Source organism: Sphingobium sp. 3R8, from assembly GCF_020166615.1.
Classification (GTDB): Bacteria; Pseudomonadota; Alphaproteobacteria; order Sphingomonadales; family Sphingomonadaceae; genus Sphingobium; species Sphingobium bisphenolicum.
On the sequence record NZ_JAIQXR010000026.1, the window covers coordinates 1 to 55984 of the forward strand.

Here is a 55984-nt window from a genome sequence, read left to right on the forward strand (position 1 = left end):
CACCGGACCAATAGCTTGCGAAGCTCCGTCCCCCAACGAAAACGGGGGACGCCTTTCGGCATCCCCCGTCCCCTCCCACTCGGGATATCCGCCGATCAGGCGGCCTTGGTGCGCCAGCCGTCGGCGTAGTTGTCGCGGGCGGCTTCCGAATAGGGGACCGAGGAGACGATCGCCTTGATTTCGGTCTGGACATGCGGTTCGACGGTCGGCTTGCGCGTGCCGCCATTGGGTTCGCCCCACAGCAGCGTCACTTCGGTGCCGGGCGCGGCGAACTCCGCGTCGACCATCGCCAGCGCCAGGAAGCGGCCGGCGTTGATGGTGTAGCCGATCCAGGTCGACAGGCCGATGGTCTTGCCGTCCTTCAGCACCGCGTCATAGGGGTGCATGCAATAGACGGCGCTGGGGAATTCGAGGAACTTCGCCTTGTCGCCGGTCTGGAGCATCGAGCTCATGACGCGGACGATATCCTCATTGTCCAGGGCCAGCGTCACCTTTTGACGGTGCGGCTGATCCTTGATCTTTTCCAGCGCTTCGCGGCCGACGAACTCATGGTCGAACTTGACCATGATGCCATAGCCCAGTTCCCACGGATTGAGGTAGTAATCCTCGATCTTGTCGGAGACGAAGCTGCCGCCGAGCGAGCATTTGCCTTCATAGCTGTTTTCGCCGATCCATTCGCGGAAGCCCTTCGAGCCTTCGCCGGTATAGGTGGCGGGCAGCGGCGAGGGGATCCAGCCGGATTCCAGCGTGTTCGACGAATAGGTACGGCCACCGCACAGGGTGAGGCCATAATCCTTGCCCGCTTCGATCAGCGCGTTGCGGACGGTGTCATAATCTTCCCACGGACCAAACAGTTCGTAGCCCGGCTGGCCGGCCATGCCGTGGCGCAGCGCGCGCACTTCGACGCCGGCGATCATGATCGGCGCCATGTGGAAGAATTTCAGGTCCGGCGGGGTCTGGCCCATCGCCTTTTCCAGCACCGGCATGGCGTTCGGCCCCTGCAACTGGAAGCGATAGTTGCGGCGATAGCCCTGCTGGTCGAGCGGGCGGGCGATGGTGCGCTCGTCGCGTTCCACCTTCACGTCCCACTTGCCGGTCGAGGCCCAATATTCGACCCATTCGATCGAGGGGGCGCGGCCGACCAGTTCGAACTTTTCTTCTTCCAGATAGAAGAGGATGACGTCGCCGATCACATAGCCTTCGGGCGTGACGGGGGCGAACTGCTTGGCGCGGTTCGGCACGAAGCCCTTGAAGCTGTTGGGGGCGAGATAGGCCAGCATGTCGAACGCGCCGGGGCCGGTGACGAGCAGGTCGACCATGTGGAAGCTCTGGTTGAACAGGACCGAGCTTTCCGCCCAGCTCCGCTGTTCGTCGCGCCAGTTGCTATATTCGCCCGGCACGCCCGGATAGGCATTGGGGCCGACCTGCTGGTTGCGCAGGAATTCGACGATGTCGCCCTTTTCATCGAGCAGCTGTTGCAGGGTCTTGTCAGTCATTCAAACCTCTCCTTCGACTTGATCTGGAAGTTCACAAATGTCTTGCACGGACGGCATTGAAAGCCATTGCCGCACGAGATGGTTGAAGGCCTGCGGCGCTTCCGCAGGCATCATATGGCCGGCGCCTTCGACGACGCGCAGTTGCGCGCCGGGAATCGCGGCGGCGATGGATATATGCTGGGCGACCGGGGACCATTGGTCCTGCCGGCCGACCATGGCGATGGTCGGGCAGTCGATCGACGGCAGCAGCGCATCGACCGAGGGACGGTGCAACAACGCCTCGATCTGCGCTTCGAACGTCGGCAGGCCGGCGGCGACCGCCATGGCGTAGAGCGCGTCCATCAGCGCTTCGTTGCGCAGGGCCGCGAATCCCATCATCGGCGGCAGCCATTGCGCCACCAGCGCGCCGATGCCCTGGGCGCGGCCGATATCGCGCAGGCGGTAGCGACCCTCGCGCTCGCCGGGCTTTACAGGGTGGACGCCGGTATCGACCAGCGCCAGCCGCTCCACGCGATCGGGCGCCTTGCGCATGACTTCAAGCGCGACCCGCGCGCCCATCGAATGGCCCAGCAGGGCGCAGCGATCGGGCATGTGGGCGATAACATGATCGGCCATCGCCTCGATTCGGTCGCAACCGGGGTAGAAACCATCGACCACAGCGCTGCCGGGGAAAGCGGCCAGCGTTTCACCGAACATGCGGGAATCGCACAGCAATCCCGGCAGGATCAGGAGGGGGGCGCTGACATCGCGATCTGATGATTTCGCATCCATGAATATTTCATCTACACGAATATTTCGGGTCGGGCCAGAGAGAAAATGCAGGCGGGCGACCCGAATGATCCGCGCTAAGGCAGGGGCCTTTCCTCATCCGCCGGGCGAAGACGCGACAGCAGCAGAACCAGCGCGGCGACCGCAGAACCCAGCGCGAGCAGCAGCGAGGTGACGCCCCTGCCCGCCCCCACCGCCAGCAATTGCCCGGCGAGGAACGGGCCGAGCGCCGCGCCCATGCGGCCGAAGCCGATCACCGTGCCGGTGCCTGTCGCGCGCAGCGTGGTGGGATAGATATTGGCGATCAGGGCATAGAGGCCGACCACCGATCCATTGGCGAGAAAGCCCAGGATGAACGCCGCCACCTGAAGCCAGACCATGGCGGCGGGGACGGCGCCGAAGGCGGCGACCGCGACCGCCGCGCCGGCCAGCCCGCCGATCACCAGCGGGCGCAGGCCGAGGCGCGGCGAGAGGAAGCCGAGCGTCAGCCCGCCGATCGCGCCGCCCATGTTCATGAACACCGACACGATCGTCGCGCGCGACGGATCGAACCCCAGCGCCACGACCAGCGAGGGCGCCCAGCCCAGCGCATAATAGAAGGTCATCATGTGCAGGCCGTACATGAGGATCAGCGCGATCGTGGTGACACGGTAGCGGTCGGCGAAGAGCTGGCCCATCGACGCCCTGGGTTCGTCCACGATCATCACCTGCCCCGCTTCCGGCTGGCCGAGCCGGCGCAATATGGCGTTGATGCGCGGCAGCGCAGCCGGGCCGTGGCGAGTGGCGAGCCAACTGACCGATTCGGGCAGCAGGAGCAGCACGAGCGGCACCATCAGCGCGGTGGCGCCGGCGCCGGCGAGGAAGATCGATTCCCAGCCATGGTTCCTGAGCAATTGCGCCGCGCCCCAGCCGCCGACGATGCCGCCGACCGGATAGCCCGCCGCCATGATGCTGACCGCCAGGTCGCGGCGGCGCCGGTTGGCGAATTCCGCCGACGCGGCGTTGACCGCCGCCAGCACCGCGCCGAGGCCAAGGCCGGTAAAGGCGCGCAGCAGGCAGAGTAGCACGACGCTGGGGGCGAAGGCGGAGGCCAACATGCCGCCCACCATGATGGCGAGGCACAGGAGGATTTGCGGCCGACGCCCGATGCGGTCGGCAAGCTGGCCCAGCGTCAGCGAGCCGACGACCATGCCCGCCAGCCCGGCCGACACGACCAGGCCGATCGCGCCGGGGCCGATGCTCCATGCGCGGGCGATGCCCGGCGCGGCGAAGGTGACGGCGAGAATGTCGAACCCGTCGAGCGCATTGAGCAGAAAGCAGATGGCGATCGCCATGACCTGCGGCAGGCGCATCGGCCGGCTGGCCAGAATGCTGCGCGGATCGTCGGCGGGCAAGGCTGCGGTCGGCATGACGGCCATGGGCGGCGTTCCTCTCATTTATCGGGGCAAGGCGCGGCGGCGAGCGCTGCGCTCCATGCGGCGCACATTGTATGTGGATGACACAATATGCAAATCGAAACATCGCCGGTCGCAAGGCCGCGCAAACGCTTGTGAAAGGCGCAAAACAAATATAACGTTCGTTACTAATTAGGGAGAGGACAGACCAGACGATGCCGCACGCCACCGACCCGGCCGGCCGGAAAGACACCGAGCCGAGCCTGCTGCTGGGCATCGCCTTCGGCTTTCTCTCCTCGCTCGGCCCCTTCGCCATCGACCTGTACCTGCCGGCCATGCCGGGCATGGCGCGAGCGATGGCGGCGGACAGCGGCGCGGTGCAGCGCACGCTGTCCGCCTTCTTCCTGGGGCTGGCGCTGGCGCAGATTCCGTTGGGGAGTTTGGGCGACCGGTTCGGGCGGCGGCGGCCGCTGATCGGCGGGCTGGCGCTGTTCACGATCGCCTCGATCGCCTGCGCGATGGCGACCAGCCTGACCATGCTGGTCGCATGCCGATTTCTACAGGGCATGGGGGCATGTGCGGGGACATCGAGCGTGCGCGCGATGATCCGCGACCGGCATAGCGGTCATCGCGCCGCGCAACTAATGGCCTTCACCTTCCTGATCATCGGCATATCGCCGGTGCTGGCGCCGCTGGCCGGAAGTTACCTGTTGCAGATCATGCCGTGGCGCGGACTGTTCCTGCTGCTGGCGGGCGGCGGCATCGTGGCGCTGGTGGCGGTCGCGCTGAGGCTGCCGGAATCGCTGCCGCCCGAAAAGCGGCTACGCCCTCAGCCGATGATGCAGGCCTATCGCGGGTTGCTGGCGACGCCCGCGTTCCTGGGCTGGACGCTGGTGGCGGGGCTGGCGACGACGGTGCCCTTCGCCTTCGTGACCGCCGCGCCGTTCGTCTATACGCAGGGGTTCGGGCTGACGCCGCATCATTACAGCCTGCTGCTGGCGCTGAATGCCGTGACGTCGATCATCGCGACCCAGTTCGCGCCGGCGCTGATGCGGCGGCTGGGCGCGCGGCCGCTGGTGACCAGGGTGGCGCTGGTCGCGATCGGCGCGACCGGGCTGATCGCTTTGGCGGGCGCGGGGGCGCCGATCGCGCTGTTCCAAGCCTATTCGATGCTGTTGTTCGCCCTGTCCGGCTTCATCCTGACGCCTGCGGCGATTTCCGCGCTGGATGCGGCGGCCGGCGGCGCGGGGGCGGCGGCGGGATTGCTCGGCACGTTGCAACTGGCGATCACGGCTGCGGCAAGCGCGGCGGTGTCGCTGCTGCCATCGGTGTCCATCCTGCCGCTGACCGGCGTGCTGGGGGTCAGTTTCCTGACGATGCTGCTGGTGATGGCGGCGCTCGGCCTGGAGCAGGCGCGCGTGCGCGCCTAGAGCATGCTGCGTTAAATCCGACGTACGTCGCGCGCTCTTAGTTTTTGTTGTCGCATCGTTGTAAGCAGAAAAGCGGTTCCCATTTTTCCGCACGATGCTCCAGCCGACCTGCGCCAGCCAGTCGGCGAGATTATAGTGGTTGCCGACCCGCGCGATCCGGCCGTCGCGGATGACGAAGAAGGCGCCCTTCCCTTCGCGCACCGCGCCCTGCTAGGGTTCGTTCACGACATCGTCGGTCAGCAAGTCGATGCTCATGCCGCGCCCTGCTGCGTCAGCCGCGCGGCGTGCCAGCGCAGATGATCGCCCATGAAGGTTGCGATGGAATAATAGCTATGGTCATAGCCGTCGCGCAGCGTCAGCGTCAGCGGGATGCCGGCCGCGTCGCAGGCGGCGCGCAGCAGGTCGGGCTTCAACTGCGGCTCCAGGAAATTGTCGGCGGCGCCCTGATCCACCAGCAATGCAGGCAAACGTGCGCCATCCTCGATCAGGGCGACGGCATCATGCTTGCGCCAGGCGGCGCGATCGTCGCCCAGATAGCCGCCCAGCGCCTTGTGCCCCCAGGGCGCTTGCGAGGGCGCGACGATCGGCGCGAAAGCGGAGACGGCCTTGTACCGGTCTGGGAAGGTCAGGCCGATGGTGAGCGCGCCATGGCCGCCCATCGAATGGCCCATGATCGACTGGCGATCCGGGTCGGCGGGGAAATGTGCGGCGACGAGCGCGGGCAGTTCCTGCGTCACATAGGACCACATGCGGTAATGATCGGCGAAGGGCGCCTGCGTCGCATCGACATAGAAGCCCGCGCCCAGCCCGAAATCATAGGCGCCGTCGGGGTCGTCGGGCACGCCCTCACCGCGGGGCGAGGTGTCGGGTGCGACGAAGATCAGCCCCAGTTCGGCGCACAGGCGGCGATATTCGCCCTTGTCCGTGACATTGGCGTGGGTGCAGGTCAGCCCCGACAGATACCAGACGACCGGCAGCGTCGCGCCCGCCTCATGCGGGGGGACATAGACCGAGAAGGTCATGTCCGTGCCGGTGACGGCAGAGGCGTGCCGGTACACGCCCTGCACGCCGCCAAAGGCGCGATTGGTGCTGACCGTTTCCATCAGTAGACGACGACCGAACGGATGCTCTTGCCCGCGTGCATCAGGTCGAAGGCGGTGTTGATCTCCTCCAGACCCATGACATGGGTGATCATCGGGTCGATCTCGATCTTGCCGGTCATGTACATGTCGACGATCTTGGGCACGTCGGTCCGGCCCTTGGCGCCGCCGAAGGCCGTGCCGCGCCAGTTGCGGCCGGTGACGAGCTGGAAGGGACGGGTCGCGATCTCCTTGCCCGCTTCGGCCACGCCGATGATGATCGACGTGCCCCAGCCGCGATGGCAGGCTTCCAGCGCGGTGCGCATCACATCGGTATTGCCGGTCGCGTCGAACGTATAATCGGCGCCGCCGTCGGTCATCTCGACGATCTTCGCCACGGTGTCCTCGCGCGACAGGCCCCTGGAGTTGAGGAAGTCGGTCATGCCGAACTTGCGGCCCCATTCCTCCCGGTCGGGGTTGATATCGACGCCGATGATCCTGTTCGCGCCGGCCAGGCGTGCGCCCTGGATCACGTTAAGGCCGATGCCGCCCAGGCCGAAGATGACGACATTGTCGCCCACCTGCACCTTGGCCGTATTGATGACCGCGCCCACGCCCGTGGTCACGCCGCAGCCGATATAGCAGCTCGACTGGAAGGGCGCGTCCTCGCGAATCTTCGCCACCGCGATTTCAGGCAGGACGGTGAAATTGGAGAAGGTCGAGCAGCCCATATAGTGGAAGACGGGCTGGCCCTTGTAGGAAAAGCGGGTCGTGCCGTCGGGCATCAGCCCCTTGCCCTGGGTCGCGCGGATCGCGGTGCAAAGGTTCGTCTTGCCCGACAGGCAGCTTTTGCACTGGCGGCATTCGGGGGTGTAGAGCGGGATGACATGGTCGCCCGGCTTGACCGAGGTGACGCCGGGGCCGACTTCGCGCACGATGCCCGCGCCCTCATGGCCCAGGACCGAGGGGAAGATGCCCTCGCTGTCCAGCCCGTCGAGCGTGTACGCGTCGGTATGGCAGATTCCCGTCGCCATGATCTCCACCAGAACCTCGCCCGCCTTGGGGCCTTCCAGGTCGAGTTCGACGATCTCCAGCGGTTTCTTGGCTTCGAAGGCGACGGCGGCGCGGGTCTTCATGGGTCTACTCCCGAATTGGTCCGATAATCGGAAAATCCTGTGCCCGATCGGCAGGGGCCCGTGCAAGCCCGCGCCGCGCGGCGGTGGTGTCGCCCGCTCTAGCAATATCCCGCCTGCGCGATAAGAAAGCATTTGCGGGATTCATTATTTCTGGAGTGGGACAATATGCACCGCTGGGAAGGCATAGACGAGTTCGTCGCGATCGCAGCCGCGGGCAGTTTCAAGGCGGGCGCCGAGGCGCTGGGCCTGTCGACCACCCATATGAGCCGCGCCATCGCCGCGCTGGAGGCGCGGGTGCAGGCGCCTTTGTTCCACCGCACAACCCGGACGGTGCGGCTGACCGATACGGGCCGCGTCTTTTTAGACCATTGCAGCCGGATCGTCGCCGAGCGAGACGAGGCGATCGCGATGATCAGCGAGGGCGGCGAGCCGCAGGGGGATATCCGCATCACCTGCTCCACCGCGATGGGCGAGCGCTTCATCGCGCCGATCGTGCGGCGCTATGCCTCCAGCCATGCCAAGCTGCGGATCAGCATCGACCTGACCAACCGGCTGGTCGACCTGGTGGGCGAGGGCTATGACCTGGCCATCCGCACCGGGCAGCTGGCGGAATCGCGGCTGATCGGCACCCGGATCGCCTCGCGGCGGCTCCATACCTGCGCCGCGCCCGCCTATCTCGACCGGCAGGGCCGGCCCGGCAAACCCGGCGACCTGTCGCGGCACGAATGCCTGGTCGGCACGTCGCCGCTGTGGCGGTTCCAGCGGGGCGGGCGGGCGGAGAGCATCCGGCCCAAGGGGCGGTGGCGCTGCAACAGCGGCGGCGCGGTGGCGGAGGCCGCGATTGCGGGCATGGGGGTATGCCAGTTACCCGAATTCTACCTGCTGCCCCACATCGCATCGGGCGCGCTGGAGGAAGTGCTGGACGATTTCCGACCCGATGACGAACCGATCTGGGCGGTCTATCCGCAGCGTCGCCATCTGCTGCCCAAGATCAGCGGGCTGCTGGACCTGTTGCGGGCCGAACTGCCCGCCGCGCTGGCGCGGCAGGCCTGAACGATCAGGCCGTCGGCTCGTCGTCGCCGTCGGGCCGGGTGAATTCGAGGAACCGGCTGTTGCCGCTGTCGTCGGTGGCTTCGAGCGTGTCGACCAGCGTGTCGAGATACTGGTTGAGCATGTCGACCTCCTGCCCTGCCAGCGCCGAGACGAGATAGGTCGCCACCTTGTCCGTCTGCGGGCGCATCAGGCCGTAGAGGCGCTGCCCCTCGTCGGTCAGGATCAGCGTCTTGCGCCGCTTGTTGCCGGGGTCGCGCTCGACCGCGATGCGGCCATGCTTTTGCAGCGCGGCGACCGCGCGGGAGACGCTCATCGGATTGACGCCGGTCATTTCGGCCAGCTCATGGCTCGCCGAATTGGGGTGGCGCCCGATCAGCATCAGCAGGCGAAATTCATTGAGGCTGATCTTGTAGCGATGTTCCAGATAGGTGGAGAAAGGCGCCATCAGCTTGTTCGCCAGCCGTAGCACGCGGTGGAGCGTGTCCGCCGGGCTGGCTTCGGCAGCGCGCGGCCGCGGCGGCTTGGAGGACGCGGACGGTTTCCGGGGCGGGCTGCTGTTCGACATGGTCTTCCGATAGGGCATCTGGCGGTGGTGAAGTCAAGCCATGCGTGGTGCGGCAGGTCACTCAGCCGACAATCGCGCAGCCGACGCTGGTGAATTTGCCGTCGGCGACATGATAATGGATATATTGGCGCATTTCCTGGACCTGGCCCTTCGCGATCGGGGCGAACTGGTCGAGCCCCTGCGCCGCCAGCGCAGCGGCGTCGAGATCCTTGACGCCTTCGACCCGGATGATCCCTTCGAGCGCGACCAGATCGGCGCTGGACGCGAAACGTTCGATCGTCAGGGTTTCGATGACATGGGCGTGGAGAAAGCCGTAGAAGCGCTTGAACGCTTGGCGGGTGCCGAGGTCCACGCCGAAGAAGCGGATGCTGGCGCCCGGCGCGTAGAAATCGAACACCGTGTCATAGTCCCGGTCGTTGAACGCCTGCGCATAGCGATCATAATCGGCGCGTTCCATCGCCCTCTCCTCTTGTCCGAAGGGGCGGGATTTTTCCCCTGCCCGCTTGCCCTTTTAATAACGATCGTTATCGTAAGGGCAAAGGGCGGATCGACGCCAGCGAAAAATGCAGGAGAGGGTGATGAGCTATAGTGCGCAGGAACAGCGCAACCTGGATCTGGTGCAGGCGATGTTCGACCATGTGCTGATCCCGATGGACGGCGACGCCGCCGACCGCTTCATCGCGGCGGACTATATCCAGCATAACCAGTGGGTCGATACCGGGCTGGAACCGCTGAAAGCCTTTCTGCGCAAGGTGCGGGCGGAGAATCCCGATGCGGTGCATGATATCAAGCGGCGCTTTGCCGATGGCGACCATGTGGTCGTCCATTATCATGTGCGGCGGTGGGCAGGCGATACCGGCTTTGCGGTGATGGACATCTTCCGCATCGAAGGCGACAGGATCGTCGAGCATTGGGACGTGGTGCAGGATGTGCCGGCCGACAGCCCCAATCCCCATTCCCCCTTTTGAACCGGGAGGCAGCGATGCGATTCAAGGACAAGATCGTGCTGGTCGTGGGCGGCAATAGCGGCATCGGCCTGGCGAGCGCGCAGGCCTTCGCGGCGGAGGGCGCGACGGTGCGGATCAGCGGGCGCGACCAGGCGACGATCGATGCGGCGGTGGCCGGGATCGCGGGCGCAAGGGGCTATCGCGCGGACATCGCCGATCTGGACGCGATGGAGGCGGTGATCGGCGACATCGCGGCGCAGGACGGGCGGATCGATACGCTGTTCGTCAATGCAGGCGTGGGTGGCTTTGCGCCTTTCCGCGACCTGACGCCCGACGACTGGGACCATGTCCATGGCGTCAACCTGCGCGGCTGCGTGTTCGCCATCCAGAAGGCGTTGCGGCTGATGGGCCGGGGCGGGTCGGTCGTAGCGACGGGATCCATCGGCGGCCATGCCTTCGTGCCGGGCAATACCGCCTATGCAGCGGCCAAGGGCGGGCTGTATGCGGCGCTCAAGGTCATTGCGGGCGAACTGGTGGGTGAAGGCATTCGCGTCAACCTGGTCAGCCCCGGTCCGATCGAAACGCCGCTGCTGCACCGCAATCCGGGCATGAGCGAGGCCGATGTGGAGGCCATGCGCGAGGCGATGATCGCGGCGGTGCCGATGCAGCGCATGGGCCGGGCGGAGGAAGTCGCGCATGCCGTTCTGTTCCTGGCTTCGGAGGAAGCCAGTTTTATCACCGCCGCCAATCTGTTCGTGGACGGCGGGACGCTGGAATTAGGGTGATTAGGGAATTAGGGTGATTGGGGAGTTGGGTTGATGGAAAATCTGTTTTCGACGCTGGACAATCCGCGTCTGGAATTCGCGATGGAGGTGCGGCTGCAATTTCCGCGGGTTCAGACCATCGTGAATACGCCGATGGGCGGCAATCGCAGCGCCGTCTATGTCGATGGCGGGACGTTCGAGGGACCGCGGATCAGGGGCAAGGCGGTGCCGGGGTCGGGCGGCGACTATGCCTATTTCCGGCCCGACGACGTCGCTGTGTTCGACGCCCGCTACATGCTGGAGGAAGAGGATGGCACGCTGATCCTGCTCAATAATCGGGGTTTCCTGTGGGGACGCAAGCCCGACACGATGGCGCGCCTGCGCGACTGGGCGTTCGGCGACGGCGAGCCGGTGGAGCAGCAGGATTATTATCTGCGCGGCAATCCCAGTTTCGAATGCCCGGTCGGCAAGCATGACTGGCTGACCAAGCATGTGTTCATTGGCGTGGGCGAGCGGCGCGCGGACGGGAATGTGCTGCGCTATTATGCGCTGACGTAAAAAACCCGTTCGCTTCGCGCGTGTCGAGAAGCGTTTCTCGACTGCGCTCGAAGCGAACGGCGATTGTTATAGGGAAATCAGCGCGTCCAGTGCGAGCGCGCCCTGCCCTTGCGGATAGACGATCACCGGGTTGATATCGACTTCGCGGATGGCGGGGGTGGCGGCGACCATCCGGCCCAGGCGCTGGACCATGTCGGCGACCGCGCCGATGTCCATCGCCGGGGCGCCGCGGAAGCCGTCGAGCAGCGGGGCCATGCGCAGCGTACGGATCTGCGCGATGATGGCGTCCCGGGTCAGGTCGGGCGGGAGCAGGCAGACATCGTGCAGCAGTTCGGCCGCGACGCCGCCGAAGCCGACGAGGATGGTCGGTCCCCAATGCGGATCGTTGCGCGCGCCCACGATTAGTTCGACGCCCTTGGCCGCCATCCCCTCCACCAGTACGCCGTCGAGTTCGAGGCCAGGGCGCGAGGCGGCGAGATTGGCCATCAGCCGGTCCCAGCCGGCCGCCACGGCTTGCGGGTCGGCCAGGTTGATGATGACGCCGCCGGCATCGCTCTTGTGCGGCAGTTCGGGGGACTGGGCCTTCAAGACCACCGGATAGCCGAGGCGATCGGCGGCGGCGACGGCTTCGGCCGCGCTCTGGGCCAATTCGAAGGCGGGGAAGGCGATGCCCTGCGCGCCCATGATCGCCTTCGACCGATGTTCGGGGATGCTGCTGCCGACCTGCGCCAGATCGGCGATCGGATCGGCGGCGAGCGGGGCCACCTGCTCGTCGCGCTGACGATGGGCGGCGATGCGGGCAAGCGCGCGCAGCGTGCGTTCGGCGGTGGGCAGATAGGTGACGCCGGCCGCCCGCAGCGCGGCGAGATCGTCGGCGAAGACGCCGCCGCCTTCATCGACGCCGCCGACGATGACCGGCTTCGTCTCGCCGATCGCCTGAAGCGCGTCGAGAACCGCCTTGAACTTGATGTGCGAGGTGCCGGTGTCGGTCTGGATCAGCGTGAGGAGGATCGTGCCGATCCGGTCGTCCTGCGCCAGCGCGGCGAGCGTGCGGCCGTAGAGGCCCGGATCGACCAGTCCCTGGGCGGTGATGTCCATCGGGTTGGTGACGGGGACGAAATCGGGCAGGGCCGCGCGCAGCGCCGGGCTGTCGGCATCGGTCAGTTTCGGCAGGTCGAGCGCGACCGCTTCGGCCAGGTCGAGCATCATCGCCTTGAACGCGCCGGATTCGGCGATGACGCCGGTCCCGCCGATCCCGGCATCGGGCGAGCGGGCGAGGATTTCGACAATGTCGCCCAGTTCCTCCAGCGAGTCCGCGAGGATGACGCCGGCACGCTGGACATGGACGGCCATGACCGCATGGTCGCCCGCCATCGCGCCGGTATGGGTGGCGGCGCTTTCCGCGCCCGCCGCGCTGCGGCCGGGGTGAAGCAGCACGACGGCCTTGCCCGCGTCGCGGGCGGCGCGGGCGGCGGCGAGGAAGCGGGCGGGATCGCGCACATGTTCAGCGATGAGGGCGATGACGGCGGTGTCGGGCTGGTCGACCAGATAGGCCAGATAATCCTCGATCCCGCTGGCCGCTTCATTGCCGGTGGAGATGTAGCAGTTCAAGGGCACGTCGCGATGGATCATGGTCGTCGCCAGCACGGCGGCCATCGCGCCCGATTGCGAGACGATGCCGACGCGGCGATCGCCCTGCGCCTTCGCCTCCGGCATTTCGATAAAGGTCAGCGAGACATTGTCGCGGAAATTGACGAGGCCGAGGCAATTCGGCCCCTCCACCACCATGCCGCTTTCGCGGGCGATGCGGGCGATGGCCTGCTGGTCGGCCAGGCCCTGCGGCCCGTCCTCGGCAAAGCCGGCGGAGAAGATGACGGCGGCGCGCACGCCGCGGCGGGCGAGGCCGCGCATCGTGTCCAGCACGCCGGCACGCGGGATGGCGAGAACAGCGACATGGACACCTTCCGGCAGGTCATCGACCGACGCGACGCAGGGCCGCCCGCCAATCTCCGTGCGCTTGGGATTGACCAGATGGATGTCTCCGTCGAAACCCTGCCGCACGAGGTTGGCCAATACCGATGCGCCCAGCGCGCCGGGCTTGTCGGACGCGCCGACGATCGCGACCGAACGGGGCCGCAGCAGGCAATCCAGCGAAGCGGAGGGCAGGCCGTGACCCAGGATTTCCGTTTCATCCATGCAAACAGCTTCGGTCACGCGTGTCCATCTCCCCGTTTCGCGCGGCGCTATCGGGTCGAATCGGCCGCCTGGTTCGCGCAGATTGTGCGCCTATGATACATTTTGCGCAAGCCCATGTTGTTCAGCCCTCGTCATCCGATAGGCCCGTCGCAGGCCCGAGCCGGGCCAGCAGGTCGTGCAGGGTCGCCAGTTCGTCGGCGCTCAGCCGCTGCGTCATGCGCGCGTCGGACCGGCGGACCGCAGCCACCATCTTTTCGAGCTGGCGCGCGCCTTCGGGCAGCAAGGCCAGGGCGTTGGTCCGCAAGTCGCGGCCAGGCCGCCGTTCCACGAAGCCCTTGTCGGCCAGGATGTTGACCAGCTTCATCGCGCTCGACCGATTGATGCTGAGCGCGCGACCCAGCGCGGTCTGGTCGCAGCCGGGATTGTCGCGGATCAGGATGAGCGCAGTCATCTTCGCCGGCGACAGGTCGAAATCCGACAGCGCGGCGCGCGCGTCGGTTTCCATCAGCAGATTGGCCCGCTGCACGCGATAGCCGACGAGCGTCTGGAGATCGGCCCCCTGTTTCATCTGTTTCGATACCCTCTTGTCAAAATTGTATCCCAGGCGCACATATACAGGATATAGCCAGCCGCTGCGGAAAGCGATAGCCAAGTGTCCGTCCGGATCGGCCTGCGATAGCCTATATAAGGAGAGCGACTCATGGATCATGAATTTCGGATGCTGATCGACGGCGAACTGACGCCGGGCGCCAGCACGTTCGACGTGGTGAACCCGGCGACGGCAGAATCGTTCGCCGCCTGTCCCAAGGCCGACGAGGCGCTGCTGGAACGCGCGATCGCGGCGGCCAAGCGCGCCCAGCCCGGCTGGGCGGCAACGCCGGTGGAGGGGCGCGCCGCGCTGGTCCTGAAACTGGCCGATGCGCTGGAGGCGCGGATCGGCGAATTCGCCAGCCTGCTGACCGCCGAACAGGGCAAGCCGCTGGACCAGGCCGGTTACGAGATCATGGGCAGCGTCTTCACCCTGCGCGCCTTCGCCGCGATGCGGGTGGAACCTAAGACATTGAAGGACGAGGGCGGCAACAAGGTGATCGAGCATCGCACGCCGCTGGGCGTGGTCGCGTCCATCACGCCGTGGAATTTTCCGCTGATCCTGCTGATGAACAAGCTGGGACCGGCATTGGTGACGGGCAATACGATGGTCGCCAAGCCCGCGCCGACGACGCCGCTGACCACCCTGTTGTTCGGCGAGCTGGCGCAGGCGATCCTGCCCGCGGGCGTGCTGAACATCGTCTGCGACCAGAATGAACTGGGGCCGCTGATGACCGGGCACAAGGATATCGCCAAGGTCGCCTTCACCGGATCGACCGCGACCGGCAAGAAGGTCATGGCCTCCTCTGCCGGAACCGTGAAGCGGGTGACGCTGGAATTGGGCGGCAATGATGCGGCGATCGTGCTGGACGATGTCGACGCGCGGCAGGTGGCCAAGAAGGTCTATCAGGGCGCGATGACCAATGCCGGGCAGATTTGCGTCGCAGTGAAGCGCGCCTATGTCCCCAGCGCGCTGTATGACGATTTCTGCGACGAGCTGGCGAAGCTGGCGAACGAGGCGATCGTCGACGATGGCGCCAAGCAGGGTACGACCATCGGCCCGGTGCAGAACAAGATGCAATATGACAAGGTCAGCGCCCTGATTGCCGACGCCAAGACGCGCGGCACGGTGCTGGCGGGCGGCGAGCCGATGGACCGGCCGGGCTATTTCATCGCGCCGACCATCGTGCGCGACCTGCCCGAAGACGCGCCGCTGGTGCAGGAGGAGCAGTTCGGTCCGGTGCTGCCGGTGCAGAAATATGACGATATCGCCGATGTCATCGCCCGCGCCAATGACAGCGACTATGGCCTGGCCGGCACGGTATGGGGCAAGGATGTCGCGCGTGCGACCGCCGTGGCCATGCAGATCGACACCGGCACGGTATGGGTCAACCAGCATCTGGCGATCGACGCCAACATCCCCTTCCGCGGCGTGAAACAATCCGGACTGGGCAGCGAACTGGGCGAGGCGGGCCTGCTGGAATATACCCAGGCGCATATCGTCAACATCGTGGAACTGGCGGACGCCTGACCGTCATCCCGTTGTAACCTGCGAGCATCCTTTTGTAACCTGATAGGGGGCCGGCGACGCATAATGCGTCTTCGGCCCTCTCTTTTTGACATTTTCCACCTAGTCATTCGACATATTCGGAACATTCCATCGTGTGGTCATCATAGCCTCGATCCCAAGGGACCACCCCCTGATCGAGGAGTTCGCACTTGGCTTTTTCTCGCCTCGCCATTGCCGCCGTCGGCACCGTCACCCTCGCCGCCATGGCCATTCCCGCCAGCGCCCATGGCATCTGGTTCGCGCAGCGCGCGCGCCAACTGGCGCTGATCTACGGCGTGGGCGCGGACGATCTGGACGCGGTCAAGCGGCTGCCGCTGGTCAAGACCGTCACCGGCTATGACAGCGACTGGGCGCCGGTCGCCACTCGCCTGCGCGAAGCCGGCGCCATCCCGGTCGTCGACAGCGACGAACCGGTCGCGGCCGTCGCCGCGGTCATGGACTATGGCTATTGGAGCAAGACGCCCGACGGCGAGTGGCACAACAAGGGCCGCGACGAAGTGCCGACGGCGACGCTAGCCGAGCATAATTTCAAATATGCCGTCCATCTGACCCAGGTGCCGACCAAGCCGGTGCCGCTGTTCGAGGGGCACATGCTCCAGATCGTTCCCGCCGACCTCGCCATCCCCCAGAAGATGGGAGAACCGATGAAGGTGCGCGTCTACTATAAGGGCAAGCCGATCGCGGGTGCGACCGTGATGCAGGATTATGTCAACGATCCCGACGAGGCCGCGCCCGCCAAGACCGGCGCGGACGGCACCGCGACGATCAGGCTGCGCAACCAGGGCATCAATGTGCTGATGGGAATCTATGTCGGCCAGACGAGCGACAAGAAGGTGGACCATGAGGAATATCGCGCCTCCCTGTCCTTCGTCCTGCCGCATCTGCCCGAATAAGCCGCATTTTTCAGGAGATTATCCATGAAGACCGATATGTTCCGCACCGGGTTCCTTGGCGTCAGTCTGGCCGCCTTCGCCCTGATCGCCGCCCCGGCGATGCTGCACGCCCATGGCAGCATGAAACCGCAGCATGGCGGCATGGTCCAGATGACCGGCGAGACGATGATCGAGCTGGTCGCCGGCCCCAAGGGCGTCGATGTCTATCTGAGCGAAGAGGATGAACCGCTGGCGGCCGCCAGCTTCACCGCCAAGCTCACCCAGACGGCCGCAGGCACCAAGACCGAGGCGGCGCTCAAGCCCGCCGGCGGCAACAAGCTGAGCGCAGGGGGCTTCAAGGCCGCCAAGGGCGCCAAGCTGGTGGTCGCGCTGGTCGACAAGAGCGGGGCCAAGAGCTTCGCCACCTTCCAGGCGAAATAAGGCCATGCATAGCGCAACCCGCCCCCCGCTTTTCTTTCCAGGCGTGCGGCGGGTTGCGCTGCTGCTCCTGGGACTGGCCCTCGCCTGCATGAGCGCATCGCTCTGGGCGCATGGCGTCAACGAGAATGACAAGGCCTTCATCGAAGGCGCGTCGGGGATCAACATCATCCCCTATATGTATCTGGGCGCCAAGCATATGGTCACCGGATACGACCATCTGCTGTTCCTGGCGGGCGTCATCTTCTTCCTCTACCGGATGAAGGATGTCGGCGCCTATGTGACGCTGTTCGCGATCGGGCATAGCACGACGCTGCTGCTGGGCGTGCTGCTCGACATCCGCGCCAACCCCTTCCTGATCGACGCGATCATCGGCCTGTCGGTGGTCTACAAGGCGATCGACAATCTGGACGGGTTCAAGACCTGGTTCGGCGTGTCGCCCAATCCCAAGGCGGCGGTGCTGATCTTCGGCTTCTTCCACGGTTTCGGCCTGGCGACCAAGTTGCAGGAGTTGACACTGGCGAACGATGGAATGATATATAATCTCATAAGCTTCAATGTCGGCGTCGAACTCGGGCAGTTCATGGCGTTGACGATCATCCTGCTGCTGATGAACCTGTGGCGCCTGTCACCCAGCTTCAACCGCAGCGCCATCCTCGCCAACGCCGCGCTGATGACCGCCGGCTTCGTCCTCATCGGCTATCAACTGGCCGGCTATTTCACCCAAGGTGCCTGACATGACCATGCAAAGCGCATCCGCCCTCCCACCCCGCATCAGCCCCTCGCCCGCCACCCTCGCCAAGGCGACCGGCGGGGCCGCGCTGGCAGCGATCGCCATCGTCACCCTGTTCGTGCTGCCCGCCGAATATGGCATCGATCCGACGGGCGTCGGCAGCGCCATCGGCCTCAATGGCATGGTGGCCGGCGAAGCGGCCGACTCCGCCCCCGTCCCGGACGCCGCCGCGCCGACCGACGTCGCGATCCCGACCAAGGCGACCATCGCCAAGCCGGCGGCCTGGCGGCAGGATGAAATGACGATCACCCTGGCGCCGCATAGCGGCCAGGAAGTGAAGGCGCATATGACCAAGGGCGACAGTTTCATCTTCACATGGGCATCGACCGGCGGCCCGGTGAAGGCGGAAATGCATGGCGAGAAGGCCGGCGCCACCGACGGGGCGTTCACCGATTACTGGAAGGAACTGGACATGACCGGCGGCCAGGGCGACTTCACCGCGCCGTTCGACGGCACCCATGGCTGGTATTTCCGCAACAAGGGCGAAACGCCCGTCACCGTGACCGTCAAGACGGTCGGTTTCTACAAGGATCTCTTCCTGCCCAAGGGCGAGTGAAGAGGCAGGGAAGGGATAGACAGATGAACAGCATTGCGGCGCAGCCGCTCCTGACAGGCCTGAGCCCCGGCGCGACGTCGCCGGTGGCCGCCGCAAAGGCGCGCACGCGCCTGATCGCCATCGACGCGCTGCGCGGGCTCGTCATGCTGTTCATGCTGGTCGACCATGTCCGCGAGACATGGTTCCTGCATTTGCAGGTCACCGATCCGGTGGACGCCAACACGACCGATCCGGGCCTGTTCTTCACCCGATTCCTGTCGACCTTCTGCGCGCCGACCTTCGTTGCGCTGACGGGCCTGTCCGCCTGGCTCTATGGCCAGTCGCACAGCAAGGCCGAAGTGTCGGCATTCCTGCTGAAGCGCGGGCTGTTCCTGATCGTGCTGGAGTTTACCGTGGTCGGCTATGCCTGGCCGACGCAGGCGCCCGCCTTTCCGCCGACGGCGATCTGGCTGCAGGTGATCTGGGCGATCGGGATCAGCATGGTCGCGTTGGCCGCGCTGCTGCACCTGCCCCGCCCGGCGCAGTTCGCGATCGGCCTGGCGATCGTGTGCCTGCACAATCTGCTCGATCCGATCCGGCTGACGGCGCAGTCGCCCTTCTTCATTCCCTGGGCCATCCTGCACCAGCGGGAAAAGTTCGAGATCGCTGGCACCGTCTTCAAGACCACCTACCCGATCCTGCCCTGGATCGGCGTGATCCTGCTGGGTTACGCCTGCGGTCCCTGGTTCGCGCGCGGCACCGACCCGCAGCCGCGCATCCGACGGCTGGCGATGCTGGGCTTTGGCCTGATCGTCGGTTTCGTCCTGATCCGCTATCTCAACATCTATGGCGACAAGCCCTGGTTCGTCGCGCAAACCCCGCTGCGCACGATGATGAGCTTCCTGGCGCTCACCAAATATCCGCCGTCGCTGCTGTTCCTCATGCCGACGATCGGCACGGGATGCCTGCTGCTCGCGCTGTTCGAACGATATGAGGGCAGTGCGCTGATGCCGAAGCTGGCCCTGCTGGGCGGCGCGCCGATGTTCTATTATGTGCTGCACCTCTATGTGCTCAAGATCATCTACAATGTGGCGCTGGTCCTTTACGGGCCGACCAAGGGCACGGTTTTCGGGGTCGACCATCTGCGCTGGGTGTGGATCTGGGTCTTCATCCTGATCCCGGTCCTCTACTTCCCCACCCGCTGGTTCGCGCAATTGAAGCAGCGCCGCAAGGACATTTGGTGGCTCAAATATCTCTGAAGGCCACAGCCTTCAGACCATATGGCCGCTTTCTCCGGGAAGCGGCCTTTTCCGGGGGTTTTTGCATGATCGAACGCAGCAATCGAACGCAGCATTTTCATGCCGTAGCGCCCCGCGATTCACAATTTTGCGCCGTCCCATGCGCCAAGTTTGACGTAATATATCCGTAACTCAACCTAGCCTTGTCCCAAGAAGAGGTGGTCGAAAACACCCCGTGGGCCGGCCCCGACGACAGGATGCAAACATCCGCGCGGGAAACAAGAAGAAGACCAGCCGGTCCCCGTTTCGCAGGACATTCGGGAACAGCGACTTCATAAGGGGATAGCATCATGCGCACATCATCGGCCCTTCGTCTGGCCTTCGTCGCCAGCACCGCCGCCATCGCACTTTCATCCGCCGCACAGGCCCAGGAACCCGCCGCCCCGGCCGCGGACGGCGAAATCGTCGTCACCGGCCTGAAACGCCAATATTTCGGCGACACGCCGGTCAAGGAAATCCCGCAGGCCGTCCAGTTCCTGGAAGGCAAGCTGCTGGACGACCTCAACATCACCCGGCTCGACACCGCGCTGGAACTGGCGAGCGGCGTGTCGAAGCAGAATAATTTCGGTGGCCTTTGGGACAGTTTCGCGATCCGCGGCTTTGCCGGCGACGAGAACTTCCCCAGCGGTTTCCTGGTCAACGGCTTCAACGGCGGCCGCGGCTATGGCGGCCCGCGCGATGCGTCGAACGTCGAGCGGATCGAGGTGCTCAAAGGACCGAATTCGGCGCTGTTCGGGCGCGGCGAGCCGGGCGGCACGATCAACATCGTGACCAAGAAGCCGACCTTCGAGGAAGGCGGCCACTTCGCCATTGCCGGCGGCAGCTTTGAAACCTACCGGGTCGAGGCCGACTATAATCTGCCGCTGAGCGACAGCGTCGCGGTGCGCATCAATGGATCGTCCGAACAGGCGGAGAGCTTCCGCGACACGGTCGAGACGCAGAAATATACGCTGACCCCGTCCTTCCTGGCGAAGCTGTCCGAGAAGGACATCTTCACCTACGAACTGGAATATGTGAACCAGGAAGTGCCGTTCGAACGCGGCGTGGTCGCGATCCCGACGATCAATGCCGACAAAACGATCAGCTACAAGCTGGGCGCGATTCCCAACAGCCGCTTCCTGGGCAACCCCAATGACGGCCCGACCAAGGTCGAGGTGCTGGGCCATCAGGCGCAATATCAGCATGATTTCAGCGACGATTGGACGCTGATGCTGGGCGCGGGTTACAAGGACACGACATTCAAGGGTTTTTCCAGCGATCCTGAACTGGTGCTGGGCCGCCAGCGGCTCGACGATGACGGCCGTACCCTGTCGCGCCAGCGTCGATACCGCGATTACAGCACCACCCATATGGTGTTCCGCGGCGAAATCAGCGGCAAGCTGGAGACCGGATCGATCGTCCACAATATCCGCATCGGCGCGGACTGGGACAAGTTCAAGATCAAGACCTTCCAGACCCGCTATCGCCCGAGCGCGGCGGACCAGTCCTATGCGATCGATATCTTCGAACCCAATTACGATATCGTGGCACCCACGCCCACGACCGTCATCCAGAACGCCACCGAGATTCAAAAGGCCTGGGGCATCTATGCCCAGGACCAGATCGAGATCACCGAGCAGTTCAAAATCCGGTTTGGCGGCCGTTATGACGATTTCAGCCAGGACATCGACCTGCGCCTGAACGGCACCAACCCGCGCGCCTCCTACACCAAGTTCAGCCCGATGGCTGGCCTGGTGTTCGAACCGACCCCGAGCGTCTCGCTCTATGCCAGCTACGGCAAGGGCTTCCGCCCCAATAGCGGCGTAGGCTTCGACGGTCAGCCGTTCGCGCCGGAAACCAGCAAATCCTATGAGATCGGCGCCAAGTTCGTGACGCCCGACGGCCGGATCACCAGCACCCTGTCGCTCTACAAGATGAAGAAGGACAATGTGCTGACCACAGACCCGGTCAATGCAGGCTTTTCCAAGCCGGTCGGCGCGGCCGAGAGCAAGGGCGTGGAGTTCGACATGAACGCCAAGCTGCCGGCCGGTTTCGAACTCTTCCTAACCTATGCCTATACCGATGCGGGCTGGGCGACCAACGCGCTCGACCCCAATTTCGCTGCGCCGATCCGCAAGGGCGACCCACTGATCAACATTCCCAAGCATCAGGGCAATGCCTTGTTGTTCAAGAATTTCTCGATCGGCGATCATGAGGCGATGCTGGGTGCGGGCGTGACCCATGTCGGCCGTCGCCTGGGCGAAACCGCGACCACATTCTTCCTGCCGAGCTATACCATCGCCAAGGTGCTGGGGTCGTTCAACATCACCGACCAGATCAAGCTATCCGCCGATGTGAACAATGTCTTCAACAAGAAATATTATGCCAGCTCCTATGCGGCCTTGTGGATACAGCCGGGCACGCCGCGTCAGTTCACGGTGCGGGCGAGCTTTGACTTCTGACTTTTGACATTCGGGACGCCGCCCTGTCCCGATCGGCCGCCGGCGTTCCTCCCTCCAAGCTCCGGGACGTCGGCGGCCTTTTCTTTTCCTGCCGCATGAGGCGCTCGCATGACCCGGCCGACATGGCTTCGCATCCATCGCATTCTGGGCCTCACCATCGCCGCATTCCTGCTGGTGCAGGCGCTGACCGGCGCGCTGCTGCTCTATCGCGGACCGGCGGCGCGGGCGATCGATCCGGCAGGCATGACCAGCCGGGCGATCGGTCCCGCCATCTCCGCCGGCGAAGCGGTGGCGCAGGCGAACCGGACCATGCCCGGCCGGCATGTCGTCCGCCTGTTCGCACCCGACAGAGACGGCGCGACCTGGTTCGCGCAACTGGCGGACGACCAGGGGCGCACCGGCTATGCCTCGATCGATCCGGCCGGTGGCGCAGTGCTGCGCGCGGGCGGTATGTCAACCTTTCCGGTCGAGGCCGCGCTGCAGATCCATTATCGGCTGATGGCGGGCAAGGCCGGCATGGCGATGATCGCGCTCAACGCGCTGGCGCTGCTGACCATGGCAGCGAGCGGCCTCGCTTTCTGGTGGCCCAAGCGCAACATCGCCAAGGCGCTGACGATCCGCTGGTCGCTGGCCCCGCGGCTGGTGCTGCGGCAGGCGCATCGCACGGTCGGCGTGGTCGCCGCCGCTTTCCTGGTCATTCTCGCCGGAACCGGCCTGCTGCTGATCCTGCCCGAACTGGCCGACGCCAGCGCGGCGCCGAGTGCGGTCGCCGTCCCCGCGGCCGCGGTCGACCGCAGCCTGTCGCTGGCGCAGAGCGCCTTTCCCGACAGCGCGCTGCGCGACCTGCGGATCGAGCGCGACCGGCTGATCGTCAATTTCCACGCGCCCGAACGCAATGCGCGCGCGGTGCATCGCGCCATCGTCACCCTGTCCCGGCCGCATATCGTCGGCGCGACGCGCGCCGAGCAAAATGGGGCGCTGTGGATGACGGTGCTGCCGATCCATAGCGGCGATGTGATCGGCCCGGCCGGTCCCGCCATCTTGCTGATTGTCGCGCTGACGCTGGCGGCGCTCGCCCTTTCCGGCCCGATCCTCTGGTGGCAGGCTGCCGCCCAGCGCCGCCGTCCCGTCCGAAAGGCCATGCCATGACCCTGCTCTACACCTCCGATCCCGCGCGCGGCCGCATCTGGCGTGCGATTTTCGCGGAGGACGCGCCGGACATCGCCTTCGTCGATCCGACCCAGCCGCATGATCCCGCCGCGATCCGCTACCTCGCAGCCTGGGCACCTTCGGCGGAGTTAATCGCCAGCCTGCCTAAACTGGACGTCCTCTTTTCGATCGGCGCCGGGATCGACCAGTTCGACATGCGCGCGCTGCCGCCTCATGTCCGCGTGGTGCGCATGATCGAGCCGGGGATCGCGGCCGGCATGGTCGAATATGCGACGATGGCGGTGCTGGCGCTGCACCGGAACCTGATCGATTATCGCGAGGCGCAGAAGGACGCGCGCTGGGCGCCGATCAAGCTGGTCCCCGCGGGCGAGCGGCGGATCGGCGTGATGGGGCTGGGCAATCTGGGCCAGGCGGTGTTGCAGGCGTTGCAGCCGTTCGGTTTTGCCCTGTCGGGATGGAGCCGGTCGGCCCATGCGATCGCGGGTGTGCGTTGCCATGCGGGCGAAGAGGCTTTGCCGCGCTTTCTGGCGGGCTGCGACATCCTCCTCTGCCTGTTGCCACTGACCGACGAGACGCGCGGCATTTTGTGCCGGGATCATCTGTCGAAACTGCCCCGCGGTGCGGCGCTCATCAATGTCGGACGCGGCGGACATCTGGTGGAGCATGATCTGCTGTCGTTGCTGGATGACGGGCATCTTTCGGGCGCGGTGTTGGATGTGACCGAGCCGGAGCCACTGCCGGCCGACCATGCTTTCTGGACGCATCCGCGCATCCTGCTGACGCCCCATGTCGCGAGCATGACCCGCCCGGATGGGGCGGCGCGCGCGCTGATCGCCAATATCCGACGCTTTGCTGCCGGCCAGCCGATGGACGGCGAAGTCACGCGCGACCGGGGCTATTGAAGGTGCGACATTCCATGCCGCGCAACTGTCTGCCGCAGGGCTTTTCAGCTATCATCCGGCCATATTCGCACGCACGAAAGCGGCACGGCTAATGATGCCGAATGCCATGCCATAAAAGGCCGGAATCTGCCCCCCGACCCGAGCCAATCGGATGCATGTTCCGGCCCTGCCATGTCGTAATGCTGTTGTCACACGGCCCCGAGGGCCAATCATAGAACCCGCAAAGGACGCTCCGCCGATGCCCAATTTCCGGCCCAAATATATCAGCTTCGACTGCTATGGCACGCTGACCCGTTTCCGCATGACCGAGATGGCGACCGCCTTCATGGCCGATCGCATCGATGCGGAAAAACTGCCCGCCTTCTGCAAGGACTGGAGCGCCTACCGCTTCGACCAGGTGATGGGCGATTGGCAACCCTATCAGGAGATCATCCGCAATTCGCTGCGCCGCACCTGCCAGAAATGGGGCGTGGCCTATAATGAGGCCGATGCCGACGCGGTCTATGCCGCCGTCCCGACCTGGGGTCCGCATGACGATGTCGCCGGCGGCCTGTCCAAGATCGGCGACAAGATTCCGCTCGTCATCCTGTCCAACGCAATGAACGAGCAGATCCATCATAATGTCGCCATGCTCGGCGCGCCTTTCCATGCGGTCTATACCGCGCAGATGGCGCAGGCGTACAAGCCGCGGATGCAGGCGTTCGAATATATGTTCGATCAGCTCGGCGCGAACCCGGAGGATATGATGCACGTCTCCTCCAGTTTCCGGTATGACCAGAACACGGCCACCGACCTGCATTTCGGATGCCGCGTGTTCGTGGGTCGCGGCCATGAGCCGTCCAACCCCTTCTATCGCGACGTCGAAATCCCCCATATCGGCTGCCTGCCCGCGGTCGTCGGCCTGTAAACCCCGGATGGGCGCCTCTCCCCTCTCCTACTGGCTCGCCAGCGCGCCGCCCTTCATGGGCGGGGCGGAGGGCGCGGCCGAAGGCACGGCGGACGTCGCCATCATCGGCGGCGGCTTTACCGGCCTGTCGGCGGCGCTGGCGCTGAGCAAGCGCGGCGCCAGCGTCGTGCTGTTGGAAAAGGGGCGCGTCGTCGGGGAGGCTTCGGGTCGCAACGGAGGCCAGTGCAATAATGGCACGGCTCACGACTATGGCGCGCTCTCCGCCCGTTTCGGCAAGGATGTCGCCAAAGCCTATTATCGCGCCCATTGCGACGCCGTCGATACGGTCGAGCGGCTGGCGCGCGAAGAGAGCATCGATTGCAGCTTCAACCGCTGCGGCCGGGTGAAGCTGGCGGCCAAGCCGGCTCATTATGACAAGCTGGTCCGTGCGCACGACCTACTGACCGCCGAAGTGGACGAGAATGTCCGGCTGGTGCCGCCTGAGCGCATACGTGACGAAGTGGGATCGGATGCTTTCCACGGCGCGCTGATCCAGACGACCAGCGCGCAGGTCCATCCCGGCCGGTTCGGGGTCGGGCTGGCCGAGGCGGCGGCGCGGGCCGGGGCGCGGATTTACGAGCAAGCCGACGTCACCGATTTTCAGCGCGTGCCGCAAGGATGGCGCGTGACGTCGTCGCGCGGGACGGTAACGGCGAAACAATTGCTGGTCGCTACCGGTGGCGCGCCGGCTGTTGGCCCCTTTGGTTTTTTCCGTCGGCGGATCGTGTCGGTGGGCAGTTTCATCATCGCGACAGAGCCGCTGGACGACGCGCTGATCGACCGGCTGCTGCCGGGACGACGCAACTATGTGACCAGCAAGAATATCGGCAATTATTTTCGGCTGGCGCCCGACAACCGCCTGATCTTCGGCGGGCGGGCGCGCTTTGCGATCAGCGACCCGCGATCGGACGCGAAGAGCGGACTGATCCTGGAGCAGGCGATGGGGGAGATGTTCCCCGCGCTCAAGGGCGTGGGCATCGACCATATATGGGGCGGAATGGTCGACCTGACCGCCGACCGCCTGCCCCGCGCGGGCGAGACGGACGGGCTTTATTATTCCATGGGCTATAGCGGCCATGGCGTGCAGATGGCGACCTATATGGGGCAGCAGATGGCGCGGGTGATGGGCGGCGAGCCGGCCGCCAATCCCTGGGCCGGCCTCGACTGGCCGAGCGTGCCCGGCCATTTCGGCAAGCCCTGGTTCCTGCCGCTGGTGGGCCTGTGGTACAAATGGCAGGATATGATCCATTGATGGACGCGATGTCGCCCTTTTCCCGGCGAGACTTGATCGGCGCGGGCCTTGGCATCGGCGCCGGGCTGCTGCTGCCCGACGGCGCGCTGGCGGCGAGCAGGCCGCGAGTGGGCGGGCGCATCCGTGTCGCCAGCCTGTCCAGCTCGACCGCCGACACGCTGGACCCGGCCAAGGGCGCGCTGTCGACCGACTATGTGCGCCATTATATGTTCTATAGCGGGCTGACCGTGCTGGACCGGCAATTGATCGCACGTCCGGCGCTGGCCGAACGGATGGAAAGCACGGATCAGACCGACTGGCATGTGCGGTTGCGCAAGGGCGTGACCTTCCATGATGGCGCGGACCTGACCGCCGCCGATGTCGTCTGGTCGCTGCTGCGGCACAAGGATGCGGCGGTGGGCTCCAAGATGGCGCAGATCGCCGAGCAATTCGCGCAGGTCAAGGCGACCGGGCGGCATGAGCTGACCATCCGGCTGACCGGGCCCAATGCGGATTTGCCGACCATATTGGCGCAGTCCCATTTCCTGATCCTGCGGGCCGGAACACGCGATTTCCGTACCGCCAACGGCACCGGACCCTATCTGTGCGCGCAGTTCCGGCCCGGCGTGCGGACGCTGGCGCGGCGCAATCCTGACTATTGGAAGCCAGGCAAACCCTATCTGGAGGAGATCGAATTGATCGGCATTCCCGACGAGGTCAGCCGGGTCAATGCGTTGCTGTCGGGTGACGTCCATCTGGTGATCGCGGTCAACCCGCGGTCGACCAAGCGGATCATGGCGTCGCGTGGCCATGCGCTGCTGGAAACGCAGTCGGGCCTCTACACCAACCTCATCATGCAGCAGCGGCAGTTGCCGACCGGCAATCCGCATTTCGTCGCGGCGATGAAATATCTGATCGACCGGCCGCTGATCAAACGGGCGCTCTATCGCGGCTATGCGACGATCGCCAACGATCAGCCGATCCCGCCCTTCCACCCCTATTATCGCGCCGACCTGCCGCAGCGGTCGCTCGACCTGGACAAGGCGAAATGGCATTTGCAGCGCGCGGGCCTGACCGGCGTGCGCCTGCCCGTCTATGCCTCGCCCGCCGCGGACGGATCGGTCGATATGGCGTCGATATTGCAGGAATATGGGTCGCGGGTGGGGTTGAAGCTGGCGGTCAACCGGGTGCCGGCGGACGGCTATTGGTCGACCCACTGGATGAAGCATCCGCTGGGGTTCGGCAACACCAACCCACGTCCGACCGCCGACCTGCTGTTCAGCCTCTTCTATAAATCCGATGCCGCCTGGAACGAGAGCGGATGGCAGAATCCGCGCTTCGACCGGCTGTTGCTGGAGGCGCGGGGCGAAGCCGACCAAGCGCGGCGCAAGCAGCTTTATGGCGAGATGCAGGGGCTGGTCCACGATCATTGCGGCGTCGGCATCCCGGTCTTCATCAGCCTGATCGATGGTTACGACCGGCGGTTGAAGGGGATGTATCCCGTCTCGCTAGGGGGCCTGATGGGCTATCAATTCGCAGAACATATATGGTGGGAAGGCTGATGGCGGGCGCATCCTCCCAGAGCGGCATGAAGGCCGCGCTGACATTGATCGCCAAGCGGTTCGCCTCTTCACTGCTGACGCTGCTTCTGGTGTCGGTGACGATCTTCGTCATCGCGCAACTGCTGCCCGGAGACGCCGCGCAGGAAGCATTGGGGCAGAGCGCCACGGCGGAGCAGGTCGCGGCGCTGCGCCATGAAATGGGTCTCGATCGCCCGGCCTATGTCCGCTACGCCGACTGGCTGGGCGGGATGGTGAGCGGCGATCCGGGCCAGTCGATGGTCGCCAACATGCCGGTGTCCGAAGTCATCAGCGACCGCCTGCCCAACAGCCTGTTGCTGGCCGCGCTGACGGCGCTGGTGGCCGTGCCGGTGGCGCTGACGATCGGCATCGGATCGGCGATGAACCAGGGGGGGAGGATCGACCGGGCGCTCAATATCGCCACCTTGTCCATGGTGGCGGTGCCGGAATTTCTGGTGGCGACGATCGCGGTGCTGATCTTCTCCGTGAAGCTGCGCTGGCTGCCCTCCATCGCGCTGGCTTCCGAAGAGATGGGATGGGGCGACTATCTGCGCGGGGTCGCCATGCCGATCCTGACATTGAGCGTCGTCGTCATCGCGCAAATGGCGCGGATGACGCGGGCGGCGGTGATCGACCAGATGGACCGACCCTATGTCGAGATGGCGGTGCTGAAGGGCGTCGCGCCGGTGCAGGTGGTGCTGAAGCATATCATGCCCAATGCGATCGCGCCGATCGTCAACGCCATGGCATTGAGCCTGTCCTACCTGCTGGGCGGGGCGGTGATCGTGGAGACGATCTTCAACTATCCCGGCCTCGCCAGCCTGATGGTCAATGCCGTCACCAGCCGCGACATGCCGCTGCTCCAGGCCTGCGCCATGATCTTTTGCGCGGCCTATCTCCTCCTGATGCTGATCGCGGACGTGACCGCGATCCTCGCCAACCCCAGGCTGCGCGCACAATGATCGCTTCCGCTTTCAAACGGGCGAAAGCCCTGCCGCTGTCGGGCAAGGTCGGCCTGACGCTGGTCCTCTTCTGGTTGGCTGTAGCGCTGTTCGGGCCGATGCTGGCGCCCTATCCGGTCGGCGCGTTCGTGGCCTATGACGTGTTCGACGGGCAATCCGCCGCGCATTGGCTGGGTAGCGACTATCTGGGCCGCGATGTGCTGAGCCGGTTGTTGTCAGGCGCACGCTATACGGTCGGTCTGGCGGCGGCGGCGGCCATGCTGGCGAGCGCGACCGGCACGGCGCTGGCGCTGACCGCGGCCGTCGGCGGCGCGAAGGTGGACGAGCCGCTGTCGCGCTTCATGGACATGTTGATCTCCATTCCGTCCAAAATCTTCTCGCTGGTGCTGGTCGCAGCCTTCGGGTCGTCGCTGCCGCTGCTGCTGCTGATCGCCGCGATCACCTATGTGCCGGGCAATTATCGCATCGCCCGCGCGCTGGCGGTCAATCTGGCGCAGATGGACTATGTGCAGGTGGCGCGGGCGCGTGGCGAGGGGCGGTTCCATATCGCCATCGCCGAAATCCTGCCCAACATGATCCATCCGCTGCTCGCCGATTTCGGACTGCGCTTCGTGTTCATCGTGCTGCTGTTGTCGGGCCTGTCCTTTCTGGGGCTGGGCGTGCAGCCGCCCGACGCGGATCTGGGCTCGCTGGTGCGCGAGAATATTTCCGGGCTGGGCGAAGGGGCGCTGGCGATTTTGGCGCCGGCGGTGGCGATCGCGACTTTGACGGTGGGGGTGAACCTGCTGATCGATGCACTGCCGGGACGGGGGAAAGGCCGATGATGGAAAAGCCCCATGTCGAGGTCAAAGGCCTGACCGTGACCGCGCGCAATGCGGCGGGCGAGAGCTTTCCGATCGTCAGCGGCATCGATTTCGCGTTGCAACGCGGCGAGGTGCTGGCGCTGATCGGCGAGAGCGGGTCGGGCAAGACGACGATCGCACTGACCCTGCTGGGCCATGCCCGGCCGGGCGCGACCATCGCGGGCGGCAGCATCCGCGTAGGTGACGCGGAGATCACGACGCTGGACCGCAGCGCGCTGGCAGAGCTGCGCGGCAATCGCATCGCCTATATCGCGCAGAGCGCCGCGTCGGCGTTCAACCCGTCGCGCACGATCATGGATCAGGTGATCGAACCGGCGATGATCCATGGACTGATGCCGCGCGCCACGGCGGAGGCGAAGGCGGTCGATCTGTTCCGCGCGCTCGCCCTGCCCTTCCCCGACACGATCGGCACGCGCTATCCGCACCAGTTGTCGGGCGGGCAGTTGCAGCGGCTGATGGCGGCGATGGCGCTGATCACCGATCCCGAACTGGTGATATTGGACGAGCCGACCACGGCGCTGGACGTGACGACGCAGATCGAAGTGCTGCGCGCGTTCAAGGCGGTGGTGCTGGAGCGCGGGGCGACCGCCATCTATGTGTCGCACGACCTGGCCGTGGTGGCGCAGATGGCCGACCAGATCGTGGTGTTGAGCCAGGGTCGCATCCGCGAGGCGGGCGCGGCGGCGCAGATCCTGCACGCGCCGGCCGACGACTACACCCGCACGCTGATGGCCGCAGCGCGCCCGGCGATCCGGCCGACGCCGGTCAAGGTCGCCCTGCCCGCCGCCGCGCCGCTGCTGGAAATCCGCAATGTGACGGCCGGCTATGGCAGGATCGGCAAGGATGGACTGCCGCGCGTGCCCGTGCTGCGCGACATCAATCTAACGATCGAGCGCGGCGGCACATTGGGCGTGATCGGCGAAAGCGGATCGGGCAAGTCGACCATAGCCCGCGTCATCGCCGGGCTGCTGCCCCCGGCGAGCGGGCAGGTGCTGCTGGATGGCGAGCCGTTGCCGCCGGGGCTGGACGGGCGCAGCCGCGAGCAGTTTCGCCGTATCCAACTGGTGTTCCAGAATGCCGACACGGCGCTCAATCCCGCGCATAGCGTGGGGCAGATATTGGCGCGGCCGCTGGCCTTCTATGCCGGGTTGAAGGGCAATGCCGCGCATCTGCGGGTGCTGGAACTGCTGGACCTCATCCGCCTGCCGGCCAGCCTGATCGACCGCAATATCGGCGGCCTGTCGGGCGGGCAGAAACAGCGCGTCAATCTGGCGCGGGCCTTGGCCGCCGACCCGCAGATCATCCTTTGCGACGAGGTGACGTCGGCGCTGGATACCGTCGTTGGCGCGGCGATCCTGGAGCTGATGGCGGAGCTGCGCCGCGAACTGGGGATCGCGACGATGTTCATCAGCCACGATATTTCGACGGTGCGGGCGATTTGCGACGACATACTGGTCCTCTATTCGGGGACGATGGTCGAGACGGGACCGCGTGCGGCCTTCGCCACCGCCCCCTTCCATCCCTATACCGACCTGCTGATCGGATCGGTGCCGGAAATGCGCGCGGGCTGGCTGGAGGAAAGCCATGCCGGGGCTGCGCCCCCGCCGATCGGCGCGGCGGGCGACCATCCCGACCTCTGCCGTTTCCTGCCGCGCTGCGCCGCGCGCGTGGACGGCCTGTGCAACATCACCCCGCCACCGCGCCATCCGCTGGACAAGGGATCGGCCGGGGTCAGCCGCATATTATGCCATCATGGAGATGAAAGCTTGATCGCGTCATGAGCCGGTTCGTTCGACTGGGTGAAACCGACCGCCCGCCCGTGACCCTGTATGTCGACGGCCGCGCCGTAGAGGCGATGGAGGGTGACACGCTGATGGTCGCGCTGCTGAGCGCCGGCGGCACGCTGCGCCAGAGCGAGTTCGGACCGGAGAAGCGGGCGGGATTCTGCCTGATGGGGGCATGCCAGGATTGTTGGGTATGGACGACAAGCGGCGATCGCCTGCGCGCCTGCTCCACCCTGGCCGCATCGGGCCAGAGCATCGTCACCAGCCAGCCGGGGGCGTCATGGCCGAACAACGCATAATCATCGTCGGCGCAGGCCCGTCTGGCACGCGCGCGGCGCAGGCCTGCGTACAGGCCGGCATCCGTCCCACCGTGATCGACGAAGGGCGGCGCGACGGCGGGCAGATCTATCGCCGCCAGCCGGACAATTTTACCCGGCCCTACGCCAAACTCTACGGCACGGAAGCCGGGCGGGCGCAGGCGTTGCATGAGACGTTCGACGGACTGAAAGCGGCGATCGACTATCGGCCCGAAACGCTGGTTTGGAATATCGCCAAGGATCATGTCTGGACGGCGAGTGCGACGGTTCAGGAGGCTATCCCGTTCGACGCGCTGCTGCTGTGCACCGGCGCGACCGATCGGCTGATGCCGGTCAAGGGCTGGCATTATGCGGGGGCCTATAGTCTCGGCGGGTCGCAGGTGGCGCTCAAGAGCCAGGCGGTGTCGATCGGGCATAAGGTCGTGTTCATGGGATCGGGGCCTTTGCTTTATCTGGTCGCGAGCCAATATGTGGAGGCCGGTGCGGATGTCGCGGCGGTGCTGGATACGTCGCCGTTCGGCGCGCGGTTGAAGGCGCTGCCGGATTTGCTGGCGATGCCCTCCGTCCTGTGGAACGGGGTGGCGCTGACGCGGACGCTGAAGCGCGCGGGCGTAATGGTGCAGCATGGCGTGACGCCGGTCGAGATCATGGGCGATGCCGAAAGCGGCGTCGGCGGTGTGCGCTTTTTTGCCGGATCAGGCCGTGAAGAAACGATCGCCTGCGATGCGGTGGCGATGGGCCATCATCTGCGGCCTGAGACGCAACTGGCCGATCTGGCGCGCTGCGCCTTCGCCTTCGACCCCGGCACGCGCCAATGGTTGCCGGAGCGCGACGGCGACGGGCGTTCGAGCGTGGCGGGCGTCTATCTGGCCGGCGACGGCGCGAAGATATTGGGCGCGCGATCGGCCGAGGCGAGCGGGCGGCTGGCGGCGCTCGCGGCGCTGGGCGATCTTGGCTTGCCGGTCGACAAGGGCGAGATGACCTCGCTGCGCAGCGAGGTTGGCCAATATGCCAGGTTCGCGCGCGGGCTGGCGAAGGCCTTTCCATGGCCCGCCCGACAGGCCCCAGCCCTGCCCGACGACGCCATATTGTGCCGCTGCGAGGGCGTGACGGCGGGCGACCTGCGGGCGGTGATGCGCGAAACTGGCGCGCAGGAAGCCAATCGCGCCAAGGCGTTCAGCCGGGTCGGCATGGGGCGGTGCCAGGGACGCTATTGCGGGCTGGCTGCCGCCGAACTGATCGCAGCCGAAGCCGGCGTGCCGGTGGAACAGGTCGGCCGCCTGCGCGGACAGGCGCCGGTCAAGCCGCTGCCTATCGCGATCGGAGACGGACAATGAGCGCCGCCAGCGACGTCATCATCGTGGGCGGCGGGTTGATGGGATCGTCCGCCGCGCTATTCCTGCGGGGGCATGGCATCTCGGTCACCTTGCTGGAAACCGACCTGATCGGGCGGCAGGCGAGCGGCACCAATTTCGGCAATGTCCGGCGGCAGGGACGCGGCATTCACCAGTTGCCGCTGGCCAATCGCGCTATCGCCATCTGGCGCCAGTCGCGCGAATTGCTGGGCGCGGACGTCGAATATCTCCAGTCCGGGCATATCCGCGTCTGCTATCGCGAACGGCCCGAACTGGTGGGGGCGATGGAGGACTATGCGGCGCAGGCGCGGCTGGAAGGGCTGGACCTGGAATTGCTGAGCGGCAACGCGCTGCGCGACAAATTTGCCTTTTTCGGGCCGGATGTTCTGGCCGGCTCCTATTCGCCCACCGACGGCCATGCCAATCCCCGGCTCGCCGCCCCGGCCTTCGCCCGCGCCGCGCGGAAACTGGGCGCGGTGATCCACGAAAACACGAAGATCGTGGATGCGCAGAAAATAGGCGAGGATTTCATCGTCACGGCTGCGGACGGACGGACATTCCGGGCGCCGATCCTGCTGGTGACGGCGGGCGCATGGGGCAATGCGCTGTCGTCTCAGTTCGGAGAGCCGGTGCCGATCGTGCCGCGCGGGCCGAATATGAGCGTGACCGAGCCTGTGCCTTATGCGATCCTGCCCGCGGTCGGGGTGATGACGCCGATCGAGGAAGAAACGGTCTATTTCCGTCAGGTCGCACGCGGCAATATCGTGCTGGGGGGCAGCACCCGCGGCCCGTCCTTCCCCGACCAGTATCGCGCCTATGTCGAACCGCAGAATACACTGAGCCAGTTGCGGCAGATCCGTCGGCTCGCGCCGTCGCTGGGCAAGCTCAACATCATCCGCGTCTGGTCCGGCATCGAGGGCTATATGCCCGACAGCCAGCCGGTGATGGGGCCGAGCGCGACGACCAGCGGCCTCTATTACGCCTTCGGCTTTTCCGGGTCGGGGTTCCAGATCGGGCCGGGCGTGGGCGAAACGATGGCGGAGATCATCGCGAAAGGCGGCACGGACATTCCGATGGAACCCTATCGGATCGGGCGGTTTGCGGCGGGCTGATTCCTCGAGTCAGCGCCGCTCTTGTGGCGGCCACAGGCGCGCGGCGTGAAGCAGGCGCAGGATGCGCACGTCCGTATCGGTCAGGTCATAGACCAGAATATAGTTGCGATGCGCGATTAGTTCGCGCGTTCCCGGCACCCGGCCAGGCCGGCCCATGGCAGGGAGCCGGGACAGGTCGGCTGCTTTTTGCGAAAAGATCGTGTCGAGCCTGATCGCCGCGCGCGGGCTGCGCGCTTCGACATAGTCGTAAATGGCGTCACGATCCCTGACGGCATCGGCCGTCCAGCGCAGCCTCATCGCTCGCCGTCTGATGTCCGCAGCGTGGCGGCACGTCGTGCGGCGAAATGCGCCTCGACTTCATCGCCGGCGATTAGGTGGCCTGCTTGCGCGGATGCGCGTCCGGCGTCGACCTGACGACGGAACCAGGCGTCATGGCTTTCGGCCTGTTCCTCGCGCAGTACGACATCGCGCATGAAATCGCGCAACAATTGCGCGCCGGTGCGATCCTGCGCCTTGGCCGCGCGGGCGAAGCGGCCCTTGAGTTCCTGATCCACGCGAAAGGTGAAGGTCGCCTCATTCATGGCGGGCCGGCTCCATGTGTTGCATATGCAGTGCATTGTAACACATGGAGCCGGCCCGCCCAATATCAGAATTCGATCAGCGCGACCTTGGTCTTGAGGTTCGCCATATAGGCTTCGCGGCCGAGATCCTTGCCGATGCCCGATTGCTTGTAGCCGCCGGTGGGCAGGATGAAGTCGTTGCTGCGACCGTAGCGGTTGACCCAGATGGTGCCTGCTTCCAGCGAACGGGTGGCGCGCAGGGCGCGGCCAATGTCGCCGGTATGGACGCCGGCGGCCAGGCCATAGTCGCTGTCGTTTGCCAGCGCATAGGCTTCCTCTTCGTCCGCGAATGTCTGGACGGTGAGGACCGGGCCGAAGATTTCGCCCTGCACGACCTCGCTCTTCTGGTCGACATTGGCGAGCAGAGTCGGCGCGAAATAGCTGCCCTCCTCCGGCGCGGCTGCACGGCCGCCGCCGGTGAGCGCTTCCGCCCCTGCCGCGACAGCGCGACCGACGATGCCGGCCATGCGGTCGAGCTGGCCTTCGGAGATGATCGGCCCCAGCGTGCTGTCGGCCGCCCAGGTCGGGCCGGCCCGGTGTGCGGCGAAGGCGGCGACGAGGCGATCGATCACCTGGTCCGCGACCTTGTCCTGCACCAGCAGGCGCGATCCGGCGACGCAGACCTGACCCGCATTGAGGGTGATGGCGCGGGCGACGATGGCTGACGCCTTGTCCAATTCTGCATCGGCGAAGATGATCTGCGGGCTTTTGCCGCCCAGTTCCAGCGTCACCGGCTTCGGCCCGGTTTCCGCGCAGGCGGCCATGATGGCGGCGCCGGTGCGGGTGGAGCCGGTGAAGGTGACCTTCGCCACTTCGGGGCGGCGCACCAATGGATCGCCAACCGAGCGGCCGTCGCCCTGCACGATGTTGAAGATGCCCGCGGGCAGCCCCGCCTCGATCGCCAGTTCGGCGAGGCGCACGATGCTGAAGGGCGTCATTTCCGACGGCTTGAGGACGATGCTGTTGCCCGCGGCGATGGCAGGCGCGATCTTCCACGCCGCCATCACCAGCGGAAGGTTCCACGGCGCGATCGCGGCGACGACGCCATAGGGTTCGGTGATGGTGAGGCCCAGCTTGTCGGGCGTGGTGGACGCGACTTCGCCGCCGACCTTGTCCGCCCATTCGGCGAAGAAGCGGATGGTTTCGGCGGTGTAGCTCAAATCCCAGGCGGTGATTTCCTTGAGCATCCGGGTGGACCCCAAGGCTTCGAGCGGGGCGAGCGTCGCGGCGTCGGCCTCGATCAGGTCGGCCCAGCGACGCATCACCTTCATCCGGCCGCGCGGATCGGTCTGCGCCCAGCCGCTGGTCTTGTAGGCGCGCTGCGCGCTGTCGACCGCTTCGACCAGTTGGTCCGCATCGACGCTGTCCAATTCGGCCTGTATCCGGCCGTCGGACGGTCGCCGCACGATGAGGGCCGGCCCGTGACCTGCAACCCGGCGCCCGCCGATGAAATTATGCGCATGGGGCAGGCTGATCTGATCGGGGTTGAAACCGGCCACGGCATAATCTCCTTCATACGGACATTCTGGTAAAATAGGCGGGCGTGACGGCATTTGTTGCAGTTGCGCGGGAAAATGTGCGCGATAATCTTCCAAAATCAGCGCGAAGGCGGCAGCCAATGCTTGAAGCGCGCGCTTAATGTCCGGCCATTGATTCCGAACAGAGGCAGGCGGGCGTCCCTTTCCCGCCAAGGAGCAAGACGCATGGCGACAGGCATAGAGGCGATGGTGGACCTGCGGCGGATGACCGTCGAGGATCTGGCCGCCGCCCATACCCTATCGAGCGAACAGAAATGGCCCCACCGCATCGAGGATTGGGAGATGCTGTTCGGCCTGGGTTTCGGTTATGTCGTCGAGCGCGATGGCCCAGAGGGTCAACGGGAAGTGATCGGCACCGCCATGGCCTGGCTCTATGGCGAGGATGCCGCGACGCTGGGCATGGTGATCGTGTCCCCGCAGGCGCAGGGCATGGGGCTGGGCCGCCGGTTGATGGAAGCGGTGCTGGGCGATCTGGGCACGCGCACGGTGCTGCTCAACGCCACCGACGAAGGCGCGCCGCTATATCGCAAGCTGGGGTTCGCAACCATCGGCCCGGTGTTCCAGCATCAGGGCGCCGCCTTTGCCGTGCCGATGGCCGAACTGATCCCCGACGAGCGGGTGCGCCCGCTGGGCGCCAAGGATATGGCGACGCTGCATGACCTGGCGCGCCGCGCGACCGGCATGGACCGCGACGCGTTGCTCGATGCGCTGGTGCCCGGCGCGCAGGGCGTGGTGCTCACCCGCTGTAACGAGCCGGTGGGCTTCGCCCTGTTCCGGCGCTTCGGCCGGGGCTATGTCGTCGGACCGACCGTCGCGCCCGATAGCGGCGGGGCGAAGGCGCTGATCTCGCACTGGCTGGGATCGAATGCGGGCATGTTCTGCCGGCTGGACGTGCCGGAAGAAAGCGGGCTTGGCGGCTGGCTCGACGAGCTGGGCCTGCCCTGCGTCGGCCGGGTGGTGCGCATGGTGCGCGGCCCGCAACCGGTGATCGATCCTTCGGTCACGACCTTCTCTCTCACCACGCAGGCGCTCGGATGACCCTTACCCTCGACAATCCCGCCCTTTTCATCGAACGCGCCTTCATCGGCGGGGCATGGGTCGGCGCGACGTCCGGCGCGACCCTGCCGGTCGACAATCCCGCGACCGGCGCGATCATCGGCGCCGTGCCTGATTGTAGCGAGGCCGATACGCTGGCCGCCATCGCCGCGGCCGAGGCGGCTTTCCCGGCATGGAAGGCGCGGACGGCAGGCGATCGCGCCGCTATGCTGGAGCGGTGGCACGCGCTGGTGCTGGCCAATGTCACCGACCTCGGCCGGATCATGACGGCCGAACAGGGCAAGCCGATCGCGGAGGCCGAGGGCGAGATTCGCTATGCCGCCAGCTTCATCAAATGGTTCGCGGAAGAAGGCCGCCGCGTCGATGGCGGCATCGTGCCCGCGCCGGAGGCCAATCGCCGCATATTGGTCATGAAAGAGCCGGTGGGGGTATCGGCGGCGATCACGCCGTGGAATTTTCCCGCCGCGATGATTACCCGCAAATGCGCGCCGGCTTTGGCGGCCGGTTGCCCGGTGGTGGTCAAGCCATCGGAGCTGACCCCCTTCACCGCGCTGGCGCTGGCGAAGCTGGCGGAGGAAGCCGGCATCCCGGCGGGTGTGTTCAATATCGTCACCGGCCTGCCGACGGCGATCGGCGGGGCGCTGACCGCCAGTCCGGTGGTGCGCAAATTGTCCTTCACCGGATCGACGCGGGTGGGGTCGCTGCTGATGCGGCAATGCGCCGACACGATCAAGCGGGTGAGCTTCGAGCTGGGTGGCAATGCCCCGTTGATCGTGTTCGACGATGCCGATGTGGACATCGCCGTCGCCAGTGCGATGGTCAGCAAATTCCGCAATGCAGGCCAGACCTGCGTATGCGCGAACCGCATATTGGTGCAGGACGGGGTCTACGACCAGTTCGCCGAGAAGCTGGCCAGGGCGGTGTCCGCGCTGAAGGTCGCGCCGGGCGACATGGCAGGCAGCACGATCGGCCCGCTGATCAACGTCGCCGCCGTCGAGAAGGTGCAGGCGCATGTCGAGGATGCGTTGTCGCATGGTGCGACTTTGTTCGCGCAGGCGGCCAATGATGCGACGGGTGCCCGGTTTGCGACGCCGGTCATCCTGACCGGGGCGACGCGGGACATGCGGCTGGCGCAGGAAGAGACGTTCGGGCCGGTCGCACCGCTGTTCCGCTTCACCCATGAGGAGGAAGGGATAGAGCTGGCCAACGCCACCAGCTATGGCCTGGCCGCCTATTTCTACACCGAAAATCTGCATCGCGCCTTCCGCGTGGCGGAGCGGCTGGAGGCCGGGATGGTCGCGCTCAACAGCGGGGCAATCGCCATGGAGGTCGCGCCGTTCGGCGGGGTCAAAATGTCGGGCCTGGGCCGCGAAGGCGCGCATGCGGGGATCGAGGAATATCTGGAAACCAAGGCGTTCCATATTGCGGGGCTTAAACTTTAATCGGTCCTTCCATCCGTTCGGGCTGAGCCTGTCGAAGCCCATTTCTTGTACTCGCAGAAAAGTGAAGCCCTTCGACAGGCTCAGGGCGAACGGGAGTAGGCTATGACTAACTCACGCAACTATGCCATCTCCGTCATTCCCGGCGACGGGATCGGCAAGGAAGTCATGCCCGAGGGCATCCGCGTGCTGGAACGTGCGGCAAGCCTCTATGGCTTTTCGATCGAACAGAAATGGCAGGATTTCGCCTGCTGCGACTATTATGCCAAGCACGGCCAGATGATGCCCGACGACTGGAAGGCGCAGATCGGCAATCCCGACGCGATCTTCTTCGGCGCGGTCGGCTGGCCCGATACGGTGCCGGATCATGTCTCGCTCTGGGGATCGCTGCTCCAGTTCCGGCGCGAATATGATCAATATGTCAATTTGCGCCCCGTTCGACTGATGCCTGGCGTCCCCTGCCCGCTGGCCGGGCGCGAGCCGGGCGACATCGATTTCTGGGTCGTGCGCGAAAATACCGAGGGCGAATATAGCTCGGTCGGCGGCAAGATGTTTCCCGGCACCGACCGGGAGATCGTGATCCAGGAGACGGTGATGACCCGGCACGGCACCGACCGGGTGCTGCGCTACGCCTTCGAACTGGCGGCGACGCGGGATCGCAAGCATGTCACGTCGGCGACCAAGTCCAACGGCATCGCCATCACCATGCCCTGGTGGGACGAGCGGGTGGAGGAGATGGCGAAACACTATCCGACCGTCACCCACGACAAATATCATATCGATATTTTGACCGCGCAGTTCGTGCTGAACCCGAACCGCTTCGACGTGGTGGTGGCGTCCAACCTGTTCGGCGACATCTTGTCCGACCTTGGCCCGGCCTGCACCGGCACGATCGGGGTGGCGCCGTCGGGCAATATCAATCCGGACCGCACCGCGCCCTCGCTGTTCGAGCCGGTCCACGGCTCCGCGCCCGACATCGCCGGCAAGGGAATCGCCAATCCGGTCGGGCAAATCTGGTCGGCGGCGATGATGCTGGAGCATCTGGGCGAGGCGGACGCCGCCGCCGCGATCATGCGCGCAGTCGAGACGGTGCTGGCCGAGCCGGGCCTGCGCACCGGCGACCTGAAGGGCAAGGCGAATACCGAGCAGTGCGGCAGGGCTGTCGCCGACGCACTGGCCTGACCGCTGCGAACGGACGCGGCAGAATATGCTGCGTCGGTTCCCGTTTAAAGCGGGCGAGGGTGCCTATTCGCCCCATATCGGGCTTTCGCCCTGCCGCATAAGGATAGGCTGAACTTCAGAACCACAATGGCGAGCCCCTAAGATGACGCTGCATTCCAATCGGTCCCTTCTGGACATCGACCGCGACCATCTGATCCATCCGGTCACTTCCTTCCGCGGGCATGAAGCGCATGGCGCGCTGCTGCTGGAAAGCGGCAAGGGGATGTGGCTGAAGGATATGGACGGCAAGGAGCTACTCGACGCCTTTGCCGGCCTGTGGTGCGTCAATGTCGGCTATGGCCAGGACAGCATCGCCGAGGTGGCGGCCGAGCAGATGCGGCGGCTGCCCTATGCGACGGGCTATTTCCATTTCGGCAGCGAGCCGGCGGTGCGGCTGGCACAGAAGCTGATAGACCTCAGTCCCGAGGGCCTGGACCATGTCTATTTCACGCTGGGCGGGTCGGACGCGGTGGATAGCGCGATCCGGTATATCACCCATTATTACAATGCGATCGGCAAGCCGGAAAAGAAGCAGTGCATCGCGCTGGAGCGCGGCTATCACGGGTCGAGCAGCACCGGCGCGGGGCTGACGGCGCTGGCCAATTTCCACCGCGGGTTCGACCTGCCGCTGCGCTGGCAGCATCATATCGCGTCGCCCTACCCCTATCGCAGCGACTTGGAAGGCGACGATGCCGCGATCATCGCGCGGTCGGTGCAGGAGTTGAAGGACAAGGTCGCAGCGCTGGGCGCGGACAAGGTCGCCGCTTTCTTCTGCGAGCCGATCCAGGGATCGGGCGGCGTGATCGTGCCGCCGGTCGGCTGGCTCAAGGCGATGCGCGAGACCTGTACGCAGCTCGACATTCTCTTCGTCACGGACGAGGTCATCACCGGCTTCGGCCGCACCGGGCCGATGTTCGCGTGCGAGGCGGAGGGCGTGACGCCAGACCTGATGACGTTGGCCAAGGGCCTGACCGCCGGTTATGTGCCGATGGGCGCGCTACTGATGTCGGGCAAGGTGTATGAGGGCATCGCCAATGGCGCGGCACCCGAGGTCGCGATCGGCCATGGCGCGACCTACTCGGGCCACCCGGTGAGCGCAGCGGTCGGACTGGAAGTGCTGCGCCTCTATACCGATGGCGGCATATTGGCGAACGGGCAAAGGGTCGCCGCGCGCTTCGACGCCGGGCTGGCGGGGTTGGTCGATCATCCGATGGTCGGCGATAAGCGCGGACGGGGCCTGCTGGGCGCGATCGAACTGGTGGCGGACAAGGGGACGAAGGCGCGGTTCGATCCCGGCCTGAAACTGGCGGACCGGCTGTTCGCCAAAGCCTATGACAATGGCGTCATCTTCCGCGCCTTTGCCGACAATATCATCGGCCTGGCCCCTGCGCTGTGCGCGTCGGACGGCGAGATGGACGAGATATTCGCCCGCATCGCCAAGACGCTGGACGATCTGCTCGAAGAGGCGGATATTCGCGCGGCGCTGGGATAAGATAGACGGGGAGCAAGGCATATGTTGGGCGGACCCAGACTGGACAGGATCGACCTCAAGATCCTCACGCAGCTTCAGCAATCAGGCCGCATCACCAATGTCGAACTGGCCGATGCGGTCGGCCTGTCCCCCAGCCCCTGCCTGACCCGCGTCAAGCGGCTGGAGAAGGCCGGCTATATCACCGGCTATGGCGCGCATATCAACCTGCACAAGCTGGGCGAATATCTGACCGTCTTTACCGAGGTGACGCTGACCGAGCATCGCGCCGGCGACTTTTCCCGGTTCGAGACGCGCATCCGCAAGCTGGACGAGATCGTCGAGTGCCATCTGGTCAGCGGCGGCTATGACTATCTGCTGAAATTCGTGACGCGCGGCGTGGCGCATTATCAGTCGATCATCGAGGGCATGCTGGAGAGCGACTACGGCATCGAGAAATATTTCAGCTATGTCGTCATCAAGTCGCCCTTCATCAAACATCATTATCCGATCCAGCATCTGTTCGGCGAGCAACGATAGGGCTAAGTTTCCAAGCATGACCGACATTGCCGACCTGATCGAACCGCTCGTCGCGTTCCGGCGCGACATTCACGCCCATCCCGAACTGGGTTTCTGCGAGCATCGCACCGCGGGTCGGATAGCCGAACAACTGCGCGCGCTGGGGCTGGAGGTGCATGAGGGGATCGGCCGGACCGGCGTGGTCGGGGTGCTGCGCAACGGGACGTCTTCGCGCAATATCGGGCTGCGCGCGGACATGGACGCTTTGCCGATCCATGAACAGACCAACCTGCCCTATGCCAGCACGACGCCCGGCACCTTCCATGGCTGCGGTCATGACGGGCATGTCGCGATGCTGCTGGGGGCGGCGCAGCATCTGGCGCGGAGCCGCCATTTCGACGGCACTGTCAATTTCTTCTTCCAGCCGGCCGAGGAAGGCCAGGGCGGCGCGCGGGAGATGGTCAATGAAGGGCTGTTCGAGCGTTTCCCCTGCGACCGGGTGTTCGGGCTGCACAATTGGCCCGACCTGCCGGCCGGCACGATCGCAACGCGGCCCGGCCCGATCATGGGCGCGGCCGACAAGTTCGAGATTCGCCTGGAAGGGCGCGGCGGCCATGCCGCGATCCCGCAGGATACGCCGGACGCGATATTTGCTGCAGCAGCATTGGTGCAGCAATTGAACGCCATCGTGTCCCGCCGGATCGCGCCGACGGCGTCGGCCGTGCTGTCCATCACACAGATCCATGGCGGGCATACGCATAATGTGATCCCCGAACTGGTGACGGTTTCAGGCACCGTCCGCACATTCGATCCGGCCGTCCAGGATCGGATCGAGGATTCGATCCGACAGATCGTGGCGGGGGTGGCGCTGGCGGGCGAACTGACGGCGACGGTCGATTACCAGCGCTACTATCCCGCGACGATCAACGACGCGGAGGCCGCGCAGGAGGCGCTGGACGCCGCAGCGACGGTGGGCGTCGCGCAACTGGCGCCCGACCCGGCCTTCACCTCGGAGGATTTCGCCTTCATGCTCCAGGCGTGCAAGGGCGCCTATATCTGGCTTGGTCAGGCGAAGGTGGAGGGGTCCGCACCGCTGCATAATCCGCATTATGATTTCAATGACGACGTGTTGGAACTGGGTATCAGGCTGCATGTCGCGCTGGCGGAGCGGCATTTGGCGTTAGGTGACTAGAGCGCTGCGTGCCCCCGCGCAGGCGGGAACATCCGTAGACATTACAAGCTGAAGGCAAAGCCGATCACCGCCATGGTCGATTGCAGCGTATCGCCCTGAGCGCGAGCGAGGCGGCGGGTGCCGGCGAGCAGTCGTTCATGGACGACCGCCGTATAGATGTTGAGCTTGGGTGTCAGGCGGTAGCGCAGGCGCAGGGTCCCCTCCCCCTCCGTAAAGCCCGATTCCACGGCATCCACCGCTACCCCCTGCGCCGACCAGCCGACGCCGACGCGCGGTTCCAGATAGAGGCTGTCGGTGATCGGCAGTTGATAGACGATCTGCCCCTCGCCGGTCAGCCGGCCATTGTCCGACAGGAAGGCGTAGCTTTCCCAACTGAGGCGCGTGCCGACATTACCCTGTACGCCGACGATGGCGTGGCGGTCGCGCGGATGGGGGGTGAAATCCTTGCGCACGCCCACGAGCAGCGTCGCATTGCCGATGGCGCGGCCGTAGAAAAGCCGGGCCTGCACTTCGTCGATCTGGTTGCCGAGCGCCCCGCCGCCCTGCGTCACCAGCATCAACTGGTCGGTGGCGTTGCCGAGGGAGAAAGTGCCGTCCCACAGGAAAACATCGTCGCCCTTGCCGGCGCGCAATTCGATGAGATCGAAGCCGCCGCTGAGCGCCCATGCGCCGGTTTCGTCCGCCTGGGCGGCGGCCGGCGACGCCATCACCAGCGCGCTCAGGAAGGACAAGCCCAGACAGGCGGTACGCAGCATCTACCCTTATCCGTTTTGCGGTATCGGGCAGAGACTAGACGGGCGGTACGGCGCGATTGCGCGAAGCGGGATGCCGGTCGCCGCGTTGATGACAAATTATTGCCGGGATGCGGCAGCTTATGCCGACATGACTTGCATTAGAACCAGAAGCGGATGCCCATCACCAGGCTGGTGGCGGACGCCCCCTCCCCCGCCGCGCGGGCGTAGCGCGCGGTGTCGCCAAGGCTGCGTTCCCAGTTGACGCCGATATAGGGCGCAAATTCACGAGCGAATTCGTAGCGCAGGCGCAGGCCCAGTTCGATGGTCGAGAAGCCCGATCCGACGCCGAGTTCCGGCACGTCCTGCGCGGCGATATTCACTTCGGCGGCGGGTTGCAGGACGAGGCGCTGGGTGATGCGCTGGTCATAGCTGCCCTCGACCCGCAGATGGGCGTCGCCCTTGTTGGAGAGGAAGGCCTGCGCTTCGACTTCGAACCAATAGGGGGCGAGGCCTTCGATGCCGATGGTGGCATAGGTGCGCTGTGGTTGGGGGCGGAAATCCTGACGGACGCCCGCGACGATATTCCACCAGGGATCGATCGCGCGGCTATAGAGCGCCTGGAGTTCGGCCTGGTGCAGGCGGCCGCTGGCTTCACCCTCCCCTTCCGACTTGATGGCGAGGCGGTCGATGTCGCCGCCGATCCAGCCTTCGCCTTCCCAGGCATAGCCATCGCCACCCTTTTGCGCGCGATATTCGAAGCGGTCGATCATGAGCTGGGAGAAAGTCATGCCGCCATTTTCCTTCGTCATGGCGGCGCGGGCGCGGGCCATGGTGGCGGGATCGTAGAGGGCATCGGCGGCGTGATCGGTGGGGACCGGAGGCGCGACGCCTTTGGGCACCGCGTCATCGGATGCGGGCATGGCGTGGCCGGCATGGGGGTTGGATGGTTCTGCTGGCGCAGGGGCGCTATGGCCGGCGTGCGGATCGGCGGGTTCTGCGGCGGCAGGTGCCGCTTCCGGCTGCGGCATCTGGTGCGCGCTATGGTCCATCTGGCTATGGTCCTGCGCGACCGCGGGCGTAGCGATGCTGGCGGCCAGCAGGGTGGCGACGATCAGGCGCTTCATGCCGCGTCCTCCGCGGGACGGACGGTGACGACGCGCATCATCCCGGCGTGCATGTGCATCAGCATGTGGCAGTGGAAGGCCCAGTCGCCCAGCGCATCGGCGGTGAGATCGAAGCTGACCTTGCCGCCGGGCAGGACGTTCACCGTATGCTTGCGCGGGTTGTGGAGCGGATCGTCGCCGGTCAGCAACTGGAAAAAATGGCCGTGGATGTGGATGGGGTGCGGCATCATCGTGTCGTTGATGAGGGTGACGCGGACCCGTTCATTGTGGCGGAAGGCAATAGGGTCAGCGCCGTCGGACAGCTTCACCCCGTCGAAGGACCACATATAGCGTTCCATGTTCGCGGTTAGGTGGATGTCGAGCGACCGGGTCGGCGTGCGAATGTCCTGATTGGGTTCGAGCGACTGCAGGTCGGCATAGGTGAGGACGCGATGATCGACATCCTCCAGCCCGGTCGGCCGGTCGGCGGTGCGATCGGCGGGCATGGCGGAAAGGGTCGCGACGCCCGGCCCCATCGGCACATCGGGCGCGACGGAGGGGTCGAGCATCTTCATGGCGTGGCCGGACATGCTGTCATTGGCGGGCTGGCTGAGGTCGATAACGCCCCCCTGCCCCATGTCCATGCCGGACATGTCCATGCCCATGTCCTTCATGGTCAGCAGCGGGCGTTTGCGCAGGTCCGGGATCGGCGCGACCATGCCGAGCTGCGGCGCGAGCGTGGCGCGGACCTGGCCGGAGCGGTCGATGGCTTCGGCGATCAGGCCATAGGCTTTGGCTTCGGTCGGCTGGACGATCACGTCATAGGTTTCGGCGATGCCGATCTGGAATTCGTCCGTCTCGACCGGCTGGACATGCTGGCCGTCGCACTGGACGACCGTCATGGGCAGGCCGGGCAGGCGGACGTTGAAATTGGTCATGGCGGACGCGTTGATGATGCGCAGGCGAACGCGCTCGCCCGGTGTGAACAGGCCGGTCCAGTTTTCCGGCGTGCCGTGACCGTTGATGAGGAAGCTGTAGGTGGAGCCGGTGACATCGGAAATGTCGGTCGGGTCCATGCGCATCTTGCCCCAGTCCATCCGGTCCTTGAGGCTTTGATCCTTGCCCGCGAGCAGGCCGGCCAGCGTCTGGCGCTGAAAATTATGATAGCCGCCCATCTGCTTAAGGCGTTTCAGCAGCACATGCGGATGGACCGGCGACCAGTCGGCCAGCACGATCACATGCTCCCGCGTCGCCTGCACCGGATCGGGACCGGCGGGGTCGATGACGATGGGGCCATAATGGCCCATCGCTTCCTGCATCCCCGAATGGCTGTGATACCAGTAGGTGCCCGACTGACGGATGGGGAAGTCGTAGGTGAAGGTTTCGCCCGGACGGATGCCGGGGAAGCTGATGCCGGGCACGCCGTCCATCTGGAAGGGGACGATCAGGCCGTGCCAGTGGATCGACGTGTCTTCCTTGAGCGTGTTGGTGACGGCGAGCTGTACGCGCTGCCCTTCCTTCAGGCGGATGAGTGGCGCGGGGACGGTGCCGTTGATCGTGATCGCATGGGCGGAGCGACCGCCAGTGCCGAAATGGCTTTCCCCCACGGTGAGCGCGATGCGGTCGCCCGACAAAACGCCGGGCGCGGGATGCAGGCCCGGCGTGCCGCTGCGCGCCCAGGCGGGGAAGGCGCCCGCGAGGCTGAGCGCCGCAGCGCTTTTGAAAAGGGTGCGGCGATCGAGGGCGATGGATGTCGTCATGCCCTGTCATACGCAGACGGGGCGCTAAACCCTCAAAATTTCGGTTAGTTTCGCGCGGGCGCGATAGAGGCGGGTTTCGACCGCCTTTTCGGTGACGCCCAGCACCTGCGCCGTTTCCGCCTGGCTCATCTGTTCGATGGTACGCAGCAGGAGGACGTCCTTGAGATTGGCGGGTAGCGCGGCGATGGCGGCGTTGATGCGCGCGACTTCGCGTTGCGAGTGGGCGACGTCCTCCGGCGTGGGGTCGGGGCTGGCGATCGTGAGCGCGTCGTCGAGCGGTTTGGCGAAGGCGAAGAAGCGCCGCACCGTTCGGCGACGCGCCCAGTCGCGGCATTTGTTGAGCGCGATGCGCGCGATCCAGACGCGGAACGGGCGCGCGCCATCATAGCGGGCGAGCGCGGCGAAAGCGGCGACGAAGGTTTCCTGCGTGATGTCGAGCGCCTCATCGCCATCGCCGACATGGCCGCGAGCGAGGCGCCAGACGGCGTCGCGGTGGCGCGCCATCAACGCGCCATAGGCGGACTGATGCCCCGCCAGCGCGCGGGTAGCAAGCGTCCGGTCGTCGGGTTCGGAGTCGGCCGCACTCACCGGGCGGGCTGGGTCAGCGCCTTGACGATGGCGGCGTCGAATTGCGCCGCCTGATCGGGCCGCAGCACGCCGCGCATCGCGAAGATGTGCTGGAGCGTTTCCTTTTGCAGTTGCCCCATGACATGATGCGAGCGGTCGACCGCTTCGGCCACTTTGGGGCCATAGCCATGTTCGCCCTCGATCGCGGCGGCGAGCCGTTCATTGTCGGCGCGCATTTCCGCCTCCAGCGCTTCGCGCCGGGTAGCGAACGCGGCTTCCAGTGCGTGAATGCGCTGTTCCTGCGCGGCGTCGAGCGTCATCCGCTGGTGCAGCAGGGCGTGGACTTCGCTTTCCACCCGCGGCGTCGGCGCGAGCCAGGTGCGCGCGACCAGAACCGCCGCCAGCGCGGCGGCGAAGGCGACCAGCGCGACCAGCGCGTAGCGGCGCAGGGTCACTGGCCGAGCAGGCGCGACGGCGCATAGTCGGACATGCCGATCGGCATGGGCGCAGCCTGCGCCGGCGCAGCGGGCAGGATGCTGCCGGCCCAGCCGATGCCGATCGCGAGCAGGCCGGCGAGCGCCAGGCTGCGCCGCGCCGTCATCCGGTCGCGCCGTTCGGCGAGCCCGCCCATCACCGCGGCGTCCATGTCCGCAAGCCGCGCATCGGTCGGCATCGCGCGCACCGTGCCCAGCAACTGATCCAGATCGGTCATCATCGTCTCCATCCTCATTCCCGCATACGCGCGGGGGACGTGCATCCCTCATGGCATGAGGCGTAAAAATTATGCGCATGGGGCGAGGGGTCCGGCAAGTCCATGCGTAAATCCCCCTGATACCCCCTGTCCCACCCATTTGTTGGAGATGCCGATATGACCCGCCTGTTCCTGACCGCCGCCGCCGCTTTCGCCCTGACCCTGCCGGGCGTTGCGATCGCGCACAGCAAGCTGGTGTCGTCCACCCCCGCGGCCAATGCGACCGTGGCCAAGCCGACCAAGCTGAGTCTGACCTTTTCCGAAACCTTCCTGGCGCCGATGAGCGGCGCGGAACTCGTGATGACCGGGATGCCGGGCATGAGCGACCATCCCGCGATGCCGATCAAGGGTTTCAAGACCGCGGTCGACGGCAAGACCATGACCCTGACCTTCCCCCGCGCGCTGCCCGCCGGCAGCTATGACCTGAAATGGCATATTGTCGGCGCCGACCAGCATAAGATGGAAGGCGGCTACAGCTTCAAGGTCAAGTAAGCCGTCATGATCGAGGGGGTTTTGATCGGGGCGCGGCTTGCGCTGATGCTCGACCTTGCCCTGCTCATGGGCCTGCCGCTCTTCTGGCGGGTCATGGGCATGGCGGGGCGGGGCGGTCTGTTGGTGGCGTTGGCCCTGGGCGGTATGGCGCTGTCTGCGCTATGGCTGTTCGCCAGCGTCGCGGCGATGACCGGCGTGTCGATCCTGCCCCCCGATTGGCCGACAGCGGAGATATTGCTGACCATGACGCCGATCGGGCCGGTGCTGGCGGTGCGCGGTGGTGCATTGCTGCTGGCGTTGTTGTTCGCGGCCGCCAGTCGCCCGCGTTTGACCGCGATCCCGGCGGCCGTAGCGGCCGCTACGCTGGCGTGGACCGGGCATGCCGGAGCGACGGAGGCGATGGCGGGGACGATCCATCGGATCGCCGACGTGGCGCATATCTGGGCGGCGGCGGGATGGATCGGAGCGTTGGCGGTGCTGCTGCACGCCATTTTCACGCTGCGGCCGACCACGGCCGAGACGGCGCGCGTGGCCGCCATGCTGTCCCGCTTTGCCCTGATGGGGACGCTGATCGTCGCGACCTTGGTCGTGAGCGGTACAATCAATGGCGTGATGATCGTCGGCCTGGCGCAGTTGCCCGATCTGGTCGGGAGCCTTTATGGATGGCTGCTGGGCGCGAAGCTGGCGCTGTTCGCGCTGATGCTGGGGCTGGCGGCGGTCAATCGCTGGCGCCTGACGCCGGCGCTGGAGAGCGGGACGCCGCAGCGCGCGATCGCGCATCTGCGGCTGTCGCTGCTGATCGAAACAAGCGCGGCCATCGCCATTATCGGACTTGTGGCCTGGCTGGGGACGCTCGATCCGATGGGGTGATCGCCATAGCACCGCTGTCCCCGCCTCCGCGGAAGCAGCGGGCGCTTAAGGCTGCTCAGGCCGGGCGGTAGATGCAATAGACCTTCTTCACATGGACCTGGCTGTTCCAGCTACAGCTGGCGCCCTGTTCCACCAGAAAGATATCGCCCTTGTCGAACGTGCCTTCCGCGCCGTCTTCGTCGACGAAGGTCACGCTGCCGTCGAGCAGATACATGAGTTCATAATGAGGGTAGAACATCGCGCGGCGATGATAGGGCGTGGAATCCCAGGTGCCGACCATGAATTCGCCGTCTTCCGATTTATAGTCGCCATGGTTGCGGCACTGCGGTGTCGGGCCGACAAGCAGTTCGGCGAGCGGCGCGCCCGACGGTTCGAGCGGCGCGTCGATATCGACCGGGATGATCGCGCCGTCGCCAGCAGGGCCGTCGGTGCGACGCATGAAGAGCAGGCGCGTCTCGGCGTCGGCCGTCCAGGTGCAAGCCGCGCCGTCGCGTAGGAGGAGGCTGTCGCCTTCGACCAGAGCAATGGTCTTGTCACCCTGTTCGATACGCACCGCGCCCGATGCGACGATGATGAATTCTTCGGCCGGCATCTTTGCCACTTCGCCTGCCCCTTGCGGCAACGCGATGAGGCCCACGCTGATCGGTCCCTCCGCCAGCGACAGGTCGGTACGCGCGGTCAGGAAAGGATCGCCCGAGGTCGCGGCGGCGACGGTATCGGCCGCCCAGGCGCGCAGGTCGATGAAGGAACGGGTGCGGGTTTGGGTTGCGGTGCTGGTCATGCCGGCCTTCCTTGGATGGGTCAGAAGGCGGCAGGATATCCGGTGTGCGCGGCACTATGCGCCAAGAGCGCGGCGCATGGCCGTGCGCCCTGCCGTTTGCCGCGGGTTCGGCCGCTACAACTGCCGCAGCGCGCGCGCGGGGCGAACCGACATGAGCGGGATCGCGCCAGCGAGGCCGATGCCCAATGTCAGCAGCGCACCGCCGCCCAGCGTCGCCAGCACTATCGGCCAGTCGGGCGACCAGCTGAAGTCGAAGATGCGCACGATCACGAACCAGGCCGCGGTGGTACCGAGCGCCAGCGCAACCAGCGCCAGCATCGACGCGAGCAGGCCATATTCGAGCGCCTGTCCCGCCAATATCTGCCAGCGGGTCGCGCCCAGCGTCTTCAGGATGACGCTGTCATAGCTGCGGGCCTGGCGCGAGGCGGCGATCGCGCCGACCAGCACGGCGATGCCCGCGAGGATCGCGACCGAGGCGGCGGCAACGATCGCGCGCGACATCTGGGTCATGATCGTGCCGACCTGATCGATGACGTCGCCGACCGCGATCACCGATATGCCGGGGAAGGCCGACAGGAGCGCGCGGGTCATGCCGCCGTCGTGGCGCGCGTCCATGGTGATCGTCGCGGTCAGGCTGTGCGGCGCGGCGGCCAGCGCATTGGGCGAGAAGACGAGGACATAGTTGAAGCCCATCGTGTCCCAGTTGACCTTGCGCAGCGACGCGATACGCGCCGTGATCTCACGCCCCAATATGCTGACGGTCAGCGTGTCACCGATGCCGATATTCATGACCTTCGCCGCTTCCTCATCGAGCGAGACGAGCGGCGGGCCGGCATAGGCGCGCGGCCACCATTGGCCGGCGACCAGATCGCTACCCTGCGGCAGGGCGGTGCTGTAGGTGACGCCGCGTTCGCCGCGCAGGAACCAGGCGCCTTCGGGCAATGCCTTGAGGTCGGCGACCCGCTGGCCGCGATAGGCGACAATCGTGCCACGCAGCGATGGCACGATGTTGAGCTGCGCTTCGGGCGCCTGTTCGAGGGCGATGGCACGGAAGCGGTCGACCTGCGCCGACGGAATGTCGAGGATGAACTGGTTGGGCGCTTTTTCCGGCACGACATTACGGATTTCGCTGTCCAGGCTGGTCTGGATGCCCGCCAGCGTCACAAACAGGGTGAGGGCGAGGCCGAGCGCGACGATGAGCGCAGCGGTCTGCGCGCCGGGGCGGTGGAGATTGGCGACGGCAAGCCGCAGCAGCGGACGGCGCGGGCGCGGTGCCAGAAGGGCGAGGCGTCGCACCGCCCAGCCAAGACCAAGCAGCAGGAGCAGGACGGCTGCGGCGGCGCCCAGCACGGCAGCGGAGAAGAGCGGTTCGCGCGCGGTCAGCAGCGCGAGGGCGACGAGCAGCGCGCCAGCTCCGGCCATGGCGAGAAGACTGCGCCGATCGGTGCCACCGCGCATTTCGACGGCGCCGCGGAAGATGGCGGCGGCCGGCTGGGTGCGGGCGCGGCCGAGCGGCGGGACGGTGAAGAGGAAGGCGATGAGCAGGCCATAGGCGGCGCTGGTCAGTAGCGGCACAGGATGGAGGCGGAAGCCGGGGCTGACCGGCAGCACGTCGCCCGCCAGCGCGACGATCAGCGGCGGCAGCAGCGCGCCGACGATCAGGCCCGTCACGATGCCCAGCGCAGCCACCGCGCCGACCTGCATCCGGTAGATGCGGCCGATGTCGGTCGAAGTCGCGCCCAGCACCTTCAAGGTGGCGATGCCGCCGCGCTTGGCCGCGAGATAGGAGGCGACGCCGTTGCTGACGCCGATGCCGGCAATGACCAGCGCGGCGAGGCCGATCAGCGACAGGAACTGCCCCATCCGATCGATGAAGCGGTTTGCGCCGGGCGCGGCGCGATCCCGGTCCTTGAAGGTCCAGCCGTCGGCATCGTGCGCCTTTTCCATGTCGGCGCGCACGGTCGCGGCGTCGAAACGGGGGGCGAGGCGGATGCGATATTTGGCGGAATAGAGGCTGCCGGGCTGGATCAGGCCGGTGCGGCGCAGGCCGTCGAGCGAGGCGATGGCGACGGGGCCGAGGGTGAATCCTTCGCCGAGGCGATCGGGTTCGTCGGCAATGATGCCGGCTATCGTGAAGCTGGCCGTGCCATAGCGCAACCGGTCGCCGGGGCGGACGTCCAGCCGATCCGCCAAGGCGTCGCCGATCAGGATCTGGTCGGGATCGAGCGGGCGGTACGTGGCATTGCGCAGGGTGAGCGCGCCATAGAGAGGATAGAGGGTATCGACGCCCTTGAGTTCAGTCAGGACGGCGGGCGGGGCGTTCCCCCTCCCCTGCCCGTCCCGCTGCGCCATGGCGCGCAGGCGGATGGTTTCGCTGAGCGTGCCAAGCTGGCGGAAGGCTTCCTTGTCGCCAAGGCGGGCTTCGCGCTGGGTCATGGCGATTTCGATGTCACCACCCAGCAGAGTGCGGCCTCGGTCGCTCAATTCCTGCGTGATCGCCGCAGTCAGGCTGCCGATCGCGGCGAGTGTCGCGACGCCCAGGAACAGGCAGAGGAAGAGCAGCCGCAGGCCGCGAAAGCCGATGTGCAGGTCGCGCCGGGCGATGCGCCAGCTTGCGCCCCAGCCGATGGCGTTCATGCGGCGCGATCCGACACGATGAGGCCATCGCGCATCTCTACGATCCGGCCACAGCGCTGCGCCAACACCGGATCATGGGTGATGATGACCAAGGTCGCACCCGCCGCCTGCTGCCGTTCGAACAACAGGTCCATGATCGTCGCGCCGGTGGTGGCGTCGAGATTGCCGGTCGGTTCGTCGGCGAAGAGCAGGGTCGGGCGCGGCGCGACCGCGCGGGCGATGGCGACGCGCTGCTGCTCACCGCCCGACAGTTGCGCGGGATAATGGTCCAGCCGGTGGCCGAGGCCCACGGCGCGCAATTCGTCGGCTGCGCGATCGAAGGCATCGGCATGGCCCGCCAGTTCCAGCGGCACGGCGACATTTTCATGCGCCGTCATGGTGGGGAGCAGATGGAAGCTTTGCAGGATGATGCCGATGCGGCCGCGCCGGGCGCGGGCCAGCGCATCTTCGTCCAGCGCACCGAAATCGACGCCGCCCACGCTGACGCTGCCGCCGCTGGCGCGTTCGAGGCCCGACAGCACCGCCATCAGCGAGCTTTTGCCCGATCCTGATGCGCCCAGGATCGCCAGGCTTTCGCCGCGCAAGATGGTGAGATCGACACCCTTGAGGATCGCCACCGGCGCATCGCGCGTTCCAAGCGAAAGGGTGACATCCTGCGCGCGGATCGCGATAGTGGCGGGATCGATGGGCAAATGCATGAAGAAGGAGCGCTCCTTGGCGGGCAGGTGGATGCAATATGGGGCGTTGGCGTTGTTTGTCCAACTGGCGGTGGCCTGTTCGGACAAAACACCAGTCCCGCCCCCGGCGGGTAACGACCAGCCGGTCGCCAATGCCGCCGCCGCGGCGACACCGGCTGCCGATGAGCGGCTGATCGTCGCGTTCGGCGACAGCCTTTATGCCGGCTATAATCTGGATCAGGGCAAGGGATTGGCCCCGGTGCTGGAAGCGGCGCTCAAAGCGCGCGGGGTGAAGGCGCGGGTGGTCAATGCCGGCGTGTCGGGCGACACGACCGCGGCGGGCCTCACGCGGCTGGCCTTCACGCTCGACGGCCTGCCGCGCCAGCCCGACCTGATGCTGGTCGGCCTGGGCGGCAACGATATGCTGCGCGGGCTTGCTCCCGCCGAGACGCGGGCTAATCTGGACGCGATCCTGGCGGAACTGAAGAAGCGCGGCATCCCGGTGCTGCTGACGGGCATGATGGCGTCGCCCAATATGGGGCCGGACTATGCCGCAGCATTCAACCCCATTTTCCCCGATCTGGCGCGCAAATATGATGCGACGCTTTATCCCTTCATGCTGGACGGGGTGATCGGCGACCGGGCGCTGCAACTGCCCGACGGCATCCACCCCAATGACAAGGGCGTAACCGTCATCGTCGGCAAGCTGGCGCCGGTGGTGGCCGGGGCATTGCCATCGTGACGGAGCGGATCAGGGTCGGCCTGATCGGCTATGGCATGGCGGGGCGCGTCTTTCATGTGCCCCTGATCCGCGCCGCGCTCGCGCTGGAACTGACGGCGATCGTCACCAGCCGGGCGGAAGAGGTCGCGGCGCTCGACCCGGCGATCCGTTGCATGGCGACAGTCCGCGATCTGCTGGCCGACCCGTCGATACAAGCGGTGGTGGTTGCGACACCGAGTGCAACACATGCCGCGATTGCAGCGGATGCGCTGCGGGCAGGCAAGCATGTGGTGGTGGACAAGCCCTTCTCCCTGTCGCTGGCCGAGGCGCGCGCGCTGGCGGCGCTGGCCCGGACGAGCGGGCGGCAATTGGCGGTGTTTCACAATCGCCGGTTCGACAGCGACTATCTGAGCGTCCGGGCCGCCATAGAAGAGGGCGCGATCGGGCGGGTGACGCATTGCGAATCCCATTTCGACCGTTTTCGGCCGGAGGTGCGGGATCGCTGGCGCGAGGATGGGTCGGCCGGATCGGGCGTATGGTTCGACCTGGGGCCGCATCTGGTCGATCAGGCGCTGGCGCTGTTCGGGCGTCCGCTGGCGGTGAGCGCCGACATCGTGGCGCTGCGCCCTGGATCGGTCGCGGACGATTGGGCGCAAGTGGTGTTGCGCTATGACGGGATGCGGGTCGTCCTGCACGCCAGCCTGCATGCGCCCGATGCCGCGGGCGGCGGCAGTCCGCGTTTCGCCGTGCATGGGGACAAGGGATCGCTGATCAAACGGCGGCTCGATCCGCAGGAGGGGCAGTTGATCGCCGGGATGCGGCCGGATGATGCCGGATGGGGCATCGACACCGATCCGGTCGAAGTGCATGACGGTGCCGGCGGGATGACGCGGCGTCCGGCGGCGAGGGGATGCCAGGAACAATTTTATCGGCAGATGGCCGAGTCATGGGCGACTGGGAGCGCGCCGCCGATTTCGCTGGACGAGGCAGTGGCGGTGCAGGAAGTCATCGAGGCGGCGTTGTTGTCAGCGCGCGCGGAACGGGTGGTGACGCTGCCGCTGCCCTGAAGGACGGGAGAATAGAAATGGCTTTGCCCTTGCGAGTCGTGCTGTTGGCCGCTGCCCTGACGGCGCCTGTCGCCAGCGCGCGGTCGGACATGGCGCCAGTCGTCGCCATCGCGGATGGCGCGTTGCGCGGGGTGAACGAAGAGGGCGTTGTCGCCTTCAAGGGCATTCCCTTCGCTGCGCCGCCGGTGGGCGACCTGCGCTGGCGTGCGCCCCAGCCGGTCAAGCGCTGGCAGGGCGTGCGCGACGCCAGCCGCTATGGCCATGACTGTATGCAACTCCCCTTCCCCAGCGACGCCGCGCCGCTCGGCACGCCACCGGCGGAGGATTGCCTTTTTATGAATCTGTGGAAGCCGCAGGGGCGGAGCGCCAAGCTGCCGGTGATGGTGTGGATCTATGGCGGAGGCTTCGTCAATGGCGGGTCGTCGCCGCCGACCTATGCGGGGGCGGCGCTGGCGCGGCAGGGCATCATGGTGGTGAGCTTCAACTATCGGCTCGGCCGCTTCGGCACCTTCGCTCATCCCGCGCTGACCAGGGCGGATGCGGACGGCGGACGGCAGGTCAATTATGGCTATATGGACCAGATCGCGGCGCTGCGCTGGGTGCGGGACAATATCGCGGCGTTCGGCGG

55 protein-coding genes (1 of these 55 cut by a window edge) are annotated in these 55984 nt (G+C 66.0%); 34 read left to right on the top strand and 21 right to left on the bottom strand.

Annotated features, from left to right (window positions below):
• Positions 1–95 precede the first annotated feature (95 nt).
• The 3 genes from desA to K9B33_RS19875 form a co-directional block, all read right to left on the bottom strand.
• Positions 96–1496, bottom strand: coding sequence for a syringate O-demethylase (gene desA / locus K9B33_RS19865; RefSeq protein ID WP_224550858.1), 1401 nt, complete (start codon positions 1494–1496; stop codon positions 96–98).
• Positions 1497–2267, bottom strand: a complete 771-nt coding sequence (locus tag K9B33_RS19870; protein WP_224550859.1) for an alpha/beta fold hydrolase — start codon at positions 2265–2267, stop codon at positions 1497–1499.
• A gap of 74 nt (positions 2268–2341) precedes the next feature.
• The gene (locus K9B33_RS19875) at positions 2342–3682 is read right to left on the bottom strand and encodes an MFS transporter (protein WP_411974043.1); all 1341 of its coding nucleotides are present in this window, start codon (positions 3680–3682) and stop codon (positions 2342–2344) included.
• Positions 3683–3873: 191 nt separating this feature from the next.
• Here K9B33_RS19875 and K9B33_RS19880 point away from each other — a divergent pair, with 191 nt between their 5' ends.
• Complete coding sequence (locus tag K9B33_RS19880; protein WP_224550860.1) at positions 3874–5088, top strand: multidrug effflux MFS transporter; 1215 nt, start codon at positions 3874–3876, stop codon at positions 5086–5088.
• Positions 5089–5339: 251 nt separating this feature from the next.
• Here the strand turns inward: K9B33_RS19880 and fghA are convergent, their stop codons facing one another.
• Both fghA and K9B33_RS19890 read right to left on the bottom strand, forming a co-directional pair.
• A complete protein-coding gene (gene fghA / locus K9B33_RS19885) occupies positions 5340–6191 on the bottom strand; it encodes an S-formylglutathione hydrolase (RefSeq protein ID WP_224550861.1) in 852 nt (283 codons plus the stop codon).
• On the bottom strand, positions 6191–7303 hold the full coding sequence (locus K9B33_RS19890; RefSeq protein ID WP_224550862.1) for an S-(hydroxymethyl)glutathione dehydrogenase/class III alcohol dehydrogenase: 1113 nt from the start codon (positions 7301–7303) through the stop codon (positions 6191–6193). The genes fghA and K9B33_RS19890 overlap by 1 nt, the downstream gene beginning before the upstream one ends.
• 165 nt (positions 7304–7468) lie before the next feature.
• On the opposite strand from K9B33_RS19890, the gene K9B33_RS19895 reads away from it, so the two are divergent.
• Positions 7469–8356 carry a LysR family transcriptional regulator gene (locus tag K9B33_RS19895; RefSeq protein ID WP_224550863.1) on the top strand — a complete coding sequence of 296 codons (888 nt, stop codon included), beginning with the start codon at positions 7469–7471 and terminating at the stop codon, positions 8354–8356.
• 4 nt (positions 8357–8360) lie between these two features.
• Here the strand turns inward: K9B33_RS19895 and K9B33_RS19900 are convergent, their stop codons facing one another.
• On the bottom strand, positions 8361–8921 hold the full coding sequence (locus tag K9B33_RS19900) for a MarR family winged helix-turn-helix transcriptional regulator (RefSeq protein ID WP_224550864.1): 561 nt from the start codon (positions 8919–8921) through the stop codon (positions 8361–8363).
• A 61-nt stretch (positions 8922–8982) separates the two neighbouring features.
• A complete protein-coding gene (locus K9B33_RS19905; protein WP_224550865.1) occupies positions 8983–9378 on the bottom strand; it encodes a nuclear transport factor 2 family protein in 396 nt (131 codons plus the stop codon).
• A 121-nt stretch (positions 9379–9499) separates the two neighbouring features.
• On the opposite strand from K9B33_RS19905, the gene K9B33_RS19910 reads away from it, so the two are divergent.
• From K9B33_RS19910 to K9B33_RS19920, 3 genes are read left to right on the top strand one after another with little or no spacing between them, the layout of a single operon-like run.
• On the top strand, positions 9500–9889 hold the full coding sequence (locus tag K9B33_RS19910) for a nuclear transport factor 2 family protein (RefSeq protein WP_066609147.1): 390 nt from the start codon (positions 9500–9502) through the stop codon (positions 9887–9889).
• 14 nt (positions 9890–9903) lie between these two features.
• Complete coding sequence (locus tag K9B33_RS19915) at positions 9904–10653, top strand: SDR family oxidoreductase (protein WP_224550866.1); 750 nt, start codon at positions 9904–9906, stop codon at positions 10651–10653.
• 33 nt (positions 10654–10686) lie between these two features.
• Entirely contained in the window at positions 10687–11190 is a 504-nt protein-coding gene (locus K9B33_RS19920) for a DUF3237 domain-containing protein (RefSeq protein WP_129926879.1), read from the top strand.
• Positions 11191–11256: 66 nt separating this feature from the next.
• Here K9B33_RS19920 and K9B33_RS19925 read toward each other — a convergent pair whose 3' ends face one another.
• Positions 11257–13386, bottom strand: a complete 2130-nt coding sequence (locus tag K9B33_RS19925) for an acetate--CoA ligase family protein (protein ID WP_224550909.1) — start codon at positions 13384–13386, stop codon at positions 11257–11259.
• Between the two features lie 121 nt (positions 13387–13507).
• Positions 13508–13954, bottom strand: coding sequence for a MarR family winged helix-turn-helix transcriptional regulator (locus K9B33_RS19930; RefSeq protein ID WP_224550867.1), 447 nt, complete (start codon positions 13952–13954; stop codon positions 13508–13510).
• 132 nt (positions 13955–14086) lie between these two features.
• On the opposite strand from K9B33_RS19930, the gene K9B33_RS19935 reads away from it, so the two are divergent.
• From K9B33_RS19935 to K9B33_RS20020, 18 genes are all read left to right on the top strand, one after another.
• On the top strand, positions 14087–15505 hold the full coding sequence (locus K9B33_RS19935; RefSeq protein ID WP_224550868.1) for an aldehyde dehydrogenase family protein: 1419 nt from the start codon (positions 14087–14089) through the stop codon (positions 15503–15505).
• Between the two features lie 188 nt (positions 15506–15693).
• Entirely contained in the window at positions 15694–16437 is a 744-nt protein-coding gene (locus tag K9B33_RS19940) for a DUF4198 domain-containing protein (protein WP_224550869.1), read from the top strand.
• 24 nt (positions 16438–16461) lie between these two features.
• Positions 16462–16857, top strand: a complete 396-nt coding sequence (locus K9B33_RS19945; protein ID WP_224550870.1) for a hypothetical protein — start codon at positions 16462–16464, stop codon at positions 16855–16857.
• A gap of 4 nt (positions 16858–16861) precedes the next feature.
• Positions 16862–17590: a HupE/UreJ family protein gene (locus tag K9B33_RS19950; RefSeq protein ID WP_224550871.1), complete on the top strand. Its 729-nt coding sequence runs from the start codon at positions 16862–16864 to the stop codon at positions 17588–17590.
• A 1-nt stretch (position 17591) separates the two neighbouring features.
• A complete protein-coding gene (locus tag K9B33_RS19955; protein WP_224550872.1) occupies positions 17592–18203 on the top strand; it encodes a hypothetical protein in 612 nt (203 codons plus the stop codon).
• 23 nt (positions 18204–18226) lie between these two features.
• Entirely contained in the window at positions 18227–19441 is a 1215-nt protein-coding gene (locus tag K9B33_RS19960) for a DUF1624 domain-containing protein (protein ID WP_224550873.1), read from the top strand.
• 329 nt (positions 19442–19770) lie between these two features.
• Positions 19771–21921: a TonB-dependent siderophore receptor gene (locus K9B33_RS19965; protein WP_224550874.1), complete on the top strand. Its 2151-nt coding sequence runs from the start codon at positions 19771–19773 to the stop codon at positions 21919–21921.
• Between the two features lie 108 nt (positions 21922–22029).
• Complete coding sequence (locus K9B33_RS19970; protein ID WP_224550875.1) at positions 22030–23070, top strand: PepSY-associated TM helix domain-containing protein; 1041 nt, start codon at positions 22030–22032, stop codon at positions 23068–23070.
• Positions 23067–23993: a 2-hydroxyacid dehydrogenase gene (locus tag K9B33_RS19975; protein WP_224550876.1), complete on the top strand. Its 927-nt coding sequence runs from the start codon at positions 23067–23069 to the stop codon at positions 23991–23993. Before K9B33_RS19970 ends, K9B33_RS19975 begins: the two co-directional genes overlap by 4 nt.
• A gap of 238 nt (positions 23994–24231) precedes the next feature.
• The gene (locus K9B33_RS19980; RefSeq protein WP_224550877.1) at positions 24232–24900 is read left to right on the top strand and encodes a haloacid dehalogenase type II; all 669 of its coding nucleotides are present in this window, start codon (positions 24232–24234) and stop codon (positions 24898–24900) included.
• A gap of 7 nt (positions 24901–24907) precedes the next feature.
• Positions 24908–26191: an NAD(P)/FAD-dependent oxidoreductase gene (locus K9B33_RS19985; protein ID WP_224550878.1), complete on the top strand. Its 1284-nt coding sequence runs from the start codon at positions 24908–24910 to the stop codon at positions 26189–26191.
• Positions 26188–27732 carry an ABC transporter substrate-binding protein gene (locus K9B33_RS19990; RefSeq protein ID WP_411974044.1) on the top strand — a complete coding sequence of 515 codons (1545 nt, stop codon included), beginning with the start codon at positions 26188–26190 and terminating at the stop codon, positions 27730–27732. The genes K9B33_RS19985 and K9B33_RS19990 overlap by 4 nt, the downstream gene beginning before the upstream one ends.
• Positions 27732–28712, top strand: a complete 981-nt coding sequence (locus K9B33_RS19995; protein WP_224550880.1) for an ABC transporter permease — start codon at positions 27732–27734, stop codon at positions 28710–28712. Before K9B33_RS19990 ends, K9B33_RS19995 begins: the two co-directional genes overlap by 1 nt.
• The gene (locus tag K9B33_RS20000; RefSeq protein WP_224550881.1) at positions 28709–29536 is read left to right on the top strand and encodes an ABC transporter permease; all 828 of its coding nucleotides are present in this window, start codon (positions 28709–28711) and stop codon (positions 29534–29536) included. Before K9B33_RS19995 ends, K9B33_RS20000 begins: the two co-directional genes overlap by 4 nt.
• Entirely contained in the window at positions 29533–31356 is a 1824-nt protein-coding gene (locus tag K9B33_RS20005; protein ID WP_224550882.1) for an ABC transporter ATP-binding protein, read from the top strand. Before K9B33_RS20000 ends, K9B33_RS20005 begins: the two co-directional genes overlap by 4 nt.
• Positions 31353–31658, top strand: a complete 306-nt coding sequence (locus tag K9B33_RS20010) for a (2Fe-2S)-binding protein (RefSeq protein ID WP_224550883.1) — start codon at positions 31353–31355, stop codon at positions 31656–31658. The genes K9B33_RS20005 and K9B33_RS20010 overlap by 4 nt, the downstream gene beginning before the upstream one ends.
• Positions 31640–33013, top strand: a complete 1374-nt coding sequence (locus K9B33_RS20015; protein ID WP_224550884.1) for an NAD(P)/FAD-dependent oxidoreductase — start codon at positions 31640–31642, stop codon at positions 33011–33013. Before K9B33_RS20010 ends, K9B33_RS20015 begins: the two co-directional genes overlap by 19 nt.
• Positions 33010–34143, top strand: a complete 1134-nt coding sequence (locus K9B33_RS20020; protein ID WP_224550885.1) for an NAD(P)/FAD-dependent oxidoreductase — start codon at positions 33010–33012, stop codon at positions 34141–34143. Before K9B33_RS20015 ends, K9B33_RS20020 begins: the two co-directional genes overlap by 4 nt.
• A gap of 9 nt (positions 34144–34152) precedes the next feature.
• Here the strand turns inward: K9B33_RS20020 and K9B33_RS20025 are convergent, their stop codons facing one another.
• The 3 genes from K9B33_RS20025 to K9B33_RS20035 form a co-directional block, all read right to left on the bottom strand.
• Positions 34153–34440, bottom strand: a complete 288-nt coding sequence (locus K9B33_RS20025; protein ID WP_224550886.1) for a type II toxin-antitoxin system RelE/ParE family toxin — start codon at positions 34438–34440, stop codon at positions 34153–34155.
• Entirely contained in the window at positions 34437–34724 is a 288-nt protein-coding gene (locus tag K9B33_RS20030) for a CopG family ribbon-helix-helix protein (protein ID WP_066609130.1), read from the bottom strand. Before K9B33_RS20030 ends, K9B33_RS20025 begins: the two co-directional genes overlap by 4 nt.
• A 65-nt stretch (positions 34725–34789) precedes the next feature.
• Positions 34790–36262: an aldehyde dehydrogenase family protein gene (locus tag K9B33_RS20035; protein WP_224550887.1), complete on the bottom strand. Its 1473-nt coding sequence runs from the start codon at positions 36260–36262 to the stop codon at positions 34790–34792.
• 204 nt (positions 36263–36466) lie between these two features.
• Between K9B33_RS20035 and K9B33_RS20040 the strand changes: the two genes are divergently transcribed.
• From K9B33_RS20040 to K9B33_RS20065, 6 genes are all read left to right on the top strand, one after another.
• Entirely contained in the window at positions 36467–37339 is an 873-nt protein-coding gene (locus K9B33_RS20040) for a GNAT family N-acetyltransferase (RefSeq protein WP_224550888.1), read from the top strand.
• A complete protein-coding gene (locus K9B33_RS20045; protein WP_224550889.1) occupies positions 37336–38799 on the top strand; it encodes an NAD-dependent succinate-semialdehyde dehydrogenase in 1464 nt (487 codons plus the stop codon). Before K9B33_RS20040 ends, K9B33_RS20045 begins: the two co-directional genes overlap by 4 nt.
• A gap of 102 nt (positions 38800–38901) precedes the next feature.
• The gene (locus K9B33_RS20050) at positions 38902–39978 is read left to right on the top strand and encodes a tartrate dehydrogenase (protein WP_224550890.1); all 1077 of its coding nucleotides are present in this window, start codon (positions 38902–38904) and stop codon (positions 39976–39978) included.
• Positions 39979–40120: 142 nt separating this feature from the next.
• Positions 40121–41509, top strand: a complete 1389-nt coding sequence (locus K9B33_RS20055) for an aminotransferase class III-fold pyridoxal phosphate-dependent enzyme (RefSeq protein WP_224550891.1) — start codon at positions 40121–40123, stop codon at positions 41507–41509.
• 21 nt (positions 41510–41530) lie between these two features.
• Positions 41531–42025 carry an Lrp/AsnC family transcriptional regulator gene (locus tag K9B33_RS20060; protein WP_066855158.1) on the top strand — a complete coding sequence of 165 codons (495 nt, stop codon included), beginning with the start codon at positions 41531–41533 and terminating at the stop codon, positions 42023–42025.
• Positions 42026–42041: 16 nt separating this feature from the next.
• Positions 42042–43196 carry a M20 aminoacylase family protein gene (locus K9B33_RS20065; RefSeq protein ID WP_224550892.1) on the top strand — a complete coding sequence of 385 codons (1155 nt, stop codon included), beginning with the start codon at positions 42042–42044 and terminating at the stop codon, positions 43194–43196.
• A 41-nt stretch (positions 43197–43237) separates the two neighbouring features.
• On the opposite strand, the gene K9B33_RS20070 is transcribed toward K9B33_RS20065, so the two are convergent.
• The 6 genes from K9B33_RS20070 to K9B33_RS20095 all read right to left on the bottom strand — a co-directional run bounded on the left by K9B33_RS20070 (position 43238) and on the right by K9B33_RS20095 (position 48075).
• The gene (locus K9B33_RS20070; protein ID WP_224550893.1) at positions 43238–43951 is read right to left on the bottom strand and encodes a copper resistance protein B; all 714 of its coding nucleotides are present in this window, start codon (positions 43949–43951) and stop codon (positions 43238–43240) included.
• A 137-nt stretch (positions 43952–44088) separates the two neighbouring features.
• Complete coding sequence (locus tag K9B33_RS20075) at positions 44089–45054, bottom strand: copper resistance protein B (RefSeq protein ID WP_224550894.1); 966 nt, start codon at positions 45052–45054, stop codon at positions 44089–44091.
• Positions 45051–46793 (bottom strand): copper resistance system multicopper oxidase, encoded by a 1743-nt coding sequence (locus tag K9B33_RS20080; protein WP_224550895.1) that lies wholly within the window; start codon positions 46791–46793, stop codon positions 45051–45053. Before K9B33_RS20080 ends, K9B33_RS20075 begins: the two co-directional genes overlap by 4 nt.
• A 24-nt stretch (positions 46794–46817) precedes the next feature.
• Positions 46818–47381: an RNA polymerase sigma factor gene (locus tag K9B33_RS20085; RefSeq protein ID WP_224550896.1), complete on the bottom strand. Its 564-nt coding sequence runs from the start codon at positions 47379–47381 to the stop codon at positions 46818–46820.
• Positions 47378–47815 carry a periplasmic heavy metal sensor gene (locus tag K9B33_RS20090; protein WP_066609119.1) on the bottom strand — a complete coding sequence of 146 codons (438 nt, stop codon included), beginning with the start codon at positions 47813–47815 and terminating at the stop codon, positions 47378–47380. The genes K9B33_RS20085 and K9B33_RS20090 overlap by 4 nt, the downstream gene beginning before the upstream one ends.
• Positions 47812–48075: a hypothetical protein gene (locus tag K9B33_RS20095; protein WP_224550897.1), complete on the bottom strand. Its 264-nt coding sequence runs from the start codon at positions 48073–48075 to the stop codon at positions 47812–47814. Before K9B33_RS20095 ends, K9B33_RS20090 begins: the two co-directional genes overlap by 4 nt.
• 153 nt (positions 48076–48228) lie before the next feature.
• On the opposite strand from K9B33_RS20095, the gene copC reads away from it, so the two are divergent.
• Complete coding sequence (copC, locus tag K9B33_RS20100; RefSeq protein WP_224550898.1) at positions 48229–48603, top strand: copper homeostasis periplasmic binding protein CopC; 375 nt, start codon at positions 48229–48231, stop codon at positions 48601–48603.
• A 6-nt stretch (positions 48604–48609) separates the two neighbouring features.
• Positions 48610–49473, top strand: a complete 864-nt coding sequence (gene copD / locus K9B33_RS20105; RefSeq protein ID WP_224550899.1) for a copper homeostasis membrane protein CopD — start codon at positions 48610–48612, stop codon at positions 49471–49473.
• A 55-nt stretch (positions 49474–49528) separates the two neighbouring features.
• Here the strand turns inward: copD and K9B33_RS20110 are convergent, their stop codons facing one another.
• The 3 genes from K9B33_RS20110 to K9B33_RS20120 all read right to left on the bottom strand — a co-directional run bounded on the left by K9B33_RS20110 (position 49529) and on the right by K9B33_RS20120 (position 53589).
• The gene (locus K9B33_RS20110; RefSeq protein ID WP_224550900.1) at positions 49529–50254 is read right to left on the bottom strand and encodes a cupin domain-containing protein; all 726 of its coding nucleotides are present in this window, start codon (positions 50252–50254) and stop codon (positions 49529–49531) included.
• A 114-nt stretch (positions 50255–50368) separates the two neighbouring features.
• Positions 50369–52891, bottom strand: a complete 2523-nt coding sequence (locus tag K9B33_RS20115) for an ABC transporter permease (RefSeq protein WP_224550901.1) — start codon at positions 52889–52891, stop codon at positions 50369–50371.
• A complete protein-coding gene (locus K9B33_RS20120; protein ID WP_224550902.1) occupies positions 52888–53589 on the bottom strand; it encodes an ABC transporter ATP-binding protein in 702 nt (233 codons plus the stop codon). Before K9B33_RS20120 ends, K9B33_RS20115 begins: the two co-directional genes overlap by 4 nt.
• Here K9B33_RS20120 and K9B33_RS20125 point away from each other — a divergent pair.
• The 3 genes in view from K9B33_RS20125 to K9B33_RS20135 are tightly spaced (at most 17 nt apart) and all read left to right on the top strand, a layout consistent with a single transcriptional unit that may run on beyond the window.
• Positions 53588–54310 carry an arylesterase gene (locus K9B33_RS20125; protein WP_224550903.1) on the top strand — a complete coding sequence of 241 codons (723 nt, stop codon included), beginning with the start codon at positions 53588–53590 and terminating at the stop codon, positions 54308–54310. The two genes, K9B33_RS20120 and K9B33_RS20125, sit on opposite strands and share 2 nt — an antisense overlap.
• Positions 54307–55356, top strand: a complete 1050-nt coding sequence (locus K9B33_RS20130; RefSeq protein ID WP_224550904.1) for an oxidoreductase — start codon at positions 54307–54309, stop codon at positions 55354–55356. The genes K9B33_RS20125 and K9B33_RS20130 overlap by 4 nt, the downstream gene beginning before the upstream one ends.
• A gap of 17 nt (positions 55357–55373) precedes the next feature.
• Positions 55374–55984, top strand: the 5' end (the start) of a protein-coding gene (locus K9B33_RS20135) for a carboxylesterase/lipase family protein (RefSeq protein ID WP_411974045.1). 781 nt of this gene lie beyond the right edge of the window; only the first 611 of its 1392 coding nucleotides appear in the window; it begins with the start codon at positions 55374–55376; its stop codon lies beyond the right edge, outside the window.

What these genes read in the sequence shown, in the direction of transcription:
- K9B33_RS20000 (WP_224550881.1), top strand. Translation starts at nt 28,709, where the DNA reads ATGATCGCTTCCGCTTTCAAACGGGCGAAAGCCCTGCCGCTGTCGGGC.
- K9B33_RS19895 (WP_224550863.1), top strand. Translation starts at nt 7,469, where the DNA reads ATGCACCGCTGGGAAGGCATAGACGAGTTCGTCGCGATCGCAGCCGCG.
- K9B33_RS20050 (WP_224550890.1), top strand. Translation starts at nt 38,902, where the DNA reads ATGACTAACTCACGCAACTATGCCATCTCCGTCATTCCCGGCGACGGG.
- desA (WP_224550858.1), bottom strand. Translation starts at nt 1,496, where the DNA reads ATGACTGACAAGACCCTGCAACAGCTGCTCGATGAAAAGGGCGACATC.
- K9B33_RS19945 (WP_224550870.1), top strand. Translation starts at nt 16,462, where the DNA reads ATGAAGACCGATATGTTCCGCACCGGGTTCCTTGGCGTCAGTCTGGCC.
- K9B33_RS20025 (WP_224550886.1), bottom strand. Translation starts at nt 34,440, where the DNA reads ATGAGGCTGCGCTGGACGGCCGATGCCGTCAGGGATCGTGACGCCATT.
- K9B33_RS19890 (WP_224550862.1), bottom strand. Translation starts at nt 7,303, where the DNA reads ATGAAGACCCGCGCCGCCGTCGCCTTCGAAGCCAAGAAACCGCTGGAG.
- K9B33_RS19900 (WP_224550864.1), bottom strand. Translation starts at nt 8,921, where the DNA reads ATGTCGAACAGCAGCCCGCCCCGGAAACCGTCCGCGTCCTCCAAGCCG.
- K9B33_RS20120 (WP_224550902.1), bottom strand. Translation starts at nt 53,589, where the DNA reads ATGCATTTGCCCATCGATCCCGCCACTATCGCGATCCGCGCGCAGGAT.
- K9B33_RS19955 (WP_224550872.1), top strand. Translation starts at nt 17,592, where the DNA reads ATGACCATGCAAAGCGCATCCGCCCTCCCACCCCGCATCAGCCCCTCG.
- copC (WP_224550898.1), top strand. Translation starts at nt 48,229, where the DNA reads ATGACCCGCCTGTTCCTGACCGCCGCCGCCGCTTTCGCCCTGACCCTG.
- K9B33_RS20045 (WP_224550889.1), top strand. Translation starts at nt 37,336, where the DNA reads ATGACCCTTACCCTCGACAATCCCGCCCTTTTCATCGAACGCGCCTTC.
- K9B33_RS20110 (WP_224550900.1), bottom strand. Translation starts at nt 50,254, where the DNA reads ATGACCAGCACCGCAACCCAAACCCGCACCCGTTCCTTCATCGACCTG.
- K9B33_RS19965 (WP_224550874.1), top strand. Translation starts at nt 19,771, where the DNA reads ATGCGCACATCATCGGCCCTTCGTCTGGCCTTCGTCGCCAGCACCGCC.
- K9B33_RS20010 (WP_224550883.1), top strand. Translation starts at nt 31,353, where the DNA reads ATGAGCCGGTTCGTTCGACTGGGTGAAACCGACCGCCCGCCCGTGACC.
- K9B33_RS20125 (WP_224550903.1), top strand. Translation starts at nt 53,588, where the DNA reads ATGAAGAAGGAGCGCTCCTTGGCGGGCAGGTGGATGCAATATGGGGCG.
- K9B33_RS19905 (WP_224550865.1), bottom strand. Translation starts at nt 9,378, where the DNA reads ATGGAACGCGCCGATTATGATCGCTATGCGCAGGCGTTCAACGACCGG.
- K9B33_RS20030 (WP_066609130.1), bottom strand. Translation starts at nt 34,724, where the DNA reads ATGAATGAGGCGACCTTCACCTTTCGCGTGGATCAGGAACTCAAGGGC.
- K9B33_RS19925 (WP_224550909.1), bottom strand. Translation starts at nt 13,386, where the DNA reads ATGGATGAAACGGAAATCCTGGGTCACGGCCTGCCCTCCGCTTCGCTG.
- K9B33_RS20055 (WP_224550891.1), top strand. Translation starts at nt 40,121, where the DNA reads ATGACGCTGCATTCCAATCGGTCCCTTCTGGACATCGACCGCGACCAT.
- K9B33_RS20040 (WP_224550888.1), top strand. Translation starts at nt 36,467, where the DNA reads ATGGCGACAGGCATAGAGGCGATGGTGGACCTGCGGCGGATGACCGTC.
- K9B33_RS20065 (WP_224550892.1), top strand. Translation starts at nt 42,042, where the DNA reads ATGACCGACATTGCCGACCTGATCGAACCGCTCGTCGCGTTCCGGCGC.
- K9B33_RS19870 (WP_224550859.1), bottom strand. Translation starts at nt 2,267, where the DNA reads ATGGATGCGAAATCATCAGATCGCGATGTCAGCGCCCCCCTCCTGATC.
- K9B33_RS20075 (WP_224550894.1), bottom strand. Translation starts at nt 45,054, where the DNA reads ATGAAGCGCCTGATCGTCGCCACCCTGCTGGCCGCCAGCATCGCTACG.
- K9B33_RS19975 (WP_224550876.1), top strand. Translation starts at nt 23,067, where the DNA reads ATGACCCTGCTCTACACCTCCGATCCCGCGCGCGGCCGCATCTGGCGT.
- K9B33_RS20005 (WP_224550882.1), top strand. Translation starts at nt 29,533, where the DNA reads ATGATGGAAAAGCCCCATGTCGAGGTCAAAGGCCTGACCGTGACCGCG.
- K9B33_RS20080 (WP_224550895.1), bottom strand. Translation starts at nt 46,793, where the DNA reads ATGACGACATCCATCGCCCTCGATCGCCGCACCCTTTTCAAAAGCGCT.
- K9B33_RS19910 (WP_066609147.1), top strand. Translation starts at nt 9,500, where the DNA reads ATGAGCTATAGTGCGCAGGAACAGCGCAACCTGGATCTGGTGCAGGCG.
- K9B33_RS19970 (WP_224550875.1), top strand. Translation starts at nt 22,030, where the DNA reads ATGACCCGGCCGACATGGCTTCGCATCCATCGCATTCTGGGCCTCACC.
- K9B33_RS19930 (WP_224550867.1), bottom strand. Translation starts at nt 13,954, where the DNA reads ATGAAACAGGGGGCCGATCTCCAGACGCTCGTCGGCTATCGCGTGCAG.
- fghA (WP_224550861.1), bottom strand. Translation starts at nt 6,191, where the DNA reads ATGGAAACGGTCAGCACCAATCGCGCCTTTGGCGGCGTGCAGGGCGTG.
- K9B33_RS19875 (WP_411974043.1), bottom strand. Translation starts at nt 3,682, where the DNA reads ATGGCCGTCATGCCGACCGCAGCCTTGCCCGCCGACGATCCGCGCAGC.
- K9B33_RS20115 (WP_224550901.1), bottom strand. Translation starts at nt 52,891, where the DNA reads ATGAACGCCATCGGCTGGGGCGCAAGCTGGCGCATCGCCCGGCGCGAC.
- K9B33_RS19880 (WP_224550860.1), top strand. Translation starts at nt 3,874, where the DNA reads ATGCCGCACGCCACCGACCCGGCCGGCCGGAAAGACACCGAGCCGAGC.
- K9B33_RS19960 (WP_224550873.1), top strand. Translation starts at nt 18,227, where the DNA reads ATGAACAGCATTGCGGCGCAGCCGCTCCTGACAGGCCTGAGCCCCGGC.
- K9B33_RS19980 (WP_224550877.1), top strand. Translation starts at nt 24,232, where the DNA reads ATGCCCAATTTCCGGCCCAAATATATCAGCTTCGACTGCTATGGCACG.
- K9B33_RS20060 (WP_066855158.1), top strand. Translation starts at nt 41,531, where the DNA reads ATGTTGGGCGGACCCAGACTGGACAGGATCGACCTCAAGATCCTCACG.
- K9B33_RS19950 (WP_224550871.1), top strand. Translation starts at nt 16,862, where the DNA reads ATGCATAGCGCAACCCGCCCCCCGCTTTTCTTTCCAGGCGTGCGGCGG.
- K9B33_RS19920 (WP_129926879.1), top strand. Translation starts at nt 10,687, where the DNA reads ATGGAAAATCTGTTTTCGACGCTGGACAATCCGCGTCTGGAATTCGCG.
- K9B33_RS19915 (WP_224550866.1), top strand. Translation starts at nt 9,904, where the DNA reads ATGCGATTCAAGGACAAGATCGTGCTGGTCGTGGGCGGCAATAGCGGC.
- K9B33_RS20070 (WP_224550893.1), bottom strand. Translation starts at nt 43,951, where the DNA reads ATGCTGCGTACCGCCTGTCTGGGCTTGTCCTTCCTGAGCGCGCTGGTG.
- K9B33_RS19935 (WP_224550868.1), top strand. Translation starts at nt 14,087, where the DNA reads ATGGATCATGAATTTCGGATGCTGATCGACGGCGAACTGACGCCGGGC.
- copD (WP_224550899.1), top strand. Translation starts at nt 48,610, where the DNA reads ATGATCGAGGGGGTTTTGATCGGGGCGCGGCTTGCGCTGATGCTCGAC.
- K9B33_RS19995 (WP_224550880.1), top strand. Translation starts at nt 27,732, where the DNA reads ATGGCGGGCGCATCCTCCCAGAGCGGCATGAAGGCCGCGCTGACATTG.
- K9B33_RS20015 (WP_224550884.1), top strand. Translation starts at nt 31,640, where the DNA reads ATGGCCGAACAACGCATAATCATCGTCGGCGCAGGCCCGTCTGGCACG.
- K9B33_RS19985 (WP_224550878.1), top strand. Translation starts at nt 24,908, where the DNA reads ATGGGCGCCTCTCCCCTCTCCTACTGGCTCGCCAGCGCGCCGCCCTTC.
- K9B33_RS20095 (WP_224550897.1), bottom strand. Translation starts at nt 48,075, where the DNA reads ATGATGACCGATCTGGATCAGTTGCTGGGCACGGTGCGCGCGATGCCG.
- K9B33_RS20020 (WP_224550885.1), top strand. Translation starts at nt 33,010, where the DNA reads ATGAGCGCCGCCAGCGACGTCATCATCGTGGGCGGCGGGTTGATGGGA.